General features: G+C 72.2%; 43 protein-coding genes. 28 read left to right on the plus strand and 15 right to left on the minus strand.

The genetic code is table 11. The annotated features are described in order from the left end of the window. On the plus strand, positions 1–628 hold a 628-nt coding region (locus tag EAO77_RS24165), incomplete at its 5' end, for an alpha/beta fold hydrolase (RefSeq protein WP_315986112.1). A gap of 244 nt (positions 629–872) precedes the next feature. On the opposite strand, the gene EAO77_RS24175 is transcribed toward EAO77_RS24165, so the two are convergent. Both EAO77_RS24175 and EAO77_RS24180 read right to left on the minus strand, forming a co-directional pair. Then, positions 873–1,529, minus strand: coding sequence for an MBL fold metallo-hydrolase (locus tag EAO77_RS24175; RefSeq protein WP_147990390.1), 657 nt, complete (start codon positions 1,527–1,529; stop codon positions 873–875). Between the two features lie 79 nt (positions 1,530–1,608). Then, positions 1,609–2,292, minus strand: a complete 684-nt coding sequence (locus EAO77_RS24180) for a maleylpyruvate isomerase family mycothiol-dependent enzyme (protein WP_147990391.1) — start codon at positions 2,290–2,292, stop codon at positions 1,609–1,611. Between the two features lie 195 nt (positions 2,293–2,487). Between EAO77_RS24180 and uvrA the strand changes: the two genes are divergently transcribed. Next, complete coding sequence (uvrA, locus tag EAO77_RS24185) at positions 2,488–5,454, plus strand: excinuclease ABC subunit UvrA (RefSeq protein ID WP_147990392.1); 2,967 nt, start codon at positions 2,488–2,490, stop codon at positions 5,452–5,454. Positions 5,455–5,792: 338 nt separating this feature from the next. Here uvrA and EAO77_RS24190 read toward each other — a convergent pair whose 3' ends face one another. Continuing rightward, entirely contained in the window at positions 5,793–6,692 is a 900-nt protein-coding gene (locus EAO77_RS24190) for a carbohydrate kinase family protein (RefSeq protein WP_147990393.1), read from the minus strand. A gap of 224 nt (positions 6,693–6,916) precedes the next feature. Here EAO77_RS24190 and EAO77_RS24195 point away from each other — a divergent pair, with 224 nt between their 5' ends. Further along, complete coding sequence (locus EAO77_RS24195; RefSeq protein ID WP_147990394.1) at positions 6,917–7,345, plus strand: Rieske (2Fe-2S) protein; 429 nt, start codon at positions 6,917–6,919, stop codon at positions 7,343–7,345. A gap of 24 nt (positions 7,346–7,369) precedes the next feature. Here EAO77_RS24195 and EAO77_RS24200 read toward each other — a convergent pair whose 3' ends face one another. After that, the gene (locus tag EAO77_RS24200; RefSeq protein WP_147990395.1) at positions 7,370–8,305 is read right to left on the minus strand and encodes a hypothetical protein; all 936 of its coding nucleotides are present in this window, start codon (positions 8,303–8,305) and stop codon (positions 7,370–7,372) included. Between the two features lie 247 nt (positions 8,306–8,552). Here EAO77_RS24200 and uvrC point away from each other — a divergent pair, with 247 nt between their 5' ends. The 12 genes from uvrC (at position 8,553) to EAO77_RS24260 (ending at position 21,677) form a co-directional block, all read left to right on the plus strand. Continuing rightward, positions 8,553–10,562 (plus strand): excinuclease ABC subunit UvrC, encoded by a 2,010-nt coding sequence (gene uvrC, locus EAO77_RS24205; protein WP_147990396.1) that lies wholly within the window; start codon positions 8,553–8,555, stop codon positions 10,560–10,562. Beyond that, the gene (rapZ, locus tag EAO77_RS24210) at positions 10,559–11,500 is read left to right on the plus strand and encodes an RNase adapter RapZ (protein ID WP_147990397.1); all 942 of its coding nucleotides are present in this window, start codon (positions 10,559–10,561) and stop codon (positions 11,498–11,500) included. Before uvrC ends, rapZ begins: the two co-directional genes overlap by 4 nt. Then, a complete protein-coding gene (yvcK, locus tag EAO77_RS24215) occupies positions 11,497–12,531 on the plus strand; it encodes a uridine diphosphate-N-acetylglucosamine-binding protein YvcK (RefSeq protein ID WP_147990398.1) in 1,035 nt (344 codons plus the stop codon). Before rapZ ends, yvcK begins: the two co-directional genes overlap by 4 nt. After that, on the plus strand, positions 12,522–13,511 hold the full coding sequence (gene whiA / locus EAO77_RS24220) for a DNA-binding protein WhiA (protein ID WP_005318962.1): 990 nt from the start codon (positions 12,522–12,524) through the stop codon (positions 13,509–13,511). The genes yvcK and whiA overlap by 10 nt, the downstream gene beginning before the upstream one ends. A 277-nt stretch (positions 13,512–13,788) precedes the next feature. Then, positions 13,789–14,796 (plus strand): type I glyceraldehyde-3-phosphate dehydrogenase, encoded by a 1,008-nt coding sequence (gene gap, locus EAO77_RS24225; protein WP_147990399.1) that lies wholly within the window; start codon positions 13,789–13,791, stop codon positions 14,794–14,796. A 126-nt stretch (positions 14,797–14,922) separates the two neighbouring features. Next, positions 14,923–16,134: a phosphoglycerate kinase gene (locus tag EAO77_RS24230; RefSeq protein ID WP_147990400.1), complete on the plus strand. Its 1,212-nt coding sequence runs from the start codon at positions 14,923–14,925 to the stop codon at positions 16,132–16,134. Positions 16,135–16,140: 6 nt separating this feature from the next. Then, on the plus strand, positions 16,141–16,929 hold the full coding sequence (gene tpiA, locus EAO77_RS24235) for a triose-phosphate isomerase (RefSeq protein ID WP_147990401.1): 789 nt from the start codon (positions 16,141–16,143) through the stop codon (positions 16,927–16,929). 145 nt (positions 16,930–17,074) lie between these two features. Then, on the plus strand, positions 17,075–17,305 hold the full coding sequence (secG, locus tag EAO77_RS24240) for a preprotein translocase subunit SecG (RefSeq protein ID WP_147990402.1): 231 nt from the start codon (positions 17,075–17,077) through the stop codon (positions 17,303–17,305). Between the two features lie 135 nt (positions 17,306–17,440). After that, positions 17,441–17,776 carry an RNA polymerase-binding protein RbpA gene (locus EAO77_RS24245; protein WP_003957010.1) on the plus strand — a complete coding sequence of 112 codons (336 nt, stop codon included), beginning with the start codon at positions 17,441–17,443 and terminating at the stop codon, positions 17,774–17,776. A gap of 169 nt (positions 17,777–17,945) precedes the next feature. After that, a complete protein-coding gene (pgi, locus tag EAO77_RS24250; protein ID WP_410088705.1) occupies positions 17,946–19,607 on the plus strand; it encodes a glucose-6-phosphate isomerase in 1,662 nt (553 codons plus the stop codon). A gap of 4 nt (positions 19,608–19,611) precedes the next feature. After that, a complete protein-coding gene (locus EAO77_RS24255) occupies positions 19,612–20,112 on the plus strand; it encodes a PH domain-containing protein (RefSeq protein ID WP_147990403.1) in 501 nt (166 codons plus the stop codon). Further along, positions 20,109–21,677, plus strand: a complete 1,569-nt coding sequence (locus EAO77_RS24260; protein WP_147990404.1) for a PH domain-containing protein — start codon at positions 20,109–20,111, stop codon at positions 21,675–21,677. The genes EAO77_RS24255 and EAO77_RS24260 overlap by 4 nt, the downstream gene beginning before the upstream one ends. Before the next feature lie 376 nt (positions 21,678–22,053). Here the strand turns inward: EAO77_RS24260 and pgl are convergent, their stop codons facing one another. The 5 genes from pgl to tkt are packed head-to-tail and all read right to left on the minus strand — an operon-like array spanning position 22,054 to position 28,682. Further along, positions 22,054–22,836: a 6-phosphogluconolactonase gene (gene pgl, locus EAO77_RS24265; RefSeq protein WP_147990405.1), complete on the minus strand. Its 783-nt coding sequence runs from the start codon at positions 22,834–22,836 to the stop codon at positions 22,054–22,056. Continuing rightward, a complete protein-coding gene (gene opcA / locus EAO77_RS24270; protein ID WP_147990406.1) occupies positions 22,833–23,906 on the minus strand; it encodes a glucose-6-phosphate dehydrogenase assembly protein OpcA in 1,074 nt (357 codons plus the stop codon). Before opcA ends, pgl begins: the two co-directional genes overlap by 4 nt. Beyond that, positions 23,903–25,426: a glucose-6-phosphate dehydrogenase gene (gene zwf, locus EAO77_RS24275; RefSeq protein WP_147990407.1), complete on the minus strand. Its 1,524-nt coding sequence runs from the start codon at positions 25,424–25,426 to the stop codon at positions 23,903–23,905. The genes opcA and zwf overlap by 4 nt, the downstream gene beginning before the upstream one ends. Positions 25,427–25,441: 15 nt before the next feature. Beyond that, positions 25,442–26,560 (minus strand): transaldolase, encoded by a 1,119-nt coding sequence (tal, locus tag EAO77_RS24280; protein WP_147990408.1) that lies wholly within the window; start codon positions 26,558–26,560, stop codon positions 25,442–25,444. 34 nt (positions 26,561–26,594) lie between these two features. Next, positions 26,595–28,682 (minus strand): transketolase, encoded by a 2,088-nt coding sequence (gene tkt, locus EAO77_RS24285; RefSeq protein ID WP_147990409.1) that lies wholly within the window; start codon positions 28,680–28,682, stop codon positions 26,595–26,597. Between the two features lie 566 nt (positions 28,683–29,248). On the opposite strand from tkt, the gene EAO77_RS24290 reads away from it, so the two are divergent. The 3 genes from EAO77_RS24290 to EAO77_RS24300 all read left to right on the plus strand — a co-directional run bounded on the left by EAO77_RS24290 (position 29,249) and on the right by EAO77_RS24300 (position 31,791). Continuing rightward, complete coding sequence (locus EAO77_RS24290) at positions 29,249–30,196, plus strand: heme o synthase (RefSeq protein WP_147990410.1); 948 nt, start codon at positions 29,249–29,251, stop codon at positions 30,194–30,196. Positions 30,197–30,273: 77 nt separating this feature from the next. Further along, positions 30,274–30,630 (plus strand): hypothetical protein, encoded by a 357-nt coding sequence (locus tag EAO77_RS24295; RefSeq protein WP_147990411.1) that lies wholly within the window; start codon positions 30,274–30,276, stop codon positions 30,628–30,630. A gap of 66 nt (positions 30,631–30,696) precedes the next feature. Continuing rightward, positions 30,697–31,791, plus strand: coding sequence for an amidohydrolase (locus tag EAO77_RS24300; protein WP_147990412.1), 1,095 nt, complete (start codon positions 30,697–30,699; stop codon positions 31,789–31,791). A 105-nt stretch (positions 31,792–31,896) separates the two neighbouring features. On the opposite strand, the gene EAO77_RS24305 is transcribed toward EAO77_RS24300, so the two are convergent. The 4 genes from EAO77_RS24305 to EAO77_RS24320 are packed head-to-tail and all read right to left on the minus strand — an operon-like array spanning position 31,897 to position 35,749. After that, positions 31,897–32,886, minus strand: coding sequence for a COX15/CtaA family protein (locus EAO77_RS24305; protein WP_187283389.1), 990 nt, complete (start codon positions 32,884–32,886; stop codon positions 31,897–31,899). Positions 32,887–32,890: 4 nt separating this feature from the next. Next, entirely contained in the window at positions 32,891–34,009 is a 1,119-nt protein-coding gene (locus tag EAO77_RS24310) for a hypothetical protein (RefSeq protein ID WP_147990414.1), read from the minus strand. A 49-nt stretch (positions 34,010–34,058) separates the two neighbouring features. Next, on the minus strand, positions 34,059–34,826 hold the full coding sequence (locus tag EAO77_RS24315) for an ABC transporter permease (protein WP_147990415.1): 768 nt from the start codon (positions 34,824–34,826) through the stop codon (positions 34,059–34,061). Continuing rightward, on the minus strand, positions 34,823–35,749 hold the full coding sequence (locus tag EAO77_RS24320) for an ABC transporter ATP-binding protein (RefSeq protein ID WP_147990416.1): 927 nt from the start codon (positions 35,747–35,749) through the stop codon (positions 34,823–34,825). Before EAO77_RS24320 ends, EAO77_RS24315 begins: the two co-directional genes overlap by 4 nt. Before the next feature lie 105 nt (positions 35,750–35,854). Between EAO77_RS24320 and EAO77_RS24325 the strand changes: the two genes are divergently transcribed. The 10 genes from EAO77_RS24325 to EAO77_RS24370 all read left to right on the plus strand — a co-directional run bounded on the left by EAO77_RS24325 (position 35,855) and on the right by EAO77_RS24370 (position 43,978). Then, positions 35,855–36,661: a DUF72 domain-containing protein gene (locus EAO77_RS24325; protein ID WP_147990417.1), complete on the plus strand. Its 807-nt coding sequence runs from the start codon at positions 35,855–35,857 to the stop codon at positions 36,659–36,661. Positions 36,662–36,765: 104 nt separating this feature from the next. Beyond that, the gene (locus EAO77_RS24330) at positions 36,766–37,521 is read left to right on the plus strand and encodes a helix-turn-helix transcriptional regulator (protein WP_147990418.1); all 756 of its coding nucleotides are present in this window, start codon (positions 36,766–36,768) and stop codon (positions 37,519–37,521) included. After that, the gene (sufB, locus tag EAO77_RS24335; protein ID WP_147990419.1) at positions 37,518–38,939 is read left to right on the plus strand and encodes a Fe-S cluster assembly protein SufB; all 1,422 of its coding nucleotides are present in this window, start codon (positions 37,518–37,520) and stop codon (positions 38,937–38,939) included. The genes EAO77_RS24330 and sufB overlap by 4 nt, the downstream gene beginning before the upstream one ends. A gap of 174 nt (positions 38,940–39,113) precedes the next feature. Beyond that, positions 39,114–40,295 (plus strand): Fe-S cluster assembly protein SufD, encoded by a 1,182-nt coding sequence (sufD, locus tag EAO77_RS24340; RefSeq protein ID WP_147990420.1) that lies wholly within the window; start codon positions 39,114–39,116, stop codon positions 40,293–40,295. After that, positions 40,295–40,612, plus strand: coding sequence for a bifunctional 3-phenylpropionate/cinnamic acid dioxygenase ferredoxin subunit (locus tag EAO77_RS24345; RefSeq protein WP_147990421.1), 318 nt, complete (start codon positions 40,295–40,297; stop codon positions 40,610–40,612). Before sufD ends, EAO77_RS24345 begins: the two co-directional genes overlap by 1 nt. A 7-nt stretch (positions 40,613–40,619) precedes the next feature. Next, a complete protein-coding gene (gene sufC, locus EAO77_RS24350; protein ID WP_147990422.1) occupies positions 40,620–41,384 on the plus strand; it encodes a Fe-S cluster assembly ATPase SufC in 765 nt (254 codons plus the stop codon). 88 nt (positions 41,385–41,472) lie between these two features. Then, the gene (locus EAO77_RS24355) at positions 41,473–42,729 is read left to right on the plus strand and encodes a cysteine desulfurase (protein WP_147990423.1); all 1,257 of its coding nucleotides are present in this window, start codon (positions 41,473–41,475) and stop codon (positions 42,727–42,729) included. 14 nt (positions 42,730–42,743) lie between these two features. Further along, positions 42,744–43,214, plus strand: coding sequence for a Fe-S cluster assembly sulfur transfer protein SufU (gene sufU / locus EAO77_RS24360; RefSeq protein WP_147990424.1), 471 nt, complete (start codon positions 42,744–42,746; stop codon positions 43,212–43,214). Continuing rightward, complete coding sequence (locus tag EAO77_RS24365) at positions 43,211–43,549, plus strand: metal-sulfur cluster assembly factor (protein WP_147990425.1); 339 nt, start codon at positions 43,211–43,213, stop codon at positions 43,547–43,549. Before sufU ends, EAO77_RS24365 begins: the two co-directional genes overlap by 4 nt. Positions 43,550–43,612: 63 nt before the next feature. Continuing rightward, the gene (locus EAO77_RS24370; RefSeq protein WP_147990426.1) at positions 43,613–43,978 is read left to right on the plus strand and encodes a VOC family protein; all 366 of its coding nucleotides are present in this window, start codon (positions 43,613–43,615) and stop codon (positions 43,976–43,978) included. An 18-nt stretch (positions 43,979–43,996) separates the two neighbouring features. Here the strand turns inward: EAO77_RS24370 and EAO77_RS24375 are convergent, their stop codons facing one another. Both EAO77_RS24375 and EAO77_RS24380 read right to left on the minus strand, forming a co-directional pair. After that, positions 43,997–45,256: a helix-turn-helix domain-containing protein gene (locus EAO77_RS24375; RefSeq protein WP_147990427.1), complete on the minus strand. Its 1,260-nt coding sequence runs from the start codon at positions 45,254–45,256 to the stop codon at positions 43,997–43,999. An 87-nt stretch (positions 45,257–45,343) separates the two neighbouring features. Next, positions 45,344–46,360 carry a hypothetical protein gene (locus EAO77_RS24380; protein WP_261994122.1) on the minus strand — a complete coding sequence of 339 codons (1,017 nt, stop codon included), beginning with the start codon at positions 46,358–46,360 and terminating at the stop codon, positions 45,344–45,346. Positions 46,361–46,538 lie beyond the last annotated feature (178 nt).

Genomic DNA, 46,538 nt, shown 5'->3' on the forward strand with positions numbered 1-46,538 from the left:
CGCCGACGGACTGGCCCCGCCCTCCGCCCTGAGCCTGGCCGGCGCCCGGATGCGCCCCTTCACGTCCGGGATCGCGCGGGCGACGGCGGGCCACGGGATCGTGGTGGGCCGCGTCCGCTACATCCACCGCGGCTGGAACGGGGAGCGGGCCGACGCTGCCCGGGACGCCGCTCGCGCCCTCGACGAGCTGGCCGCCGCCTGCGGGAGCGTCCCTGTCGTCCTCGTCGGCCACTCGATGGGAGGCAGGGCCGCGCTGAGTGCCGCGGCGCACCCCCAGGTGCGGGGCGTGGTCGCCCTCGCCCCGTGGTGTCCCGAGGGCGAGCCCGTCGCCCACCTCGCCGGGACGGACGTCGTGCTGGTCCACGGCGACCGTGACCGGGTGACGGACCCCCGGGGATCCTGGAGCGTGGCCCGCCGGGCCCGCGCCGCAGGCGCCAGGACCTGTGCCCTGCGGATGCCGGGCGGCGACCATGCGATGCTCCGCGGCGCGGGCGCGTGGCACACGCTCACCGAGCGCCTGGTGACGGGCCTGCTGGGCCTCGCCCCCCTGCCCCCTGCGGTCGCCCGCGCCTTCACCCGGCCCGACGGCGCCGCCCCCGCGGACGCGACCACGGTGGACCGGGCCTGAGCCCGGGAGTGCCGTGCGCCGGGGCCTCCCCGCCCTTGCGGGAGCCGGACACGAGGCCCATGGGCGCCGCCCCGTCTGTGCCTTGTGGCCCGGAGCTCCCGAGCGGCGGTCGACGGGACGGCGGCCGCGGGCACGGCGAAGGCCGCGGCCACGGCGAAGGCCCCGGCCCGGGGAGCGCTCCCCGGGGTCTCCCGGTGCCGGTGCCCGGGTCAGCGCCTCAACGACACCGCCGGCGCGATGCCGCCTACCAGCCGCGGCTGCGCCATGCGGAGAGGTGCGGGCGTTCCGCGCCGAGCGTGGTGTCCCTGCCGTGGCCCGGGTAGACCCACGCCTCGTCGGGCAGGGGGCCGAAGAGCTTCTCCTCGACGCCGTCCAGCAGGCTGGTGAAGGCCGCCGGGTCGTCGTGGGTGTTGCCCACGCCGCCGGGGAACAGGCAGTCGCCGGTGAACACGTGCGGGTGGCCGTGAGGGTCGTCGTAGACGAGCACGATCGAGCCGGGGGTGTGCCCGACCAGGTGGCGGGCGGTCAGCTCGACATGTCCCACGCGCACGGTGTCCCCGTCGTCGACCGGTACGTCGGTCGGGACGGGGATGCCCTCGGTGTCGTGCCGCCCCGCGTACGTGCGCGCACCGGTCGCGGCGACGACCTCGGCGAGTGCGCCCCAGTGGTCGCCGTGCCGGTGGGTGGTGACGACCGCCGTGACCGAGTCGTCGCCGATCAGGCGGAGCAGGGTCGCGGGCTCGGCCGCGGCGTCGATCAGGATCTGCTCGCCCGTCGCCCGGCAGCGCAGCAGATAGGCGTTGTTGTCCATCGGGCCGACCGCGACCTTGGAGATCATCAGGTCCGTGAGCTCGTGCACGTCCGCCGGGCCGCCGACCTTCACCACACCGCTGTATGTCATACCGCTCAGCCTAAGGGCCCCGCGGCGCGGGCCGCTCGGCCCGGCCGCGCGCTCCCGTGCCGCCCCGTGCCCCGGCGGCTCAGAGCGGGGGCAGGGCGGGCAGCGGGCCGCCCGTGGTGCGCAGGGCGGAGCCGTCGCGCCGGCCCGCGAGCCAGCCGACGACATCGGCGGGCGTACCCGTGACCGTGACGGCGGTGCCGGTGGCACCGCCGGTCGTCCACTCGCCGGAACCGGTCACGATCCGTGTCGGGGGCACGTCCGCGAGTCCGCTGAAGCGCTGCGCGAGGAAGTCGGTCTCGCGCGCGGTGAACTCCTCGGACAGGTCCTCCAGCTCGTAGCCGACGCCCAGGTCCACATGGTGCAGCTCGACCTCGACGAGACGGCGGAACGGCACCCGCGCCGCCCGGTCGGTGACCCCGTTGCGCAGCTCCACCGTGCGGTCCCAGTCGGCCGGGGCCGCGCCCTCGGCGTCGAAGCGCGCGGCGCTCTCGCGCAGGTCGTCGAGGTGCGCGCGCAGCGGACGGGCGGCGTCGCGCGCGATGTCGGCGTCGCGTGCGTCACTGCTGACGTACATCGGCAGACCCCGGAGAACATTTACGAGCGCGTCGGCGTTACGGGAGAGATGGGCCATCACGTGCCCCCGGCTCCACCCGGGAAGGCGTGACGGCTCGGCCGCTGCCGCGTTGTCGAGGTGGGCGACTGCTGTGAGCAGCCGCTCGGTCGCCTCACGTACAGAGGCCAGGTCATGCGCGTGATCGATCATGCGCCTGACGATAGCTCCGCCACACGATCGGGTGAAGCGGGCGGAAGGCGTCCGTAAATCGAATGCGCGTGCTATACGCTCGGTGGAGGCATCCTTGAAAGTCAGGCATCCATCGTTCTGGCGGCCCCCCACAGGCAGGCATCAGCCGGGGCGGGGGCTGTGCCCCCGCTTCTCTCTAGAAAGGTGCGGACCGGCGTGGCCGACCGTCTCATCGTCCGTGGCGCGCGCGAGCACAATCTGAAGAACGTCTCGCTCGACCTCCCGCGCGACTCCCTCATCGTTTTCACCGGGCTCTCGGGGTCGGGCAAGTCGTCCCTCGCGTTCGACACGATCTTCGCCGAGGGGCAGCGCCGCTACGTCGAGTCGCTCTCCTCCTACGCCCGGCAGTTCCTCGGGCAGATGGACAAGCCCGACGTCGACTTCATCGAGGGCCTCTCCCCGGCCGTCTCGATCGACCAGAAGTCCACCTCGCGCAATCCGCGCTCCACGGTCGGCACCATCACCGAGGTCTACGACTACCTCCGGCTGCTGTTCGCGCGCATCGGCAAGCCGCACTGTCCCGAGTGCAGCCGGCCGATCTCCCGCCAGTCGCCGCAGGCCATCGTCGACAAGGTGCTCGCCCTCCCCGAGGGCAGCCGCTTCCAGGTGCTCTCCCCGCTGGTGCGGGAGCGCAAGGGCGAGTTCGTCGACCTCTTCTCCGATCTCCAGACCAAGGGGTACAGCCGTGCCCGGGTGGACGGGAAGACCATCCAGCTCGCCGAGCCGCCGACGCTGAAGAAGCAGGAGAAGCACACCATCGAGGTGGTCGTCGACCGCCTCACCGTGAAGGACGGCGCCAAGCGCCGGCTGACGGACTCCGTCGAGACCGCCCTGGGCCTGTCCGGCGGCATGGTCGTGCTCGACTTCGTCGACCTTGCCGAGGACGACCCCGAGCGCGAGCGGATGTACTCGGAGCACCTGTACTGCCCGTACGACGACCTCTCCTTCGAGGAGCTGGAGCCCCGCTCCTTCTCCTTCAACTCGCCCTTCGGCGCCTGCCCCGACTGCACCGGCATCGGCACCCGCATGGAGGTCGACCCGGAGCTGATCGTCCCCGACGAGGACAAGTCCCTCGACGAGGGCGCCATCCACCCCTGGTCGCACGGCCACACCAAGGAGTACTTCGGCCGGCTGGTCAACGGGCTCGCGCAGGCGCTCGGCTTCTCCACCGACATGCCCTGGGCGGGGCTGCCCGCCCGCGCCAAGAAGGCGCTGCTGTACGGCCACAAGACCCAGCTCGAGGTCCGCTACCGCAACCGCTACGGTCGCGAGCGCGCCTGGACCACCCCCGCCTTCGAAGGCGCCGTGCAGTTCGTCAAGCGGCGGCACTCCGAGGCCGAGAGCGACTCCAGCAGGGAGCGCTTCGAGGGGTACATGCGCGAGGTGCCGTGCCCCACCTGTGAGGGCACCCGCCTGAAGCCGATCGTGCTCGCCGTCACCGTGATGGAGAAGTCCATCGCCGACGTCGCCGCGATGTCGATCAGCGAGTGCGCCGACTTCCTCGGCCGCCTCAAGCTGACCGCCCGCGACAAGAAGATCGCCGAGCGGGTCCTCAAGGAGGTCAACGAGCGGCTGCGCTTCCTCGTCGACGTCGGCCTCGACTACCTCTCGCTCAACCGCGCGGCCGGCACCCTCTCCGGCGGCGAGGCCCAGCGCATCCGGCTCGCCACCCAGATCGGCTCCGGTCTCGTCGGCGTGCTGTACGTGCTGGACGAGCCGTCCATCGGCCTCCACCAGCGCGACAACCACCGGCTCATCGAGACCCTGGTCCGCCTGCGCGACATGGGCAACACCCTGATCGTCGTCGAGCACGACGAGGACACGATCAAGGTCGCCGACTGGGTCGTCGACATCGGCCCCGGCGCCGGTGAGCACGGCGGCAAGGTCGTGCACTCCGGTTCGCTGAAGGAGCTCCTGAAGAACACCGAGTCGATGACCGGGCAGTACCTGGCCGGCAAGCGGTCGATCCCCACGCCCGACGTGCGCCGCCCGGTCGACCCCGGCCGCCGGCTCACCGTGCACGGCGCCCGGGAGAACAACCTCCGGGACATCGACGTCTCCTTCCCCCTCGGCGTGCTCACGGCCGTCACCGGTGTCTCCGGCTCCGGCAAGTCGACCCTGGTCAACGACATCCTCTACACCCACCTGGCCCGCGAGCTGAACGGCGCCAAGTCGGTCCCGGGGCGTCACACCCGGGTCGACGGCGACGATCTCGTCGACAAGGTGGTGCACGTCGACCAGTCGCCGATCGGCCGGACCCCGCGCTCCAACCCGGCCACGTACACCGGTGTCTTCGACCATGTCCGCAAGCTGTTCGCGGAGACGATGGAGGCCAAGGTCCGCGGCTACCTGCCCGGCCGGTTCTCCTTCAACGTCAAGGGCGGCCGCTGCGAGAACTGCTCCGGCGACGGCACCATCAAGATCGAGATGAACTTCCTGCCGGACGTGTACGTCCCCTGCGAGGTCTGCCACGGGGCGCGCTACAACCGGGAGACGCTGGAGGTCCACTACAAGGGCAAGTCCATCGCCGAGGTGCTGGACATGCCGATCGAGGAGGCGCTCGACTTCTTCGAGGCGGTCCCCACGATCTCCCGTCACCTGCGCACGCTCAACGAGGTGGGCCTCGGGTACGTCCGGCTCGGACAGTCGGCGCCCACCCTCTCCGGCGGCGAGGCCCAGCGTGTGAAGCTGGCGTCCGAACTGCAGAAGCGCTCCACCGGCCGCACCGTCTACGTGCTCGACGAGCCGACCACCGGTCTGCACTTCGAGGACATCAGCAAGCTGATCAAGGTGCTGTCCGGCCTCGTCGACAAGGGGAACTCGGTCATCGTGATCGAGCACAACCTCGACGTGATCAAGGTCGCCGACTGGGTCGTCGACATGGGTCCCGAAGGGGGCAGCGGCGGCGGTCTGGTGATCGCCGAGGGCACTCCCGAGCAGGTCGCGGGCGTCCCGGCCAGCCACACCGGCAAGTTCCTCCGGGACATCCTCGACGCGGAGCGCATCAGCGACGCGGCCCCGGTGCCGGCGGCGCGCAGGCCCGCCCGGAAGACCGCGGCGAAGAAGACCGCCGCGAAGAAGACGGCGGCCGCGGGACGCACCCCGCGCCAGCGCAAGGCGTGAGCGTCCGGGCCGGGCACGGGGGCGTCTGCCCCCGTGCCCGGCCCGTGTCGTTCCACGGCGGGTGCTCCCGCACGGGCCGTGGCGGGGCGGTTCGGGGCCGTCCGGCGGCAGACGCCACCGAGCCTGCGGCCGCCCGGCCCAGAGGCACAGGCGTCTGCGGCCGTCCGGCGGCAGACGCCACCGAGCCTGCGGCCGTCCGGCTCCAGAGGCACAGGCGCCTGCGGCAGACGCCATCGAGCCTGCGGCCGCCCGGCGGCGGCCGCACCGGCGTCCGGCCCCCAGCCGGGGGTTCGCCGGTCCGCGGCGCCCCGCCACCCCCCCCGTGCCGGCGGCAGGGTTCAGACCGTGGGCACCTCGCTCGCGTACGGCGGCTCCGCGCCGGTACGGGAGCACGTCACGGCCGCGGCGCGGGCCGCGAAGGAGAGGACGTCGTGCCAGGCGTCCGGCCCGAGGCTCCGCAGCGCCCCGGGGCACAGGGCGTCCCGCGCGGCCAGCGCGTGCAGCAGTGCCGCGTTCACCGTGTCGCCCGCGCCGATGGTGTCGGCGACGGTCACCGGGGCCGCCGGCACGGAGACCTCCACGCCCGACGCGGTCCGCACGGTGAGGCCGGCGCCCGCCCGGGTCAGGACCACCGCCTCCGGTCCCTCGGGGACACCGCCCAGCCAGCCGGCGTCGTCCTCGGACAGCTTCAGCAGCGTGACATGGGGGAGCCAGTCGGCGAAGCGCGCGCGGTAGGCGTCCGCGTCCGGGATCAGCCCGGCCCGGACATTGGGATCGAGCAGGGTGAACAGCCCCCGCCCCGACTCCCGCAGCAGCAGCGCCTCGTAGGCGCTCGCGCCCGGCTCCAGCACCAGCGAGCAGGTGCCCAGCGCCAGCGCCCGCGCCGCGGCGGGCAGCGCGGCGGGCAGCTCGAACAGCCGGTCCGCGGTGCCCTCGGCGTAGAACCCGTAGCCGGCCGACCCGTCCGTGCCGATGGCGGCGACCGCCAGCGTGGTCGGCTCCGGGCCCCGCTGCACCAGCGAGACGTCCACGCCTGCGGCGCGGAGCCCGTCGAGCAGGGCCTCGCCGAAACCGTCCGTCGACACCCGGGAGCAGAAGACGGCACCGGCTCCGAGCCGGCCGAGGGCCAGCGCCGTGTTGTACGGACCGCCGCCCGGCCGCGGCAGCAGCGCGGGCAGCGGGACCCCGTCCCCGTGCGGGACCAGGTCGATCAGGGCTTCACCGGCGACGACGATCACGGGCCAGAACGTAACCCATGGCCCCGCGCGCCGACAGGGAGCCCGCCACCGGGGACCCCGTCGCACGCCGGTATCGTCGGTCGTGTCACCGAGGTCCCGGGACTCCCGGCCCACCGAGGCCGCGCAGGTCATGGACGTCGTGCGGGTCGCCGCGGTGTGTCACCCCCGGCGTACCCCGGCTCCCACCCCGGTCGCGCCACGACGAACCGACCCGTGGAGTTCCCATGCCCGGCCGCCCGACCGCCCGCCGTACCGTTCTGAAGGGCGCGGCCCTCGCCGGCGCCGCCGGGCTCGGCGCGGCCGCCTGCTCCACGGACTCCAAGCTGGGCCACGCCGAGGTCCCCACGCCGACCGCCCCCGTCGACCTCGGCGCCGCCGACGCCGTGCCGGTGGGCGGCGCCAAGCTCTACCGCGAGCAGCGTCTGGTCGTCCACTGCCCGGCCGCCGGCCAGTACAAGGCGTTCAGCGCCCAGTGCACCCACGCCGGTTGCGTCCTGGACAAGGTGGAGGGCACCGAGGGCAACTGCCCCTGCCACGGCAGCCGCTTCGACGTCACCACGGGCAAGGCCCTGAAGGGACCGGCGACGGTCCCGCTGCCCGAGGTGCCCGTGAGGGCCGAGGGCGGCAAGCTGGTGGCCGGCCCGGAGGCGTAAGCGCCCCGCGGGGGGCCCGGTGCCTCACTCCCACTGCCACTCGATGCCCACCGCCCCGGGCCGCACGCCCTGCTCCAGCAGGTGCACGGTGCGGTGCCGGCGGCTGACGGCGAGCTCCGTGCGGACGCCGCGCGGGGTGCCGTCCGCCGCACTGGCGAACCGGTGGCAGCGCAGCGGCAGCGCCCCGGGGGCGAAGCGCACCTGGAGCAGGTACTGCCCTCCCCGGCCGCCGAACCCGCGGACGCAGGCGCCGCTGGGCCCGCCGGTGCCGTCCTCGACCCCGTAGCCGAAGACGTACGTCTCGCCCACGCGCAGCGCCCCGTCGAAGAGCAGCTCGGCCACCACGGTGCCGGCCGCGCGGTCCCGCCGGATCCGGCCGGGGCGGCAGTTCTCCAGGGCGCTGATCTCCACCCGGTCCGGGTCGCACCCCGCCTCGCCGCGGTGCACGGCGAGGAAGCGGTCGACCCCGTCCCGCCGGGCGCGCACCACATGCTGCGCGTCGCGCCCGAGCAGCCGCCGGTCGGCGCCGATGCGCACCCGTTCCTGCAGCGCCAGGGTCTCCAGCCCGCCGGGCTGCGGGGCCGAGCCGCCGAGCAGGCGCTCGGCCTCGCCCGTGAGCTCGGCGAGCCCGCGGTACGCGCGGACGGCCGGTGCCGGTGCCGGTGCCGGCCGCCGGCCGCCGGTCCCGTCCGTGCCGAGCAGACGGATCAGCGAGTGGGCGGGCAGCTCCAGCACCTCCTCCAGGGCGCGAACGGCGCGCAGCGACTCGGGACGCCGCGGTCGGCGGGCACCCTGCTGCCAGTAGCAGAGGCTGGTCACGCCGACCTTGATGCCGCGGTGCGCCAGGTGGTGCTGGACCCGCTGGAGCGGCAGCCCGCGCACCGAGAGAGCGGCGCGCAGCGCCTGGTGGAAGGGGCCCGTGTTCAGCACCCGCGCCAGTTCGGCCTCGGTGTGGCCCATGGTTCCTCCGGCTCGATCGCTGCGGTGGGGGGTGCGCCGTGGTGCGACCGCCGGGGGTGGGCGGGGGCGGCCCGCCGGGTGGGGGACGGAGGTCTCCACGTCCCGGCCACACGCTCGACGGCGCCGCGCCACTGGCATTGAAGCGTGCCGGCCCTCCGCGGACAAGAATCCGGACCGTCCCGGGACGTGGTCATGTCCCTGCCGGGAGGCGACCGGGGTGTCATCGCCCGCCAGTAGGGTGGTCGGCATGGCCGACCCCTCCAGCTACCGCCCCAAGCCGGGACAGATCCCCGACTCGCCGGGGGTCTACAAGTTCCGCGACGACCACCGCCGGGTGATCTACGTCGGCAAGGCGAAGAGCCTGCGCCAGCGCCTCGCCAGCTACTTCCAGGACCTGGCCAACCTCCACCCGCGCACGCGCACCATGGTCACCACGGCCGCCTCCGTGGAGTGGACGGTCGTGTCGACGGAGGTCGAGGCACTCCAGCTGGAGTACTCCTGGATCAAGGAGTTCGACCCCCGGTTCAACGTCAAGTACCGCGACGACAAGAGCTACCCGTACCTCGCCGTCACGCTGAACGAGGAATTCCCCCGCGTCCAGGTGATGCGCGGCGCCAAGCGCAAGGGTGTCCGCTACTTCGGGCCGTACGGCCACGCCTGGGCCATCCGCGAGACCGTCGACCTGATGCTGCGCGTCTTCCCCGTGCGCACCTGCTCCGCGGGGGTGTTCAAGAACCACGTGCAGCGCGGCCGCCCCTGCCTGCTCGGCTACATCGGCAAGTGCTCCGCCCCCTGCGTGGGCCGGGTCACCCCCGAGGAGCACCGTGAACTGGCCGAGGAGTTCTGCGACTTCATGGCCGGCCGCACCGGCACCTACCTCCGCCGCCTGGAGAAGCAGATGGCCGAGGCGGCCGACGAGATGGAGTACGAGCGGGCCGCCCGGCTGCGCGACGACATAGGCGCCCTCCGCCGTGCCCTGGAGAAGAACGCGGTGGTGCTCGCCGACGCCACCGACGCGGACCTCATCGCCCTGGCCGAGGACGAGCTGGAGGCCGCCGTCCAGATCTTCCACGTCCGCGGCGGCCGGGTGCGCGGCCAGCGCGGCTGGGTCACCGACAAGGTCGAGGCCGTGGACACGGCGGGCCTGGTCGAGCACGCCCTCCAGCAGCTCTACGGCGAGGAGCGCGGCGACGCCGTGCCCAAGGAGGTCCTCGTCCCGGCGCTGCCCGAGGACGTCGCCGCCGTCTCCGCCTGGCTGGGCGAGCGCCGGGGGGCGAACGTCTCCCTGCGCGTCCCCCAGCGCGGGGACAAGAAGGACCTCATGGAGACGGTCCAGCGCAACGCGCAGCAGGCCCTCGCCCTCCACAAGACCCGGCGTGCCGGTGATCTGACCACCCGCTCCCGCGCCCTGGAGGAGATCGCCGAGGCCCTCGGCCTGGACTCGGCGCCACTGCGCATCGAGTGCTTCGACATCTCCCACTTCCAGGGCGACGACGTGGTGGCGTCGATGGTCGTCTTCGAGGACGGCCTCGCCCGCAAGAGCGAGTACCGCCGCTTCCAGATCAAGGGCCGGGTCGGGGACACGCAGGTCTGGCACGGCCAGGGACAGGACGACGTCCGCTCGATGCACGAGGTGATCAGCCGCCGCTTCCGGCGCTACCTCGCGGAGAAGGACCGCACGGGGGAGTGGATCGGCGAGGACGCCCCGGACGCGGAGGAGGCGGACGACGGGCGTCCGAAAAAGTTCGCCTACCCGCCCCAGCTCGTCGTCGTCGACGGCGGCCGTCCGCAGGTCGCGGCGGCCCAGCGGGCCCTCGACGAGCTGGGCATCGACGACGTCGCGGTCTGCGGCCTGGCCAAGCGCCTGGAGGAGGTCTGGCTGCCGCACGACGACGACCCGGTCGTGCTGCCCCGCTCCAGCGAGGGCCTGTACCTGCTGCAGCGGATCCGCGACACCGCGCACGACTTCGCCATCCGCTACCAGCGCTCGAAGCGCACCAAGAGGATCCGCACCAGCCCGCTCGATACGATCCCGGGTCTCGGGGAGACCCGCAAGCAGGCCCTGATCAAGCATTTCGGCTCGGTCAAGCGCCTGCGGCAGGCGACAATCGAGCAGATCTGCGAGGTCCCGGGCATGGGCCGCAAGACGGCCGAGTCCGTCGTCGTGGCCCTCGCCCAGGCGGCTCCGGCCGCACCCGCCGTGAACACGGCGACAGGAGAGATCATTGAAGAGAACGACGGGGGCAGCACGCCATGACCGAGCACGATCGAGACGGAGCAGCAGACATGAGTACGGGCAACGCCCACGAGCCCGCCGACAGCGCAGCGGACGTGGCCATCCCCGAGCTGGTGATCATCTCGGGCATGTCCGGCGCCGGACGCAGTACGGCGGCCAAGTGTCTGGAGGACCTCGGCTGGTTCGTCGTCGACAACCTGCCGCCCGCGCTGATCCCCACCATGGTCGAGCTCGGCGCCCGGTCCCAGGGCAACGTCGCCCGGATCGCCGTCGTCGTCGACGTCCGGGGCCGGCGCTTCTTCGACAACCTCCGCGAGTCCCTCGCCGACCTCGACGCCAAGCAGGTCACCCGCCGGATCGTCTTCCTGGAGTCGTCCGACGACGCCCTGGTGCGCCGCTTCGAGTCGGTCCGCAGGCCCCATCCGCTCCAGGGCGACGGCCGCATCGTCGACGGCATCGCCGCCGAACGCGACCTGCTGCGCGAGCTGCGCGGCGACGCCGACCTGGTCATCGACACCTCCAGCCTCAACGTCCACGAACTGCGCGCCAAGATGGACGCCCAGTTCGCCGGCGACGAGGAGCCGGAGCTGCGAGCGACGGTGATGTCGTTCGGCTTCAAGTACGGACTGCCCGTCGACGCCGACCTCGTCGTCGACATGCGCTTCCTGCCCAACCCGCACTGGGTCCCCGAGCTGCGCCCCTTCACCGGCCTGAACGAAGAGGTGTCGAACTACGTCTTCAACCAGCCCGGGGCCAAGGAGTTCCTCGACCGGTACACCGAGCTGCTCCAGCTGATCGCCTCCGGCTACCGCCGTGAGGGCAAGCGCTACGTGACGATCGCCGTCGGCTGCACGGGCGGCAAGCACCGCTCGGTGGCCACCTCCGAGAAGCTGGCCGCCCGCCTCTCCGCCGCCGGGGTCGAGACCGTGGTCGTGCACCGGGACATGGGGCGCGAGTGACCGGACGCACCCTCCGTCTGCGGCGGCTGCGCAGGACCACGCGCACGCCGTCGGCACGGAAGCGCGGCGCACAGCCCAAGGTCGTCGCCCTCGGCGGCGGCATGGGGCTGTCCGCGTCGCTGGCGGCGCTGCGCCGCATCACCGGCGACCTGACCGCGGTGGTCACGGTCGCCGACGACGGCGGATCCAGCGGCCGGCTCCGGGAGGAGCTCGGCGTGCTGCCGCCCGGAGACCTGCGCAAGGCGCTGGCGGCGCTGTGCGGCGACGACGACTGGGGCCAGACCTGGGCCCGCGTCATCCAGCACCGCTTCCAGTCCCAGGGCGAGCTGCACGAGCACGCGGTCGGCAATCTGCTGATCGTCGCCCTGTGGGAGCAGCTGGGCGACCACGTCCAGGCGCTGGACCTGGTCGGCAGGCTCCTCGGCGCCCAGGGCCGGGTGCTGCCGATGTCCGCGGTGCCACTGGAGCTCCAGGCCCTGGTCCGGGGCCACGACCCGGCCCGCCCGGACGACGTCGACACCGTGCGCGGTCAGGCCACCGTGGCGCTCACGCCGGGCGAGGTGCAGTCCGTCCACCTCGTGCCGCACGACCCGCCCGCGGTCCCGGAGGCCGTCGAGGCCGTACTCGACGCCGACTGGGTGGTCCTGGGGCCCGGATCCTGGTTCTCCTCGGTGATTCCGCACCTCCTGGTGCCGGAACTGCTCGACGCGCTGGTCGAGACCAGGGCACGCCGGGTCCTCTCGCTCAACCTCGCCCCGCAGCCCGGCGAAACAGATGGCTTCTCACCGCAGCGTCATTTGGAGGTTTTGGGACGACACGCGCCTAAACTCGCCCTGGACGTGGTGCTGGCCGACGAGGCCGCAGTGCCCGACCGCGCATCCCTCGACGACGCCGCCAAGCGCCTCGGAGCCGCGGTCGAGCTGGCTCCGGTGGCCTCTCCCGACGGTGTTCCGAAGCACGACCCGGAGCTGTTGGCCGCCGCGTACGACCGTATTTTTCGGATGCATGGAAGGATCGGCCCATGGCGATGACGGCAGCGGTGAAGGACGAGATCTCCCGGCTTCCCGTCACCCGGACCTGCTGCAGAAAGGCGGAGGTCTCGGCCATCCTGCGGTTCGCGGGCGGTCTGCACCTGGTCAGCGGACGCATCGTGATCGAGGCCGAGCTGGACACGGGCATCGCCGCGCGCCGTCTGAAGCGGGACATCCTGGAGATCTTCGGCCACAGCTCGGAGCTGATGGTGATGGCGCCGGGCGGTCTGCGCCGCGGTTCACGCTTCGTGGTCAGGGTGGTGGCGGGCGGTGACCAGCTCGCCCGGCAGACCGGGCTCGTCGACGGCCGGGGGCGCCCGATCCGCGGCCTGCCCCCGCAGGTCGTCTCCGGCGCCACCTGCGACGCCGAGGCGGCCTGGCGCGGCGCGTTCCTGGCGCACGGCTCCCTCACCGAGCCCGGCCGGTCTTCCTCCCTGGAGGTCACCTGCCCCGGCCCGGAGGCCGCCCTGGCGCTGGTCGGCGCGGCCCGCAGGCTCTCCATCGCCGCGAAGGCCCGCGAGGTGCGCGGCGTCGACCGGGTGGTCGTCCGCGACGGCGACGCGATCGGCGCGCTGCTGACCAGGCTCGGGGCGCACGAGTCGGTGCTGGCCTGGGAGGAGCGGCGGATGCGCCGCGAGGTCCGCGCCACGGCCAACCGCCTCGCCAACTTCGACGACGCGAACCTGCGCCGCAGCGCCCGTGCCGCGGTCGCCGCGGGGGCCCGGGTGCAGCGCGCCCTGGAGATCCTCGGCGAGGAGGTGCCCGAGCACCTCGCCGCCGCGGGACGGCTGCGCATGGAGCACAAGCAGGCGTCCCTGGAGGAGCTCGGCGCGCTCGCCGACCCGCCGCTGACCAAGGACGCGGTGGCCGGCCGGATCCGCCGTCTGCTCGCCATGGCCGACAAGCGCGCCCAGGATCTGGGCATTCCCGGTACGGAGTCCAACCTGACCGAGGAGATGGCCGACGGCCTCGTCGGCTGACGGCCCCGCGCCGCGTCCCCGCGTCAACCGCCCAGCTGCCGACGCCCCTTCGGGTGTCGGCAGCGGTGTGTCCGGGGCCGGACGCCCGCGCGGCGGGCCTCTCCCCGGCTTCGCGGCCGACGTTCTTTACTGGCCAGTACGCGACGCCGCAAGACATACGGACTGTTCCTGATGTCACTCCGCAGGCTCCGGAGAGGTAGGGTCGTAGGCGGTCGGGGACATCCCTATAAAACTCGCCGGCGTCGAAAACCGGCGTACCTAACGAGGAGATCGGTTCGTGACGATCCGCGTAGGCATCAACGGCTTTGGCCGCATCGGTCGTAACTACTTCCGCGCGCTGCTGGAGCAGGGTGCTGACATCGAGATCGTGGCTGTCAACGACCTGGGTGACACCGCGACCACCGCTCACCTGCTCAAGTACGACACCATTCTGGGCCGCCTCAAGGCCGAGGTGACGCACACCGCCGACACCATCACCGTCGACGGCCACACCATCAAGGTGCTCTCCGAGCGCAACCCGGCCGACATCCCGTGGGGCGAGCTGGGCGTCGACATCGTCGTCGAGTCCACCGGCATCTTCACGAGCAGGGCCGACGCCTCGAAGCACATCGACGGCGGCGCCAAGAAGGTCCTCATCTCGGCTCCGGCCAAGGACGAGGACATCACCATCGTGATGGGCGTCAACCAGGACAAGTACGACGCGGCCAACCACCACGTCATCTCCAACGCGTCCTGCACGACGAACTGTGTGGCGCCGATGGCCAAGGTTCTGGACGAGAACTTCGGCATCGTCCGCGGTCTGATGACCACGGTCCACGCCTACACGAACGACCAGCGCATCCTGGACTTCCCGCACAAGGACCTGCGCCGCGCCCGGGCCGCCGCGGAGAACATCATCCCCACCACCACCGGTGCCGCGAAGGCCACCGCGCTGGTGCTGCCGAAGCTCAAGGGCAAGCTGGACGGCATCGCCATGCGCGTGCCGGTCCCGACGGGCTCGGCCACCGACCTGGTCGTGCAGCTGGAGCGCGAGGTCACCAAGGACGAGGTCAACGCCGCGTTCAAGAAGGCCGCGGACGGCGAGCTCAAGGGCATCCTGTACTACACCGAGGACCCGATCGTGTCCTCGGACATCGTCAGCGACCCCGCCTCCTGCACCTTCGACTCCTCCCTGACCATGGTCCAGGAGGGCAACTCGGTGAAGATCCTCGGCTGGTACGACAATGAGTGGGGTTACTCCAACCGCCTCGTCGACCTCACGGTCTTCGTCGGCAACCAGCTCTGATCAGCGGCAGGGTCTGATCTGATCTTCCACGAGAGCACCAAGATGTGAGTGGCAGGGCTCGGACGGCGCAATGCGGCGCCGGTCGGGCCCTGCCGCGTGTGCAGCCTTCCGAGGAGCCGTAGAACTATGAAGACCATCGACCAGTTGTTGGCCGAGGGGGTCGCGGGCAAGCGGGTGTTCGTCCGCGCCGACCTCAATGTGCCGCTCGACGGCACGACCATCACCGACGACGGCCGTATCCGGGCCGTGCAGCCCACCATCGAGCGGCTCGCCGAGGCCGGCGCCCGTGTGGTCGTCGCCTCGCACCTCGGCCGCCCGAAGGGCGCGCCGGACCCCGCCTTCTCCCTCGCCCCCGCCGCCGCGCGGCTCGGCGAACTGCTGGGCGCCGACGTGGCCTTCGCCACCGACACGGTGGGCGAGTCCGCGCGGGGCGTCGTCGCCGCACTGGCCGACGGACAGGTCGCCGTCCTGGAGAACCTGCGCTTCAACCCGGGCGAGACCGCCAAGGACGACGCCGAGCGCGGAGCCTTCGCCGACGCGCTGGCCACCCTCGCCGACCTCTACGTCGGCGACGGCTTCGGCGCCGTGCACCGCAAGCACGCCTCCGTCTACGACCTCCCCGCCAGGCTGCCGCACGCGGCCGGTCTGCTGATCGCGAACGAGGTCGGTGTCCTCAGGAAGCTCACCGAGGACGTGCGGCGCCCGTATGCCGTCGTGCTCGGCGGCTCCAAGGTCTCCGACAAGCTCGGCGTGATCGACCACCTGCTGGAGAAGGCCGACCGGATCCTCGTCGGCGGCGGCATGGTGTTCACCTTCCTCAAGGCCCAGGGCCACGAGGTCGGCTCCTCGCTGCTCCAGGAGGACCAGATCCCCGTGGTCCAGGAGTACCTGAAGCGTGCCGAGGCACGGGGCGTGGAGTTCGTGCTCCCCGTCGACGTGCGGGTCGCCGCCGAGTTCCCGGACCTGAAGACCAAGGCGCCCTCCGACCCGGAGACCGTCGCCGCGGACGCCATGCCCGCCGGCCGGATGGGCCTCGACATCGGTCCGCGGACCAGCGAGCTCTACGCCGCGAAGCTCGCCGACGCGGGCACCGTCTTCTGGAACGGCCCGATGGGCGTGTTCGAGCACCCCGACTACGCGGAGGGAACCGCCGCCGTCGCGCAGGCGCTCATCGACTCCCCGGCGTTCACCGTGGTCGGCGGCGGGGACTCGGCCGCCGCCGTGCGGATCCTGGGCTTCGACGAGAATGCGTTCGGACACATTTCGACCGGTGGCGGCGCGAGCCTCGAATACCTCGAGGGCAAGACGCTCCCCGGCCTCGCCGCACTGGAGGACTGACCCTCGATGACTGCTGTTGAACAAGGCCGTACCCCGCTGATGGCGGGCAACTGGAAGATGAACCTCAACCACCTCGAGGCCATCGCCCACACCCAGAAGCTCGCCTTCGCCCTCTCGGAGAAGGACTTCGCGGCCGTCGAGGTCGCCGTGCTTCCCCCCTTCACCGACCTCCGGTCCGTCCAGACCCTGGTCGAGGGCGACAAGCTCGCGATCAAGTTCGGCGCCCAGGACATCTCCGCGCACGACTCCGGTGCCTACACCGGTGAGATCTCCGGCCCGATGCTGGCCAAGCTGAAGTGCACCTACGTCGCCGTCGGCCACTCCGAGCGCCGCCAGTACCACGCGGAGACCGACGAGATCTGCAACGCCAAGGTGAAGGCGGCGTTCAGGCACGGCCTCACGCCGATCCTGTGCGTCGGCGAGGGCCTGGAGATCCGCAAGGCGGGCAACCAGGTCGCGTACACCCTGGCGCAGCTCGACGGCGGGCTGAAGGACGTCCCGGCCGAGCAGGCCGAGACGATCGTCATCGCCTACGAGCCGGTCTGGGCCATCGGCACCGGCGAGGTCGCCACCCCCGAGGACGCGCAGGAGGTCTGCGGCGCGATCCGCGGCCGTCTCGCCGAGCTGTACTCGCAGGAGCTGGCCGACAAGGTCCGCATCCAGTACGGCGGCTCGGTCAAGGCCGGCAACGTGGCCGCGATCATGGCCCAGCCGGACGTCGACGGCGCCCTGGTGGGCGGCGCCGCGCTGGACGCCGACGAGTTCGTGAAGATCGTCCGCTTCCGCGACCAGTGAGTATGCGGTAGCGCCGATCCGGCGTACCCTTGCGGGGGCCGAGGCCGACGTGTGCCGTGCGGTTGATCCGCGCGGCGGGCCCCGGTCCCCGCTTTTCCTTCATCACCGTCCCGATCAGTCCGAGGAAGTTGGTCCAGCCGTGGTTATGGGGTTCTCGATCGCCCTGATCGTCTTCAGTCTGCTGCTGATGCTGCTGGTGCTGATGCACAAGGGGAAGGGCGGCGGCCTCTCCGACATGTTCGGCGGTGGCATGCAGTCCTCCGTCGGCGGTTCCTCGGTGGCCGAGCGCAACCTGGACCGCATCACCATCGTGGTCGGTCTGCTCTGGTTCGCGTGCATTGTCGTACTGGGTCTGCTGATGAAGCTGGACAGCTGAGCGGACTCCTGGCCGTTCCGCGCCGGGCTGTAACTCCAATCACTGGACGCGCGTTGGGCCTTACGTAGACTGGGGCACTCGCGGCGCAGCCGCTGTGAGACGCTGTGCAGCACCATCACGCAGGGAGTTACGACCGTGGCAAGTGGCAACGCGATCCGGGGAAGCCGGGTCGGCGCGGGGCCGATGGGCGAGGCCGAGCGAGGCGAGTCCGCTCCGCGCCTGCGCATCTCCTTCTGGTGCTCGAACGGGCACGAGACGCAGCCGAGCTTCGCCAGTGACGCACAGGTCCCCGACACCTGGGACTGCCCGCGGTGCGGGTTCCCCGCCGGACAGGACCGGGACAACCCGCCGGACCCGCCGCGCACCGAGCCGTACAAGACGCACCTGGCGTACGTTCGGGAGCGGCGCAGCGACGCCGACGGCGAGGCGATCCTCGCCGAGGCGCTGGCCAAACTGCGGGGCGAGATCTAGACATCGAGGTCCGGCCGGGCACCGTGAGGTGCCGGCCGGACTTTCCTTTTCGGACGTGCCTCCGGCATTTCGGACGTGCACCGCGGCGCTGCCGCCTCACCGGCCCTCCTGATCAATTAGGTTGGAGGCGCAGCGGGGCATGCACGCACGTACGAGAAGAAGTGGGCTGATGTCCGAGATGAACGCAGAACGTCCTACGAGGCTCGACCAGATGTCGCAATGGGTCGCTCTCGGCAAGCACCGCGAACAGCTGGGCGGGACCCACCTGCGCGAGCTGTTCGACGCGGACCCGCAGCGCGGCAGCGGATACGTCCTGCGGGTCGGCGATCTGTACCTGGACTACTCCAAGCACCTGGCGACCGACGAGACGCTGGCCCTGCTGCGCGACCTCGCCGACGCGACCGGCGTCGCCGCCCTGCGCGACGCCATGTTCCGCGGCGAGAAGATCAACACCACCGAGGACCGGGCGGTCCTCCACACCGCGCTGCGCGCCCCGCGCGACGCGGTGATCGAGGTCGACGGCGAGAACGTCGTCCCCGCCGTCCACGCCGTGCTCGACAAGATGGCCGCCTTCTCGGAGCGGATCCGCTCCGGCGAGTGGACCGGTCACACCGGCCGGCGCATCCGCAGCATCGTCAACATCGGCATCGGCGGATCCGACCTCGGTCCGGCCATGGCCTACGAGGTCCTGCGCTCCTACACCGACCGGGATCTGACGTTCCGGTTCGTCTCCAACGTGGACGGCGCCGATCTCCACGAGGCCGTCCGCGACCTCGACCCGGCCGAGACGCTGTTCATCATCGCCTCGAAGACGTTCACCACGATCGAGACGATCACCAACGCCACCTCCGCCCGCACCTGGCTGCTCAGCGGACTGGACGCCGGTCCCGAGGCCGTCGCCAAGCACTTCGTGGCCCTGTCCACCAACGCCGGGAAGGTGTCCGCCTTCGGCATCGACACGGCCAACATGTTCGAGTTCTGGGACTGGGTCGGGGGCCGCTACTCCTACGACTCGGCCATCGGCCTCTCGCTGATGATCGCGATCGGCCCGGAGCACTTCCGGGAGATGCTCGACGGCTTCCACCTCGTCGACGAGCACTTCCGCACCGCCCCCGCGGAGGCCAACGCACCACTGCTGATGGGTCTGCTGGGCGTCTGGTACGGCGCGTTCTTCGACGCGCAGTCGCACGCCGTCCTGCCGTACTCCCACTACCTGTCCAAGTTCACCGCCTACCTCCAGCAGCTCGACATGGAGTCCAACGGCAAGTCGGTGGACCGCGACGGCAACCCCGTCACCTGGCAGACCGGCCCCGTGGTCTGGGGCACCCCCGGCACCAACGGGCAGCACGCCTACTACCAGTTGATCCACCAGGGGACCAAGGTCATCCCGGCCGACTTCATCGGCTTCGCCCGGCCCGTGCCCGGTCTGCCGGACTCCCTGGTGCCCCAGCACGACCTGCTGATGGCGAACTTCTTCGCCCAGACCCAGGCCCTCGCCTTCGGCAAGACCCCCGAAGAGGTACGGGCCGAGGGCGTGCCCGAGGAACTGGTCGCCCACAAGACCTTCCAGGGCAACCACCCGACGACGACGATCCTCGCCGAGGACCTCACCCCGTCGGTGCTCGGCCAGTTGATCGCCCTGTACGAGCACAAGGTCTTCGTCCAGGGCGCGGTCTGGAACATCGACTCCTTCGACCAGTGGGGCGTCGAACTGGGCAAGGTCCTCGCCAAGCGGATCGAGCCCGTGCTCACCGAGGGGCAGGGCGCCGAGCGGCTCGACAGCTCGACCGCGACCCTGGCGGCCACGTACCGCACACTGCGCGGGAGGTGACCTCGTGAGGGGGGAGGACGTGGTGCGGCTGCGGCCGCCCACCCACCGACTGAACGAACGCGCCGTCACCTGGTGGCGCGTCCAGTGCCTGCTGACGACCGCCGTACCGGTGGGCGTCCTGGCGGTCCTCGGGGCGCTCATCGAGCCCGCGCGGACCTGGCTGTGGGGCCCGGCGGCGTTGCTCGCCGCCGCCGGGCTGGCCGGCACCGCGTTCCTCCCCCCGTGGTGGTACCGGGTGCACCGCTGGGAGGTCACCGACGAGGCGGTGTACGTCCGCACCGGGGCCCTGTGGCAGGAGTGGCGGATCGCCCCCATGTCACGGATCCAGACGGTCGACACCGTCCGCGGGCCGCTGGAGCAGGCCTTCCGGCTGGCGACCGTCACCGTCACGACGGCCTCCGCCAAGGGGGAGATCCGCATCCAGGGCCTGGACCACGAGCTGGCGGCGGACCTCGCCGAGCGGCTCACCCGCATCACCCGGGCGACCCCCGGGGACGCGACATGATCGAGCGGACGGCGCCGGACCCGCACCCGGCGCCCGCGGTGACCCCCGGCGAGGGCGTCCCGCCCGGAGCGCCGTGGCGGCGCCTCCACCGGCGCACCGTCCTCGCCCGGTGCCTCGTCATGCTGGGGGTGGCCGGCAGCGCGGGCCTGCCCGTCCTGCTCGGCCTCCTCGGCGGGCGGCCGTTCTGGCAGGCGCTCGCCTGGGTGCTGGCGGGCGGCGTGGTGCTCGTCGGCGCCGTCACGGCCGCCGACGGCGTCCGTGTGCACCGCACCGGCTACCGCATCGGCCCCGAGCGCGTCGAGCTCCGCAGCGGCCTGCTGCTGGTGAAGAGGCGCTCCCTGCCCCGCGAACGCATCCGCAGCGTCGACCTGACCGCCCACGTGCTGCTGCGTCTCCTCGGCCTCGTCCAGGTGCGCATCGGCACCGGCGAACACACCGGCAGCGGCGAGTCCACGCTGCTGCTCGACGCGGTGTCGCGCACCGAGGCCGAGCGGCTGCGCGGCGAACTCCTCGCCCGCCCGCCCGCCGGGGTGCCGGACGCGGACCGGGACGGGACGATCGCCTCCCTCGACCCCGCATGGATCGCCTATGCACCGGTCTCCTTCGTCGCCCCGCTGCTCGGCGGCGCGGCGGCCGGGGCCGTGATGCAGGTCAGCGAGTGGTTCGGCGCCCAGGCCGAGGTCATCGCCTGGGTCGGCGACCGCTTCGCCGAGACCCCGCTCGTCTGGACGATCCTCGTCCTCGCCGGCGCCGCGCTCCTCGCGGGAGTCGTCGGAGCACTCGGCCTGTGGGTCGAGATGTGGTGGAACTACCGCCTGGAGCGCGAGAACGGCGGCACCCTGCGGATACGGCGCGGCCTCCTCACCTCCCGGTCGGTCTCGGTCGAGGAGCGGCGGCTGCGCGGTGTCGACCTCGTCGAGCCCCTCGGCGTGCGGCTGTTCGGCGCCGCGCGGGTGGACGCGGTCGCCACCGGTCTCGTCAAGGACGCGGAGAACGAGCACACCGACCGCAAGACCCTCCTTCCGGTGGCGCCCCGGGCCGTCGCGGACCGGGTGGCCGCCCAGGTGCTGCGGGAGCCGGCCGCGCCGACGGACCCCTCGCTGCTCACCGGCCATCCGCGGGCGGCCCGCGGCCGCAGGCTGCGGTGGGCGCTGGCCACGGCGCTCGCACCGGCCCTCGTCCTCGCCGTGCTCGGCGCGCTCCTGACCCCGGTGCTGCTGTGGATCGCCCTGGGCTGGGCGGCCGTCGCGGTCCCGGTCGCCGTGCCGCTCGCCCTCGACGCCTACCGCAATCTCGGCCACGGCATCTCCGGCGCCTATCTGCTCACCCGCTCGGGCACCGTGCGGCGCAGCACGGTGGCCCTCCAGCGCACCGGTGTGATCGGCTGGACGGTCCGCCGGTCCCTCTTCCAGCGCCGCGCCGGCCTGCTCACCCTGACCGCCACGACGGCGGCGGGCGCGGGCGCGTACCACGTCCACGACGCGGATGCCTCCGAGGCCCTGGCCTTCGCCTCCCGGGCGGTCCCCGCTCTCCTGGACCCCTTCCTCGAACACGACCGCCCGTGACCCCGCTCCCTCGTCCACCCCGCCGGAGGAGGATGACGGGGGACGGAGGCCACGCGCCGGCACCGCGGGGGAGCGCGGCGTGCCCCCGCGGGCGCGTGCGGGAGGGGACCGGCCACAGGCCGCCGCGGCCCCCTCGGGACCGGGGGCGTGACGGGGACGGAGCCCGCCCGCGGGCGCGTGCGGGAGGGGACCGGTCGAGGCCGTCGCGGCCCCCGGGAAAGTGACGTCGGCGGCGGCACCGTGCCCGGCCACCCTCGGCGTGCGCGGGACCCCCGGCCACAGGCCGTCGCGGCCCCGTGTCCCGACCGGTCGGGACACGGAAACGGCCCCCTGCCCGGTGGTGCCGGGCAGGGGGCCGAGGGTCCGGAGGCGTCCGTCAGGCCGAGGGCGGGGGCAGCAGGTCCCGGGGGAGCCCGGAGGCCGCCGCCGCGTCGAGCAGCCACAGCGTGCGGGCCCGGCCGCGGGCTCCCGCCGCCGGGGCCTGGACCTCACCCGCTCCCGAGAGCGCGATCTGCACCGCCTCCGCCTTGTCCTCGCCCGCCGCGAGCAGCCACACCTCGCGGGCCGCGCGGATGGCGGGCAGGGTCAGCGAGATCCGGGTCGGCGGCGGCTTCGGCGCGCCGTGCACGCCGACCACCGTCCGCTCCGTCTCGCGGACCGCGGGCAGCTCCGGGAAGAGCGACGCCACATGGGTGTCCGGCCCGACGCCCAGCATCAGCACGTCGAAGACGGGCACCGGACCGTGGTCCTCGGGCCGGGCGGCGGCCGCCAGTTCGGCCGCGTAGGCCGCCGCGGCGGCGTCCGCGTCGGCGCCGTGCGGGCCGTCCGACGCGGGCATCGCGTGCACCCGGGCCGGGTCCAGCGGGACCCGGTCCAGCAGCGCCTCACGGGCCTGCGTGACATTGCGCTCGGGGTCCCCGTCCGGCAGGAACCGCTCGTCGCCCCACCAGAGGTCGAGCCGCGACCAGTCGATCGCGTCCCGGGCCGGGGCGGAACCCAGTGCGGCCAGCAGCCCGTTGCCGTTGCGGCCGCCGGTCAGCACCACCGACGCGGTGCCCCGGGCCGCCTGCGCGTCCACGACCCTGGTGATCAGGCGCGCGGCCGCGGCCTGTGCCATCAGGTCCTTGTCGCGGTGGACGACCAGTTCCGCGGCGCTCACTCCGCCGCCGCCTTCCGGGCCGGAGCGGTCTTCTTCGCCGCGGACTTCCGCTTCGGGGCCGCGGGCGCCTCTGACTCCCCGGCGTCCGAGGGCGCCTCGGACTCCCCGGCGTCCGCCGGCTCCTCGGCGGCGGGCGCCTTCGCCCCGTCGCCGAGCCGGTCCACGCCGTAACGCAGGGCGGACGCGTAGGTGTCGTCCGGGTCGAGGCGCCGCAGCTCCTCGGCGATCAGCTCGGACGTCTCACGCCGCTTGAGCGCCACCGCGCGGTCCGGCTGGCCCTGGATCGACAGGGTCGCGAGCGACCCGTCCGGCCGGTCCAGCACGATCGGTCCGCAGGTGGACTCCATCCTGACCGACGTGAGGCCGGGACCCTTGGACGGCAGCCGCCGCACCGGGACGTCCAGCCGGTCCGCCAGCCACATGGCGAGCAGCTCGCAGCTCGGGTTGAACTCCTCGCCCTCCACCTCGACCTCGGTGACCTCGCAGGTCACCTGGTCCAGCGCGGCGGCGAGCATGGAGCGCCACGGGGTGATCCGCGTCCACGACAGGTCGGTGTCGCCCGGCGTGTACGCGTCGGCGCGGGAGACCAGCTCCCGGACGGGCTGCTCCGCGGAGTAGGTGTCGGTGACCCGCCGCTGGGCGAGCGCGCCCAGCGGGTCGGACGCCGGGTCGGTCGGCGCGTTCACCGGCCACCAGACGACGACGGGCGCGTCCGGCAGCAGCAGCGGGAGCACCACGGACTGGGCGTGGTCGGCGACCTCGCCGTACAGCCGCAGCACCACCGTCTCGCCGGTCCCGGCGTCGGCGCCGACCCGCACCTCCGCGTCGAGCCGGGCCTTGGCCCGGTCACGCGGGGAGCGGGAGACCCGCTTGATGACGACGAGGGTGCGCGAGGGGTGCTCGCGCGAGGCGTCGTTGGCCGCCCTGAGGGCGTCGTAGGCGTTCTCCTCGTCCGTCACGATGACCAGGGTGAGGACCATGCCGACGGCCGGGGTGCCGATCGCCCGGCGGCCCTTCACCAGCGCCTTGTTGATCTTGCTGGCCGTGGTGTCCGTAAGGTCGATCTTCATGGCCGGCGCCAGCTCCGTCCGTCTCGTGCGAGCATCTCGTCGGCCTCCACCGGTCCCCAGGTGCCCGCCGGGTACTGCGCGGGCTTGCCGTTCCGGTCCCAGAACTCCTCGATCGGGTCGAGGATCTTCCACGACAGCTCGACCTCCTCCACGCGCGGGAAGAGGTTCGAATCGCCGAGCAGGACGTCGAGGATGAGCCGCTCGTACGCCTCCGGGCTGGACTCGGTGAACGACTCGCCGTAGGCGAAGTCCATCGACACGTCCCGCACCTCCATGGAGGTGCCGGGGACCTTGGACCCGAAGCGCATGGTGACGCCCTCGTCCGGCTGCACCCGGATGACCAGGGCGTTCTGCCCCAGCTCCTCGGTGGCGGTGGAGTCGAACGGGGAGTGCGGGGCGCGCTGGAAGACCACCGCGATCTCGGTGACCCGGCGCCCCAGCCGCTTGCCGGTCCGCAGGTAGAACGGCACCCCGGCCCAGCGGCGGTTGTCGATCTCCAGCTTGATCGCGGCGTAGGTGTCGGTCTTCGACCGCGGGTCGATGCCCTCCTCCTGGAGGTAGCCGACCGCCTGCTCGCCGCCCTGCCAGCCCGCCGCGTACTGCGCGCGCACGGTGTTCGCCGCCAGGTCGCCGGGCACCTTCACCGCACCCAGCACCTTGGTCTTCTCCGCCGCCAGCGCGTCGGCGTCGAAGGAGGCGGGCTCCTCCATCGCGGTGAGCGCGAGCAGCTGGAGGAGGTGGTTCTGGATGACGTCGCGGGCGGCGCCGATGCCGTCGTAGTAGCCGGCGCGGCCGCCGATGCCGATGTCCTCGGCCATGGTGATCTGCACATGGTCGACGTACGACCGGTTCCAGATCGGCTCGAAGAGGGTGTTGGCGAACCGCAGCGCCAGGATGTTCTGGACGGTCTCCTTGCCCAGGTAGTGGTCGATCCTGAAGACCTCGTTGGGCGGGAAGACCTCGTGCACCACCTGGTTGAGCTGCTCGGCGCTTCGAAGGTTGTGGCCGAACGGCTTCTCGATGACCGCGCGGCGCCAGGAGCCCTCCTTCTGGTCGGCCAGCCCGTGCTTCTTGAGCTGCTGGACGACGCTGGGGAAGAACTTGGGCGGTACCGAGAGGTAGAACGCGAAGTTCCCGCCGGTGCCCTGGACCTTGTCCAGGTCCTCGATCGTGGCCTTCAGCTCCTCGAAGGCCGCGTCGTCGTCGAAGGTGCCCTGGACGAATCGCATCCCCTGGATGAGCTGCTGCCACACCTCCTCGCGGAACGGGGTGCGCGCGTGCTCCTTGACGGCGTCGTGGACCTCCTGTGCGAAGTCCTCGTGCTGCCACTCACGGCGGGCGAAGCCGATGAGGGAGAAGCCCGGCGGCAGCAGCCCGCGGTTGGCCAGGTCGTAGACGGCGGGCATCAGCTTCTTGCGGGACAGGTCGCCCGTGACGCCGAAGATCACCAGGCCCGACGGCCCCGCGATGCGCGGGAGCCGTCGGTCGGCGGCGTCACGGAGCGGGTTCGCTCCGTCCATACCGGACAAGGTGGGTCAGCCCTCCGAGGGTGCGAGGCGCTTGAGCTCCGCCTCGGTCGAGGCGAGCAGGTCGTTCCAGGCGGACTCGAACTTCTCCACGCCCTCGTCCTCCAGCAGCTGGACGACCTCGTCGTAGGAGATGCCGAGCTTCTCGACCGCGTCGAGGTCGGCGCGGGCCTGCTCGTAGGTGCCGCGCACCGTGTCACCGGTGATGGCGCCGTGGTCGGCGGTGGCGTCGAGGGTGGCCTCCGGCATGGTGTTGACCGTGCCCGGGGCGACCAGCTCGTCGACGTACAGCGTGTCCTTGTACGCCTTGTCCTTGACGCCGGTCGAGGCCCACAGCGGACGCTGCTTGTTGGCCCGGGCCTTGTCGAGTGCGGCCCAGCGGTCCGAGGAGAAGACCTCCTCGAACGCCTCGTACGCCAGGCGGGCGTTGGCCAGGGCCGCCTTGCCGCGGGCCTTGGCCGCCTCCGGGGTGCCCAGCGCGTCCAGGCGCTTGTCGATCTCGGTGTCCACCCGGGACACGAAGAAGGACGCCACCGAGTGGATCTTCGACAGGTCCAGACCGCGCTCCTTGGCCTTCTCCAGACCGGCCAGGTAGGCGTCCATGACCTTGCGGTAGCGCTCCAGCGAGAAGATCAGCGTGACGTTGACGCTGATGCCGAGGCCGATGACCTCGGTGATCGCCGGCAGACCCGCCTCGGTGGCCGGGATCTTGATGAGCGTGTTGGGGCGGTCGACCAGCCAGGCGAGCTGCTTGGCCTCGGCGACCGTCGCCTTGGTGTCGTGCGCCAGACGGGGGTCGACCTCGATCGAGACCCGGCCGTCCTGGCCGTCGGTCGCGTCGAACACCGGCCGCAGGATGTCGGCGGCGTCGCGCACGTCGGCCGTCGTGATCATGCGGATGGCTTCCTCGACGGTCACCCTGCGGGCCGCGAGGTCCTCGAGCTGCTGGTCGTAGCCGTGGCCGTCCGAGATCGCCTTCTGGAAGATCGACGGGTTCGTGGTGACACCGACGACGTGCTGCTGGTCGATCAGCTCGGCGAGGTTGCCGGAGGTGATCCGGGTGCGGGACAGGTCGTCCAGCCAGATCGCGACGCCTTCGTCGGAGAGGCGCTTGAGTGCGTCTGTCATGAGAGTTGCATCTCCTGTTTGTCGTGTACCGGCGTCAGCGCGCGGCGGCTTCGATCGATTCCCGGGCCGCGGCGGCGACCGCGTCGGCGGTGAAACCGAACTCGCGGAACAGGACCTTCGCGTCCGCGGAGGCGCCGAAGTGCTCCAGCGAGACGATGCGGCCGGCGTCCCCGACGTACCGGTGCCAGGTCAGGCCGACACCGGCCTCGACCGCGACACGCGCCCGCACGGACGGCGGAAGCACCGAGTCCCGGTACCCCTGCTCCTGCTCCTCGAACCACTCCACCGACGGCATCGACACGACACGCGTCGGCACTCCGGCGGCCTGGAGCCGCTCACGGGCCTCGACGGCCAGCTGGACCTCGGAGCCGGTGCCGATCAGCACGACCTCGGGGGCGCCGCCCTCCGCCTCGAACAGCACGTAGCCGCCCTTGGCCGCGTCCTCGTTGCGCTCGTACGTCGGCACACCCTGACGGGTGAGTGCCAGGCCGTGCGGGGCGCCCACGCCGAACTCCTTCGTCCAGCGCCGCAGGATCTCGCGCCAGGCGATCACGGTCTCGTTGGCGTCGGCCGGGCGGACGATGTTCAGCCCGGGGATGGCGCGCAGCGAGGCGAGGTGCTCCACCGGCTGGTGCGTCGGGCCGTCCTCGCCGAGGCCGATCGAGTCGTGCGTCCACACGTAGGTGACCGGCAGGTGCATCAGCGCGGAGAGGCGGACCGCGTTGCGCATGTAGTCCGAGAACACCAGGAAGGTGCCGCCGAACACGCGGGTGTTGCCGTGCAGCGTGATGCCGTTCATGACGGCCGCCATCGCGTGCTCGCGGATGCCGAAGTGCACGGTGCGCCCGTACGGGTCGGCCTCCGGCAGCGGGTTGCCCGCGGGCAGGAACGACGACGTCTTGTCGATCGTCGTGTTGTTCGAGCCGGCGAGGTCGGCGGAGCCGCCCCACAGCTCGGGGATCACCGCGCCCAGCGCCTGGAGGATCTTGCCGGAGGCGGCACGGGTGGCCACGCCCTTGCCCGTCTCGAACTCGGGGAGCTTCTCCTCCCAGCCGGCGGGCAGCTCGCCCGCGCGGATCCGGTCGAAGTCGGCGGCCCGCTCCGGGTTGGCCGTCCGCCACGCGGCGAACGTCTTCTCCCACTCGGCGCGCACGTCGCGGCCCCGGTCCAGCGCGCCACGGGTGTGCGCGACGACCTCGTCGGAGACCTCGAAGTGCTGCTCGGGGTCGAAGCCCAGGACGCGCTTGGTGGCCGCGACCTCCTCCTCGCCCAGGGCCGAGCCGTGCGCGGCCTCGGTGTTCTGGGCGTGCGGGGCGGGCCAGGCGATGATCGAGCGCATGGCGATGAACGACGGACGCCCGGTCTCGGCCTTGGCGGCCTCGATCGCCGCGTACAGCGCGGCCGGGTCCAGGTCGCCGTTCTCCTTGGGCTGCACCCGCTGCACGTGCCAGCCGTAGGCCTCGTAGCGCTGCAGGGTGTCCTCGGAGACCGCGGTCTCGGTGTCGCCCTCGATCGAGATGTGGTTGTCGTCCCACAGCAGGACCAGGTTGCCGAGCTTCTGGTGGCCAGCGAGGGAGGACGCCTCGGCGGAGATGCCCTCCTGGAGGCAGCCGTCACCGGCGATCACGAAGACGTGATGGTCGAACGGCGAGGTGCCCGGGGCCGCCTCGGGGTCGAACAGGCCGCGCTCGTAGCGGGCGGCCATGGCCATGCCCACGGCGTTGGCGACACCCTGGCCGAGCGGACCGGTCGTCGTCTCGACGCCGGTGGTGTGCCCGTACTCGGGGTGACCGGGGGTCTTGCTGCCCCAGGTGCGGAACGCCTTGAGGTCGTCCAGCTCCAGGCCGAAACCGGCCAGGTAGAGCTGGATGTAGAGGGTCAGGGAGGAGTGGCCCGCGGACAGCACGAAGCGGTCGCGTCCCGTCCAGTCGGCGTCCGCCGGGTCGTGCCGCATCACCTTCTGGAAGAGGGTGTAGGCGGCCGGCGCCAGGCTCATGGCCGTACCCGGATGGCCGTTGCCGACCTTCTGTACGGCGTCCATGGCCAGGACGCGGGCGGTGTCGACCGCACGATCGTCCGCTGCGGTCCACTCGAGGTCTGTGGTGGTCGGCTTGGTGCTCACCCTGAGTCAGGGCTCCTCTCCACATGTCGAATCCCGGTGACGAGGGGTGTACCGGGCGCTGTCGAGCCTACCCTCGCAGAGGTGCCCGTCCTTTCGAGCGGGCGTCTTTCCGGTGGCCCGGTTCTTGCGATCCTTGCGATCGAAGCGGGCTCCCGGGGGTGTTACGGGTCCCCGTCGGGGCGCCCGCCGCGGGGACACCGTCAGCGTGCCGCCGACGGTCGCCCCGGGGACATTGCCGGCGTGCCGCCGACGGACGTCCGCCGCCCGCCGGGCCGGTGGCGCCCCGGCCCGGCGGCGACCGGCCGAAGGCTCCGCCGGGCCCCTTCCGCCCGGTGCCGCGCCGGCCTCCGTCCGGGACGGACCGGGGAACGCCGGTGCGGACGTATATACGGACGGTGCCCCACCACGGCTCAACACGAGCCGACCCCCGCGAAGATCGGCGTCCGGGCAACGTCTAGAGTGGCGTGGTACGCGCAAGTCCTCACCGGGTTCTCACCGCTCCCCAGCCCTTCGGCAGGGGAGGAGCCCCCGCCGGGCTTGCTGGGATTTCTCTGTCAGGGGTGTGCGTGACGGCCGTCGAGTCCCGACCCGCAGGGGTCGTCTTGGCTTCCGGCCCGGGGGGCCGTCGGCCGTTCGGGGCCCGCGTCAGGGCGTTCGTGGCGCTGACCAAGCCGCGGATCATCGAGCTTCTGCTGATCACCACGGTGCCGGTGATGTTCCTGGCCGAACAGGGCGTGCCCGACCTGTGGCTGGTGCTCGCGACCTGCGTCGGCGGTTACCTCTCCGCCGGTGGCGCCAACGCGCTCAACATGTACATCGACCGCGACATCGACGCGCTCATGGACCGTACGGCGCAGCGTCCGCTGGTGACCGGCATGGTCTCGCCGCGCGAGGGGCTCGTCTTCGGCCTCGCCCTCGCGGTCGTCTCCACGCTCTGGTTCGGCCTGCTGGTCAACTGGCTCTCCGCGGCCCTGGCCCTCGGCGCCCTGCTGTTCTACGTCGTCGTCTACACGATGCTCCTCAAGCGCCGCACGGCGCAGAACATCGTCTGGGGCGGCATCGCGGGCTGCATGCCGGTGCTCATCGGCTGGTCCTCGGTGACGAACTCGGTGTCGTGGGCGGCCGTCATCCTCTTCCTCGTCATCTTCTTCTGGACGCCGCCGCACTACTGGCCGCTGTCGATGAAGGTGAAGGAGGACTACGCGCGCGTCGGTGTGCCGATGCTGCCCGTCGTCGCCGGCAACACGGTGGTCGCCCGGCAGATCGTCCTCTACAGCTGGGTGATGGTGGCCGTCTCGCTGCTGCTGACCCCGCTCGGCTACACCGGCTGGTTCTACACGGCCGTCGCCCTCGTCGCCGGCGGCTGGTGGCTCTGGGAGGCGCACGCGCTCCAGAACCGTGCCAAGAGCGGCGCGACCGGCGGCAAGCTGAAGGAGATGCGGCTGTTCCACTGGTCCATCACCTACGTCTCGCTGCTCTTCGTCGCCGTCGCGGTGGACCCCTTCCTGCGCTGAGCACCGCCCGCGAGGGTGGTTCATGCCACGCGCCCCCGCCGTGGCCGGGGGCACTACCCGCCGGTAGCATCCTGGCCATGGCAGACACCCAGGTTGAGACGAGCGCGCACGAGCCCGAGCAGGACGCGAGGGCGGCGCGCAAGGCGGCGAAGCTCGCCAAGCAGATCCAGTCGTTCGCCGCGGCGCACGGCGGTGCCGAGGGCCAGCTCGCGTACATCGGCCAGATGGGCACCCGCATCGTCCTCGTCGGCGAGGACGGCGAATGGGGAGACCTCGTCGCCCCGACCCACGCCGTCGCCGTCGGCGCCGCCGAGAAGTCCGGGATCACCCTCCACGAGTCCTTCGACGGCGACTTCGCCGCCAAGGTCCGCACCGGCCCGTACGAGTGGACCCGCATGGCGGGCATCCAGCTCGGCGGCCCGTCCAACGGCTGAGCAACACCTCGCACCGGGGTCGCCCGTTAGGTCTGTGGAAGCACGGTCCTAGACAGGGAGCTCCCGATGATCGACGCCGCGTCCTCGGTGCGTCTGGTCGACCAGTACTGCCACGGGGTGCTCCGCACGGAACTGGGCCTCGGCACCTTCGAGGCCCGGCTCGGCCCCACTCCCGGGCCGCCGGCCGCCGGCACCACGTTCTTCGACACCCAGACCGGCTTCGCCGTCAGACGCTGGTGCCCGCCGCTGCTCGGTCTCGAAGCGCACTGCCCGCCCGCCCGCTACCTCGCCCGCCGGCGCGAGCTGGGTGCGGTCGAGGCGGGCAGACGTCTGCTCAGGGGCACCGGGATCGACACCTACCTGGTCGAGACCGGTCTGCCGGACGACCTCACGGGGCCGGGCGAGATCGCGGCCGCCGCCGCCGCCGACGCCCGCGAGATCGTCCGCCTCGAACTCCTCGCCGAGCAGGTCGCCGACACGTCGGGCACCGTCGAGTCGTTCCTCGCCGACCTGGCCGAGGCGGTTCACGGGGCGGCCGCCCGGGCCGTGGCCTTCACCACGGTCGCGGGCGCCGCCGGTCCGGCGGCCGGCGAGCCCGAGCCGCCGGGACCGGGCGCGGTACGGGGGGCGGCGGGACGCTGGCTCGGCAGCCGCCGGGCGGGCACGCCCCTGAGGGACCCCGTGCTGCTGCGGCACCTGCTGTGGGCTGCGGTCGCCTCGGGGCTGCCGCTGCAACTGCACCCGGGGGACGGCGATCCGGGGCGGCTGGCCCCCTTCGCCGCGGCGACGGCGGGGCGGGGGACCGACCTCGTCCTGCTGCACGGCCACCCCCATCACCGCAGCGCCGCGCAGCTCGCGAGCGTCCACGCCCATGTCTACGCCGACATCGGCCCCGCGCTCGCGCGCACCGGGGCACGGGCGGCAGCCGTGCTGGCGGAGACGCTGGAACTGGCGCCCTTCGGCAAGCTGCTCTTCTCCAGCGGAGCGCGCGGTCTGCCGGAGTTCCACGTCGTGGGCGCGGGCGTCTTCCGCGAGGCGGTGGGCCGCGTCCTGGGCGGCTGGGTCGGCGACGGCGCCTGGTCCCGGGCGGACGCGGAACGCGTCACGGGGATGCTCGCGTCGGGCAACGCGCGGCGGGTGTACGGCCTTCCGGCGCCCTGAACGGATCCGGGCCCTCGGGGGCGCGGCGGCTCGGGCGCACGGACGCCGCCGGGCGCGGTGTGCCCGGCGGCGGTGGTGATCAGGCGGCGATCGGACGGTGCCGCATCAGGCGGCGGCGAGGGCGTCCGAGGGACGGTCCGGGGAGGGCACCGTCACCACGGGCCGCTCGCGCAGGCTCAGGGCGAGGCGGACCACGGCGATCCACATCAGCGCCGAGCCCAACATGTGCACGCCCACCAGGATCTCCGGGACGTGGGTGAAGTACTGCACGTACCCGATGACCCCCTGCGCGAGGACCACCAGCAGCAGGTCCCGGGCGCGGGCCCGGGTGTCGTCGGGGGCGTCCACCACACGCAGCACCAGCCACATGGCCACGGCGAGCGCGCAGACCACCCAGGCGGCGACGGCGTGGATGTGCGCGGCGGCCGTCCAGTCCCACGGCATCCGCGGCACGTCGCTGCTGTCGCCCGCGTGCTTGCCCGACCCCGTCACCGACGTGCCCAGCACGATCAGCAGCGCGGTCACCCCGATGATCGCCCAGGAGAGCTTGCGCACCGGCCGCGGCACCCGGGGCCGGGGAGCCCCGTCGCCCTCGCCGGTGCGCACCCAGGTGACCGTCGCCACCGTCAGCAGACCGGTCGCGAGCAGGAAGTGTCCGGCCACGCTCCAGGGGTTGAGACCCGCCCAGACGGTGATCCCGCCGATCACCGCGTTGGCGCACACGATCCAGAACTGGGTCCAGGCCAGCCGGCCGAGGCCCCGGCGCCGCGGCTTGGTGGAGCGCACCGCGATGATCGCCCAGCCGACGGCCGCGGAGAGCACGTACGTCAGCAGCCGGTTGCCGAACTCGATCGCGCCGTGGAGACCCTGCGCGGGGGTGGCGAACAGGCTGTCGTCCGTGCACTTGGGCCAGGTGTCGCAGCCGAGGCCGGAACCGGTCAGACGGACGGCGCCGCCCGTGACGATGATGAGCACGCTCATCACGACGGCGGAGAGCGCCGCCCGTCGCAGGATTGCGGGCGACGGTGTCCAGCGCTGGGCGATGTAGGCGAGGGGGGTCTGCACGCGCCCCATCGTAGGCGGGGGCTTGTGCATGCATTCACGAGGGGTCGGTTCCGGGAGGAAAGGTCACGCGGAAGCGCGAACCGTCCCAGTGGTCCTCCTCGTCCCACCACAGGGCGAACCGCCAGCGGGCCGCGTCGCCCGGGCGGTCCGGCGAGGACAGGAAGGCGTCCGTCAGATCGGCCGCCACCGCCTCCGCCGTGCGGTCGGTCACCGCGTCCATCCCGCGCCACGGGAACGCCATCGGCCGCCAGGAGCCGTCGCCCGTGCACACGTCGAACCGCCACACCGCCCGCCAGGAGCGCGCCCGCAGGATGCGGTGCACCTCGGAGCGGTCCAGGGCGAGCCCCTCGGCGATCGCGTCGGGCGCCATGCCCTCGATGCGCCCCGCGACGACGGCGAGCGGCAGCAGCCGGGGCGGCAGCAGTTCCCGCTTGTGCAGCTGGGTGAGACCGCCGTCGAAGGGGCACCGCCGCAGTCTGCGTTCGAGCTGGTCGCCCAGGTGCTCCAGGACCGCGGCATGGGCCCGCTCGGCGGGGTCCGGCGCCGTCCACGCGGCGTGGAAGGCACGTTCCGCCCGCACCGCCCACTCCGCCGCGTCCACCGGGCGGCCGAGCTCCTCCAGACGGTCGCCGAGGAAGGCGTGGGCCTGGGCCAGGCCCTCGCGGTTGCGCGGATCGCCCTGGTCCAGGGACTCCCAGACGGCGATGGCCCGGTGCGTCGCCTCGACCGCGGCGAGGCCGGCCAGCCTGTCCTCCGTCCGCGGCTGTTCGCCCTGCGGACGGAAGGCGTAGCGCGGCAGCCCCAGATCGTCGCTGAGCGGTTCGGCGAGGTAGACGGCCTGGCTGATCAGGGTTCTGGCGAACCAGCGGGCGTGCTCGGGGTCGTGCCCGGCCGGCCCGGCGCCGTGACGGACGGCGGCGTCGACGGCGGCCAGCGCGTCGACGCGTCTGCCGATGTCGAAGTGATGACGGGCCAGGTCGCTGTAGCGCAGCCCGAGTCTGGCGGCGAGGGAGAGATCGTCCACCGCGTGCGGGGCGAGCGCGGCGATCAGATCGGTGAGCATCCGCTCCCGCTCGAGGGGCGCGGCCTCCGGGCGGCCCGACCTGACCTTCGCCCATTGCGCGTCGAGCAGCAGTACGGCACAGCGTTCCATCCAGACCTCCGGTCGTGCGGGTCCCGATGGAAGCATCCTGGCGTGCGCCTCACTCCCAGCGGAAGAGCCGGGCTGCGGCACCCAGTCCGAGCACGGCCCATACGGCGAGAATGCCCATGTCCCCCCACGGCACTCCCGCGCCGTCCCGCAACACGTCCCGCAGGCCGTCGGAGAGGGCCGCGATCGGCAGCAGCGCGAGCACGTCGGCGACGCCCTCGGGGAAGCGGTCCAGCGGCACGATCACGCCGCCGCCCACCAGCAGGAGGAGGAAGACGAGGTTGGCCGCGGCCAGCGTCGCCTCCGCCTTCAGCGTCCCCGCCATCAGCAGTCCCAGCCCCGAGAAGGCGGCGGTGCCGAGGACGAGCAGCAGCACGACCCACAGCGGGTTGCCGTGCGGGGACCAGCCGAGCGCGAACGCGATCACCGTCAGCAGCACGATCTGGAGCACCTCGGTCGCCAGCACCGAGAGCGTCTTGGCGCACATCAGCGCCCAGCGGGGGAGGGGCGAGGCGCCGAGCCGCTTGAGCACGCCGTAGCGCCGCTCGAAGCCGGTCGCGATGGCCTGCCCGGTGAACGCGGTCGACATCACCGCGAGGGCGAGGACCCCGGGTGCGAGGAAGTCGACCGGCTCGCCCGCCCCGGTGTCGACGATGTCGACCGTGGAGAAGAGGACCAGCAGCAGCGACGGGATGATCACGGTGAGCAGCAGCTGCTCCCCGTTGCGCAGCAGCATCCGCGTCTCGAAGGCCGCCTGGGCGGTGATCATGCGGGCGAGGGGTGCCGCGCCCGGCTTCGGGGTGTACGTGCCGGCGCTCATCCGCGCAGCTCCTTGCCGGTCAGCTCCAGGAAGACGTCCTCCAGCGTGTGCCGCTCCACCGAGATCCGGTCGGGCATCACCCCGTGCTGGGCGCACCAGGAGGTGACGGTGGCCAGCAGCTGCGGGTCGATCCGGCCGGCGATGCGGTACGCGCCCGGGGACGGTTCGGCGGCCGCCGAGCCGTCGGGCAGGGCCTTGAGCAGCGATCCCAGGTCGAGACCGGGGCGGCCGGTGAAGCGCAGGGTGTTCTCGGCGCCGCCCCGGCACAGCTCCTCGGCGGTGCCCCGGGCGATCACCCGGCCCGCGTCCACGATCGCGACCATGTCCGAGAGCTGTTCGGCCTCGTCCATGAAGTGCGTGGTCAGCACGGTGGTGACACCGTCGGCGCGCAGCTCGCGCACCAGCTCCCAGGTGGAGCGGCGGGCCTGCGGGTCGAGGCCGGCGGTCGGCTCGTCGAGGAAGACGAGTTCGGGGCGGCCGACGACGGCCATGGCCAGCGCGAGGCGCTGCTGCTGGCCGCCGGAGAGCCGGCGGTAGGCGGTGCGGCCGCAGCCGCCCAGCCCGAGGCGCTCGATCAGAGCGTCGACGTCCAGCGGATGGGCGTGCAGCCGGGCCATGTGCCGGAGCATCTCCTCGGCGCGCGCGCCCGAGTAGACACCGCCGGACTGGAGCATCACGCCGATCCGCGGACGCAGCCGTTCCGCGTCGGCGACCGGGTCGAGACCGAGGACGCGCACCGTGCCCGCGTCGGGGCGGCGGTAGCCCTCGCACGTCTCCACCGTGGTCGTCTTCCCGGCGCCGTTGGGGCCGAGCACGGCGGTCACGGAGCCGGTGGCGACATCGAGGTCCAGGCCGTCCACCGCGGTCTTCGATCCGTACCGTTTGACCAGGCCCCGGACCCGGACGGCCCACTCGTTGCTCATGCGGGGAAGTCTAGGGACCCGCCCGGGCGTCCCCTTGCGCGCCCCCGGGACGCGGGAGGGCTCCCGCCCGTGGATGGGACGGCGCTGACGGGGAACCCGTCCGGCATGCCCGTCCTCATCGGCACCTGCGGCTGGCAGTACCGGGACTGGCGCGGCGAGCTCTACCCCGAGCGGGTGCCGCAGCGGCTCTGGCTGGAGGAGTACGCGCGGCACTTCCCGGTGGTCGAGAACGACGGCGCCTTCTACCGGCTGCCGGAGCGCAGCACCTTCGCCGCGTGGCACGACCGCACGCCCGACGGCTTCGTCATGGCCGTGAAGGCCAGCCGCTTCCTGACCCACGTCAGGCGGCTGAGGGATCCCGAGGAGCCGGTCGGTCGGCTGATGCACCGGGCCGCGGGGCTGGGGGAGCGGCTGGGGCCCGTGCTGCTCCAGCTGCCGCCGACGCTCCGCGCGGACGCCGGCCTGCTGGACGACGTGCTCGGGTGCTTCCCGCGCGACGTGCGGGTCGCGGTCGAACCGCGGCACGCGTCGTGGTGGACCGACGCCATCGCGTCCGTTCTGTCGGACCGGGGAGCCGCGCTGTGCTGGGCGGACCGCGGATCGCGTCCGGTGACCCCGTTGTGGCGGACCGCCGACTGGGGGTACGTGCGCTTCCACGAGGGCCGCGCGAAGCCCTGGCCCGGATACGGCCGGCGGGCCCTGGCCTCCTGGGCGGAGCGGATCGCCGACGCCTGGCCGGCGAGCGGTGACGTGTACGCGTTCTTCAACAACGATCCCGGCGGCGCGGCGGTGCGCGACGCGACCGGATTTGTTCGTTCCGTGGCCGCGACGGGACGGTCCGCAGTGCCGCCGGCCACCGCGGAGGGGCGGTCCGCGCAGCCGCCCGGACCTGCGGCGGAGCACTCCGCGTGATCGTTTCCGCAGGTCAGCTTAGGTATGCCTAAGTGATGCACGGCACCGCGCGGTGATCGGGACGCGGCTTGTCACTGTCCGAGGAATTACGCAACAATGGCGTTGTGAAAAACGTTGGCGAGGCTCCCCAGGAGGAACTCGCGACCGGTGAGCGCTCCACGCGCAACCGTGTCGCGCGCTCCATCCTGGACCACGGCCCGTCCACCGTCTCCGACCTCGCGGGCAGGCTCGGACTCACCCAGGCGGCCGTCCGCCGCCACCTCGACTCCCTCGTCTCCGAGAACGTCGTGGAGCCCCGCGAGCAGCGCGTCTACGGCGCGCGCACCCGCGGCCGCCCCGCCAAGGTCTTCGCCCTCACCGACTGCGGCCGGGACGCCTTCGACCAGTCCTACGACACGCTGGCCGTCGACGCCCTGCGCTGGATCGAGCGGTCCGCCGGCGGCGGCGCGGCCGGCGAGGCCGCCGTCGCCGCGTTCGCGCGGGACCGCATCGAGGCCCAGGGTGAGAGCTATCGCGCCGCCGTCGACGCCGCGGCCCCCGAGGACCGGGCCGAGGCGCTGGCCAAGGCGCTCAGTGCCGACGGGTACGCTGCTACGGCCCGTACCGCGCCGGTCGGCGAACAGCTCTGCCAGCACCACTGCCCGGTCGCCCACGCGGCCGAGAAGTACCCGCAGCTGTGCGAGGCGGAGACCGAGTTCTTCTCGAAGCTCCTCGGGACGCACGTGCAGCGGCTCGCCACCATCGCCCACGGCGACGGCGTCTGCACCACGTTCATCCCGCGCGGCTCCCCCAGGAGCGGCGCCGCACAGACCACCACACCACCAGCATCTGCAAGCACGGCCGGGAGGAACCCCGCATGACTCTCCCCACGGAGACTGCCCACCCCGAACTCGAGGGCCTGGGTACGTACGAATTCGGCTGGGCCGACTCCGACGCGGCCGGTGCCGCCGCCAAGCGCGGCCTCTCCGAGGAAGTCGTCCGCGACATCTCCGCGAAGAAGAACGAGCCGGAGTGGATGCTGAAGCTGCGGCTCAAGGGCCTGCGGCTCTTCGACAAGAAGCCCATGCCCAACTGGGGCTCCGACCTGTCGGGCATCGACTTCGACAACATCAAGTACTTCGTGCGGTCCACCGAGGCGCAGGCCGCCTCCTGGGAGGACCTGCCCGAGGACATCAAGAACACCTACGACAAGCTCGGCATCCCGGAGGCGGAGAAGCAGCGCCTGGTCGCCGGTGTCGCGGCGCAGTACGAGTCCGAGGTCGTCTACCACCAGATCCGCGAGGACCTGGAGGAGCAGGGCGTCATCTTCCTGGACACCGACACCGCGCTCAAGGAGCACCCGGAGCTCTTCCAGGAGTACTTCGGCACCGTCATCCCGGTCGGCGACAACAAGTTCGCGTCGCTGAACACGGCCGTGTGGTCCGGCGGATCGTTCATCTACGTCCCCAAGGGTGTCCACGTGGACATCCCGCTCCAGGCCTACTTCCGCATCAACACGGAGAACATGGGCCAGTTCGAGCGGACGCTGATCATCGTCGACGAGGACGCCTACGTCCACTACGTCGAGGGCTGCACCGCCCCGATCTACTCCTCGGACTCGCTGCACAGCGCCGTGGTCGAGATCATCGTCAAGAAGGGCGGCCGCTGCCGCTACACGACCATCCAGAACTGGTCGAACAACGTCTACAACCTGGTGACCAAGCGCGCCGTGGCCTACGAGGGCGCGACGATGGAGTGGGTCGACGGCAACATCGGCTCCAAGGTCACCATGAAGTACCCGGCCGTCTACCTGATGGGCGAGCACGCCAAGGGTGAGACCCTGTCCATCGCCTTCGCGGGCGAGGGCCAGCACCAGGACGCCGGCGCCAAGATGGTCCACATGGCCCCGAACACCTCCTCGAACATCGTCTCCAAGTCGGTGGCGCGAGGCGGCGGCCGCACCTCCTACCGCGGTCTCATCGAGATCGGCGAGGGCGCGCCGGGCGCCAAGTCCAACGTGCTGTGCGACGCGCTGCTGGTCGACACGATCTCCCGCTCGGACACCTACCCCTACGTCGACGTCCGCGAGGACGACGTCTCGATGGGCCACGAGGCGACCGTCTCCAAGGTCTCCGAGGACCAGCTCTTCTACCTGATGAGCCGCGGCCTCACCGAGTTCGAGGCGATGGCCATGATCGTGCGCGGCTTCGTCGAGCCGATCGCCAAGGAACTCCCCATGGAGTACGCGCTGGAGCTCAACCGGCTGATCGAGCTGCAGATGGAGGGCTCGGTGGGCTAGGCCCCCCAAGGCCCCGGGCAGCCGCCCGGACCCGCCGTCCCGATCACGTCCCCGGGCTCACACGGTGAGCCCAGTGAGCGGGCCCTCGGCGGCCGCGGCCGGAGCACAGTTCCGGCCGCGGCCGCCGAGGGCGCGCGAACGCACCGAATGCAGAAAGCGAGCAGACCGACAGCCATGGCTGAGGCTCAGAACATCCCGGTGGGTTCCACCACCGCCGGCTCCATCGCGGTGGCCGCGGAGTCGACCGTCGCCACCCGTATGAGTGCGCCCCCGTCGTTCGACGTGGCGGACTTCCCGGTCCCGCACGGCCGCGAGGAGGAGTGGCGCTTCACCCCGCTGGAGCGGCTGCGCGGGCTCCACGACGGCACCGCCGTCGCCACCGGGTCGGGCGTCAAGGTCGCGATCGAGGCGCCCGAGGGCGTCATCGTGGAGACCGTCGGGCGCGACGACGCGCGGCTCGGGCGCGCGGGCACCCCGGTCGACCGGGTCGCCGCCCAGGCGTACTCCTCGTTCGAGCAGGCCTCGGTCGTCACGGTGCCCAAGGAGACCGTGCTGACCGAGCCGGTCCGCATCGCCGTGCACGGCGAGGGCGGCACCGCCTTCGGCCACCAGCTCATCGAGCTCGGCGCGTTCGCCGAGGCCGTCGTCGTCATCGACCACACCGGTGACGCCGTCCTCGCCGCCAACGTCGACTACATCCTCGGCGACGGCGCCAAGCTGACCGTCGTCTCCGTGCAGGACTGGGACGACAAGGCCGTCCACGTCGCCCAGCACAACGCGCTGGTCGGCCGGGACGCCTCGTTCAAGTCCGTGGTGGTCACCTTCGGCGGCGACCTCGTGCGGCTCCACCCGCGCGTCGCGTACGCCGGCACCGGCGGCGAGGCCGAGCTCTTCGGCCTGTACTTCACCGACAAGGGCCAGCACCAGGAGCACCGCCTCCTCGTCGACCACAACGTGCCGCACTGCAAGTCCAACGCGGTCTACAAGGGCGCCCTCCAGGGCGACGCGGCGCACGCGGTGTGGATCGGCGACGTCCTGATCCGGGTCGCGGCCGAGGGCACCGACACCTACGAGATGAACCGCAACCTCGTCCTCACGGACGGCGCGCGCGTCGACTCGGTGCCGAACCTCGAGATCGAGACCGGCGAGATCGCCGGCGCGGGTCACGCCTCCGCCACCGGCCGCTTCGACGACGAGCAGCTCTTCTACCTGATGGCCCGCGGCATCCCGCAGTCCGAGGCCCGCCGTCTGGTCGTCCGCGGCTTCTTCGCCGAGCTCGTCCAGCAGATCGGTCTGCCGGACGTCGAGGAGCGCCTCATCGCCAAGATCGATGCGGAGCTGGAGGCGTCCGTCTGATGGCCTTCGTCAAAGCCTGTGCGCTGAGCGAGCTGGAGGAGGACACCCCCAGGCGGGTGGAACTCGACGGCACGCCGGTGTCGCTGGTGCGCACCGAGGGCGAGGTGTTCGCGATCAACGACATCTGCTCGCACGCGAACGTCTCCCTCTCGGAGGGCGAGGTCGAGGACTGCGCCATCGAGTGCTGGCTGCACGGCTCCAGCTTCGACCTCCGCACCGGCAAGCCGTCCGGGCTACCCGCGACGCGCCCCGTCCCCGTATACCCCGTAAAGATCGAAGGGGACGATGTGCTCGTCTCCGTCACCCAGGAGTCCTGAGTCACCCATGGCAACGCTTGAAATCCGCGACCTGCACGTCTCCGTCGAAGCCGACAACGGCTCCCGGGAGATCCTCAAGGGCGTCGACCTGACCGTGAAGCAGGGCGAGACCCACGCCATCATGGGCCCCAACGGCTCCGGCAAGTCGACCCTCGCCTACTCCATCGCGGGCCACCCCAAGTACACGATCACCGGTGGCACCGTGACCCTGGACGGCGAGGACGTCCTGGAGATGTCCGTCGACGAGCGCGCCCGCGCCGGCATGTTCCTCGCGATGCAGTACCCGGTCGAGGTCCCCGGTGTCTCGGTCTCCAACTTCCTGCGCACCTCCGCCACCGCGATCCGCGGCGAGGCCCCCAAGCTGCGCACCTGGGTGAAGGAGGTCAAGGAGGCGATGGGCGAGCTCCACATGGACCCGGCCTTCGCCGAGCGCAACGTCAACGAGGGCTTCTCCGGCGGTGAGAAGAAGCGCCACGAGATCCTCCAGATGGAGCTCCTCAAGCCGAAGATCGCCATCCTCGACGAGACGGACTCGGGTCTGGACGTCGACGCGCTGCGCGTCGTCTCCGAGGGCGTCAACCGGGTGCGCGCCACGGGTGAGGTCGGCACGCTGCTGATCACCCACTACACGCGCATCCTGCGCTACATCAACCCCGACCAGGTGCATGTCTTCGCCGGCGGCAGGATCGTCGAGTCGGGTGGCCCCGAGCTCGCCGACAAGCTGGAGGCAGAGGGCTACGAGCAGTACACCAAGGGCGGCGTCGCTCAGTGAGCGGCTCCCCCCGGGCCGCCGGCCCGCAGCCGGCCTCCGACCCGCGGGTGAGCCCCGCGGGCGGAGAAGCGTACGAAAGGGGATGGGCGTGACACAGCTGCCCGGCCTCCTCGACACCGAGGCGATCCGCAAGGACTTCCCGGTCCTCGACCGGGTGCTCCACGACGGCAAGAAGCTCGTCTACCTGGACAACGCGGCGACGTCGCAGAAGCCGCGCCAGGTGATCGACGCGCTCAGCGCCTACTACGAGCGCCACAACTCCAACGTCCACCGCGGTGTGCACGTGCTCGCGGAGGAGGCCACGGCGCTGTACGAGGGCGCCCGTGACAAGGTCGCGGCCTTCGTCAACGCGCCGAGCCGCGACGAGGTGATCTTCACCAAGAACGCCTCGGAGTCGCTCAACCTGGTCGCCAACATGCTGGGCTGGGCCGACGAGCCCTACCGTGTGGACCGCGAGACCGAGATCGTCATCACGGAGATGGAGCACCACTCCAACATCGTCCCGTGGCAGCTGCTCTCGCAGCGCACCGGCGCGAAGCTGAAGTGGTTCGGCCTCACCGACGACGGGCGGCTCGACCTGTCCGACATCGAGCAGGTCATCACGGAGAAGACGAAGATCGTCTCCTTCACCCTGGTCTCCAACATCATGGGCACGGTCAACCCGGTCGAGGCGATCGTCCGCCGCGCCCAGGACGTCGGCGCCCTGGTGCTGATCGACGCCTCGCAGGCCGCCCCGCACATGGTGCTGGACGTGCAGGCGCTCGGCGCCGACTTCGTGGCCTTCACCGGTCACAAGATGTGCGGACCGACGGGCATCGGTGTGCTGTGGGGACGGCAGGAGCTGCTGGAGGACCTGCCTCCGTTCCTCGGCGGCGGCGAGATGATCGAGACCGTGTCGATGCACTCGTCGACCTACGCGCCCGCGCCCCACAAGTTCGAGGCGGGCACGCCCCCGATCGCGCAGGCCGTCGGCCTCGGCGCGGCCGTGGACTACCTGACCTCGATCGGCATGGAGCGGATCGCCCGGCACGAGCACGCCCTCACCGAGTACGCGGTGAAGCGGCTGCTGGAGGTGCCGGACCTGCGGATCATCGGCCCGACGACGGCCGAGGACCGCGGCGCGGCGATCTCCTTCACGCTCGGCGACATCCACCCGCACGACGTGGGCCAGGTGCTGGACGAGCAGGGCATCGCGGTCCGCGTGGGACACCACTGCGCGCGGCCGGTCTGCCTGCGGTACGGAATTCCCGCGACCACGCGGGCGTCGTTCTATCTGTACTCCACGCCGGCAGAGGTCGATGCTCTGGTCGACGGCCTGGAGCACGTCCGTAACTTCTTCGGATGAGGGGCTGACGACGCGTGAAGCTGGATTCGATGTACCAGGACGTCATCCTGGACCACTACAAGAACCCGCACGGGCGGGGCTTGCGGGACGGTGACGCCGAGGTGCACCACGTCAACCCGACGTGCGGCGACGAGATCACGCTCCGGGTGCGGTACGACGGCTCGCGCATCGCGGACGTGTCGTACGAGGGCCAGGGCTGTTCGATCAGCCAGGCCTCCGCCTCGGTCCTGAACGAACTGCTGGTCGGCAAGGAGCTGGCCGAGGCGCAGCGGATCCAGGGCACCTTCCTGGAGCTGATGCAGTCCCGGGGCCAGATCGAGCCCGACGACGCCATGGAGGAGGTGCTGGAGGACGCGGTCGCGTTCGCCGGCGTCTCCAAGTACCCGGCCCGTGTGAAGTGTGCCCTGCTGAGCTGGATGGCCTGGAAGGACGCGACCGCGCAGGCGCTGGCCGGCGGCACCGACGCCGAGAGGAAGACGGCATGACCGAGAACGCCGGGGCGGCCCTGAAGCCCGCCTCCGAGGAAGAAGTCCGTGAGGCGCTGTACGACGTCGTCGACCCCGAGCTGGGCATCGACGTGGTCAACCTGGGCCTGATCTACGGCATCCACATCGACGACTCCAACGTCGCGACCCTCGACATGACGCTGACGTCCGCGGCCTGCCCGCTGACCGACGTGATCGAGGACCAGGCGAAGGCCGCGACCGACGGCATCGTCAACGAGCTGAAGATCAACTGGGTCTGGATGCCGCCGTGGGGCCCGGACAAGATCACGGACGACGGACGCGAGCAGCTGCGCGCGCTCGGCTTCAACGTCTGAGCCGGTTCGGATCCCGAGCCCGGCACCACGGAACGGTCATGCCCGTCAGGCACACTGACGGGCATGACCGTTTCGCTTTACCAGATCTCCGTCGACTGCCACGACGCCCCCGCACTCGCCCGCTTCTGGACGCGGGTGCTGGACTGGAAGGTCCTCTACGAGGACGCCGACGAGATCGTCATCGGGTCGGACGCCGCCGCGCTGCCCGGCATCTGCTTCCTCACCGTCCCCGAGGGCCGCACCGTCAAGAACCGTCTCCACCTCGACCTGAGCCCGGACGACCAGGCCGCCGAGGTCGAACGCATCCTCGCCCTCGGTGCCACCCGGGCGGACGTGGGGCAGGGGGACGACGCGACCTTGGTGGTGCTGGCCGACCCGGAGGGCAACGAGTTCTGCGTGCTGCGCCCGAAGAAGACGCTGCTGGACTGAGACCGCCCGGCGAGCGCGTCAGCCCGGCCGGTCGTGGGCGAAGAGCGCGTCGTGGGCACTGAGGGCGGCCCTGACGCGGACCACGTCGGAGCCCGAGGTGGCGTCGAGGCCGGTGGCGTCCGCGGCGCGGCGCAGCCGGTAGTCCACCGTGTTCGGGTGGATCCGCAGCAGCTCCGCGGTCCGCTGGCGGCTGAGCCCGCACTGGAGGAAGGTGCGCAGCGTGCTCAGCAGTTCGGGCCGGTCGGCGAGCGGGCGCACCAGCTCGGCGAGTGCGTCGCGGGCCGGTCCGGGGCGCATCAGCTGGTACTCCAGCAGCACGTCCGAGAGCCGGTGGACGCCCGGCCCCCGGCCCGAGGCGACCGCCACCGCGCGGATCTCGTGCACCAGCCGGGCCGCCGCGCCGACCTCCTCGGGCGCGGCGGCGGTCACGCCGGCCACGATCTCCACTCCCGCGACCCGGCTCATGTGGGACACCACTCCGCCCAGCCAGTTCCAGTCCTCCTCCGTCACCCCCTCGGCGGGGACCCGGCGGGGCACCAGGACGATGCCGCCCTCGGCGCCCAGCGCGGAGAGGACGGGCGCGCCCACGTGGCGCTCCAGCTCGACCCGCAGACGTCTGCGCTTGCGCTTGACCGCGATCAGCGGGCTCACCCCGTCGGCCCGTTCGTCCGGATGGGGGCCGACCCAGAGCCCGAGCACGAGGTAGCAGGGCGGCAGGTCGAAGCCCCAGTGCGCGCTCCTGGTCCGCACGTCGTCGCCGTCGAGGAGCGCCGCCAGCACCGCCTGCCGGGCCGACTGCTCCTCGCTCGCCGCTGCCTGCCGCTCGGTGAAGTACCCGGCCACCACGGTGGCGGTCATCTGCTCCAGGAAACGGAGCACCAGCAGTCCGGCCTCCTGCACGGCCCGCAGATCGCCCGGGCCCGCGTGGGGCGCCATCCGCTCCAGGCATTCCTGGGCGCCCACGTGGTAGGCCCGGATCACCGACTCCACCGGCACGCCTTCCTCGGCGCGCTTCGCGGCGGACTGGCGCAGCACCTGCAACTGGGCGTCGTCGGGGAGCTCGCCGGTGCGCAGCACGGTCGCGCAGCTGCGGATGGCCTGCTCGACGACCCTGCGGATGTCGTTGCGCAGCTGCTCGTCGGGCAGGGTGCCGTAGACCGGCACATGGTCGACGAGCCGGTCGAGGACCGCCGAGGTCAGTTCGCGCAGGGAACCGGCGAGGCGCTGGTGCAGAGGCACGCCGCCGTAGGCGGGCGGCACGTAGCGGTCACTGTCCACGGGGCGACCTCATCGACATCTCAGAACTTACTTGCGGGTAACCAAGGTCGCCGCAGGAGGCACGGAGTGTCAAGCATGGGCCCAGGGCTAGAGGTGGTGTGTCGCCCCCACCCCTGCCGCCTCGGCGAGCGCCGGCCCGAGGTTCTCCTTGCGCATCCGCTCGTCGACGTAGAGCAGGCCGAGGACCAGGGGCGGGAAGACCGCCGTCACCACCTGGCCGACGAACGCGCCGAGCAGGACGAAGGCGAGCATCACGGCGACCGTGACCGCCGCGGCGCTGCCGGACGACCCGTCGGACGGCGAGGCAGGCCCCGTCGGGATCAGGCTCAGCAGCTGGAGCGGCAGCTGGACGAGGTAGGCGACCGCCACGGCCATCACGGAGGCCAGCAGCGAGACGCCGAAGACGCGCCACCAGCTGCCCCGCACCAGCTGCGCCGAGCGGGACAGCGAACGGACGACGCCCTGCCGTTCGAAGACAGCCACCGCCGGTGCCAGCGAGAACCGCACCCACAGCCAGACCGCCGGCGGACCGGTGAGCAGCACGCCCAGCAGGCCGCCCAGGAAGAGCCGGCCGAAGCCGTCCGGGCCGTCGGACAGCAGCGACACGAACGCGAGGACCATGCCGAAGAACGTCGCGGCCAGCAGCACCATCGGCACCGCCGCGATCAGCCCGGAGACCAGGAGGCTGCCGAGGACGGCCCACACCCTGGGCAGCGCCCGGCGCCACAGGGTGCCGAAGGAGGAGGGCAGACCCAGCACCGCGTCCTGGAGGAGCGCCGGACAGGCCGCGTGGACCAGGGCGCCCGCCACCAGCATCACCGCGCCGCCGGCGAGGTAGACGCCGCCGAAGGCGGACAGCAGCGGCCACAGCTCGTCCGCACCGGCGGACTCCGGGGCGTCGGACAGGTGCTGGATGTCATGGGCGAACACCGCGTACGCCGCGGCCAGCACGGCGCCGAACAGTGCCGCCGCCGCGCCGTAGACCACGACCGTGAAGCCCAGCAGCTGCTTCCAGTGGCGCCCGATGGTGGCGAACGCCCCGCCCAGGACACCCCCGGTCCCGAGCGGGGGCGCCAGCGGGATCACGCCCGGCTTCGGTGGCACGGGCGGGGGCGTCCACCCGCCGCTCCACCCGGACGAGGGGCCGGGAACGGGCGGGTTCGAGCGCAGGAACGAGGGTCGCTACCTTGTTCGTCCGGCGGCGCCGGACCCGGCGCCCGCCGCTCGCCGTCGTCCGGCATCGGGAGAGAACAGAGATGACCCACACCCACCCGCCCGTTCC

Source organism: Streptomyces sp. T39, assembly GCF_008042045.1.
In the GTDB taxonomy this organism is placed as follows: Bacteria; Actinomycetota; Actinomycetes; order Streptomycetales; family Streptomycetaceae; genus Streptomyces.

Bases quoted from the DNA above. Each gene is read 5' to 3' on its own strand.
- EAO77_RS24175 (WP_147990390.1), bottom strand. From the start codon at position 1,529: ATGACATACAGCGGTGTGGTGAAGGTCGGCGGCCCGGCGGACGTGCAC.
- EAO77_RS24180 (WP_147990391.1), bottom strand. From the start codon at position 2,292: ATGATCGATCACGCGCATGACCTGGCCTCTGTACGTGAGGCGACCGAG.
- EAO77_RS24195 (WP_147990394.1), top strand. From the start codon at position 6,917: ATGCCCGGCCGCCCGACCGCCCGCCGTACCGTTCTGAAGGGCGCGGCC.
- EAO77_RS24200 (WP_147990395.1), bottom strand. From the start codon at position 8,305: ATGGGCCACACCGAGGCCGAACTGGCGCGGGTGCTGAACACGGGCCCC.
- uvrC (WP_147990396.1), top strand. From the start codon at position 8,553: ATGGCCGACCCCTCCAGCTACCGCCCCAAGCCGGGACAGATCCCCGAC.
- rapZ (WP_147990397.1), top strand. From the start codon at position 10,559: ATGACCGAGCACGATCGAGACGGAGCAGCAGACATGAGTACGGGCAAC.
- whiA (WP_005318962.1), top strand. From the start codon at position 12,522: ATGGCGATGACGGCAGCGGTGAAGGACGAGATCTCCCGGCTTCCCGTC.
- EAO77_RS24230 (WP_147990400.1), top strand. From the start codon at position 14,923: ATGAAGACCATCGACCAGTTGTTGGCCGAGGGGGTCGCGGGCAAGCGG.
- tpiA (WP_147990401.1), top strand. From the start codon at position 16,141: ATGACTGCTGTTGAACAAGGCCGTACCCCGCTGATGGCGGGCAACTGG.
- secG (WP_147990402.1), top strand. From the start codon at position 17,075: ATGGGGTTCTCGATCGCCCTGATCGTCTTCAGTCTGCTGCTGATGCTG.
- pgi (WP_410088705.1), top strand. From the start codon at position 17,946: ATGTCCGAGATGAACGCAGAACGTCCTACGAGGCTCGACCAGATGTCG.
- EAO77_RS24260 (WP_147990404.1), top strand. From the start codon at position 20,109: ATGATCGAGCGGACGGCGCCGGACCCGCACCCGGCGCCCGCGGTGACC.
- opcA (WP_147990406.1), bottom strand. From the start codon at position 23,906: ATGAAGATCGACCTTACGGACACCACGGCCAGCAAGATCAACAAGGCG.
- zwf (WP_147990407.1), bottom strand. From the start codon at position 25,426: ATGGACGGAGCGAACCCGCTCCGTGACGCCGCCGACCGACGGCTCCCG.
- tal (WP_147990408.1), bottom strand. From the start codon at position 26,560: ATGACAGACGCACTCAAGCGCCTCTCCGACGAAGGCGTCGCGATCTGG.
- EAO77_RS24295 (WP_147990411.1), top strand. From the start codon at position 30,274: ATGGCAGACACCCAGGTTGAGACGAGCGCGCACGAGCCCGAGCAGGAC.
- EAO77_RS24300 (WP_147990412.1), top strand. From the start codon at position 30,697: ATGATCGACGCCGCGTCCTCGGTGCGTCTGGTCGACCAGTACTGCCAC.
- EAO77_RS24305 (WP_187283389.1), bottom strand. From the start codon at position 32,886: ATGCACAAGCCCCCGCCTACGATGGGGCGCGTGCAGACCCCCCTCGCC.
- EAO77_RS24310 (WP_147990414.1), bottom strand. From the start codon at position 34,009: ATGGAACGCTGTGCCGTACTGCTGCTCGACGCGCAATGGGCGAAGGTC.
- EAO77_RS24315 (WP_147990415.1), bottom strand. From the start codon at position 34,826: ATGAGCGCCGGCACGTACACCCCGAAGCCGGGCGCGGCACCCCTCGCC.
- EAO77_RS24320 (WP_147990416.1), bottom strand. From the start codon at position 35,749: ATGAGCAACGAGTGGGCCGTCCGGGTCCGGGGCCTGGTCAAACGGTAC.
- EAO77_RS24325 (WP_147990417.1), top strand. From the start codon at position 35,855: ATGCCCGTCCTCATCGGCACCTGCGGCTGGCAGTACCGGGACTGGCGC.
- sufB (WP_147990419.1), top strand. From the start codon at position 37,518: ATGACTCTCCCCACGGAGACTGCCCACCCCGAACTCGAGGGCCTGGGT.
- sufD (WP_147990420.1), top strand. From the start codon at position 39,114: ATGGCTGAGGCTCAGAACATCCCGGTGGGTTCCACCACCGCCGGCTCC.
- EAO77_RS24345 (WP_147990421.1), top strand. From the start codon at position 40,295: ATGGCCTTCGTCAAAGCCTGTGCGCTGAGCGAGCTGGAGGAGGACACC.
- sufC (WP_147990422.1), top strand. From the start codon at position 40,620: ATGGCAACGCTTGAAATCCGCGACCTGCACGTCTCCGTCGAAGCCGAC.
- EAO77_RS24365 (WP_147990425.1), top strand. From the start codon at position 43,211: ATGACCGAGAACGCCGGGGCGGCCCTGAAGCCCGCCTCCGAGGAAGAA.
- EAO77_RS24370 (WP_147990426.1), top strand. From the start codon at position 43,613: ATGACCGTTTCGCTTTACCAGATCTCCGTCGACTGCCACGACGCCCCC.